The sequence below is a fragment of the Streptomyces sp. P9-A2 genome, from assembly GCF_036634175.1.
Taxonomy (GTDB): domain Bacteria; phylum Actinomycetota; class Actinomycetes; order Streptomycetales; family Streptomycetaceae; genus Streptomyces; species Streptomyces pratens.
Map to the genome: position 1 here is coordinate 2,630,718 of NZ_JAZIFX010000001.1, position 57,671 is coordinate 2,688,388.

Annotated in this window: 47 protein-coding genes, 2 tRNA genes and 1 pseudogene (2 of these 50 cut by a window edge); 16 read left to right on the plus strand and 34 right to left on the minus strand. The window is 70.1% G+C overall.

Annotation, left to right across the window (positions count from 1 at the left end):
* From V4Y04_RS11960 to V4Y04_RS12010, 11 genes are all read right to left on the minus strand, one after another.
* Nucleotides 1-1,248, minus strand: the 5' portion of a protein-coding gene (locus V4Y04_RS11960; RefSeq protein WP_332427607.1) for a TIGR03960 family B12-binding radical SAM protein. 717 nt of this gene lie to the left of the window's left edge; 1,248 of the gene's 1,965 nt are visible here — the first part of the coding sequence; it begins with the start codon at nt 1,246-1,248; its stop codon lies beyond the left edge, outside the window.
* Between the two features lie 125 nt (nt 1,249-1,373).
* A complete protein-coding gene (locus tag V4Y04_RS11965; RefSeq protein ID WP_332427608.1) occupies nt 1,374-3,029 on the minus strand; it encodes a CYTH and CHAD domain-containing protein in 1,656 nt (551 codons plus the stop codon).
* Nucleotides 3,030-3,097: 68 nt separating this feature from the next.
* On the minus strand, nt 3,098-4,339 hold the full coding sequence (gene rodA / locus V4Y04_RS11970) for a rod shape-determining protein RodA (RefSeq protein ID WP_332427609.1): 1,242 nt from the start codon (nt 4,337-4,339) through the stop codon (nt 3,098-3,100).
* Nucleotides 4,336-6,729 (minus strand): penicillin-binding protein 2, encoded by a 2,394-nt coding sequence (mrdA, locus tag V4Y04_RS11975; RefSeq protein ID WP_332427610.1) that lies wholly within the window; start codon nt 6,727-6,729, stop codon nt 4,336-4,338. The genes rodA and mrdA overlap by 4 nt, the downstream gene beginning before the upstream one ends.
* Before the next feature lie 175 nt (nt 6,730-6,904).
* Nucleotides 6,905-7,570, minus strand: a complete 666-nt coding sequence (gene mreD / locus V4Y04_RS11980; RefSeq protein WP_332427611.1) for a rod shape-determining protein MreD — start codon at nt 7,568-7,570, stop codon at nt 6,905-6,907.
* 13 nt (nt 7,571-7,583) lie between these two features.
* A complete protein-coding gene (gene mreC / locus V4Y04_RS11985; protein WP_332427613.1) occupies nt 7,584-8,525 on the minus strand; it encodes a rod shape-determining protein MreC in 942 nt (313 codons plus the stop codon).
* Nucleotides 8,526-8,746: 221 nt separating this feature from the next.
* Complete coding sequence (locus V4Y04_RS11990; protein WP_332427614.1) at nt 8,747-9,766, minus strand: rod shape-determining protein; 1,020 nt, start codon at nt 9,764-9,766, stop codon at nt 8,747-8,749.
* A gap of 472 nt (nt 9,767-10,238) precedes the next feature.
* Entirely contained in the window at nt 10,239-10,652 is a 414-nt protein-coding gene (gene ndk, locus V4Y04_RS11995; protein ID WP_332427615.1) for a nucleoside-diphosphate kinase, read from the minus strand.
* 219 nt (nt 10,653-10,871) lie between these two features.
* On the minus strand, nt 10,872-11,210 hold the full coding sequence (locus V4Y04_RS12000; RefSeq protein WP_332427616.1) for a DUF4233 domain-containing protein: 339 nt from the start codon (nt 11,208-11,210) through the stop codon (nt 10,872-10,874).
* A gap of 6 nt (nt 11,211-11,216) precedes the next feature.
* Nucleotides 11,217-12,758: a bifunctional tetrahydrofolate synthase/dihydrofolate synthase gene (gene folC / locus V4Y04_RS12005; RefSeq protein WP_332427617.1), complete on the minus strand. Its 1,542-nt coding sequence runs from the start codon at nt 12,756-12,758 to the stop codon at nt 11,217-11,219.
* Between the two features lie 379 nt (nt 12,759-13,137).
* A complete protein-coding gene (locus tag V4Y04_RS12010; RefSeq protein ID WP_332427618.1) occupies nt 13,138-15,759 on the minus strand; it encodes a valine--tRNA ligase in 2,622 nt (873 codons plus the stop codon).
* A gap of 138 nt (nt 15,760-15,897) precedes the next feature.
* On the opposite strand from V4Y04_RS12010, the gene V4Y04_RS12015 reads away from it, so the two are divergent.
* Nucleotides 15,898-16,824: a hypothetical protein gene (locus V4Y04_RS12015; protein ID WP_332427619.1), complete on the plus strand. Its 927-nt coding sequence runs from the start codon at nt 15,898-15,900 to the stop codon at nt 16,822-16,824.
* A 119-nt stretch (nt 16,825-16,943) separates the two neighbouring features.
* Here the strand turns inward: V4Y04_RS12015 and clpX are convergent, their stop codons facing one another.
* The 5 genes and pseudogenes from clpX to V4Y04_RS12040 all read right to left on the minus strand — a co-directional run bounded on the left by clpX (nt 16,944) and on the right by V4Y04_RS12040 (nt 21,988).
* Nucleotides 16,944-18,230, minus strand: coding sequence for an ATP-dependent Clp protease ATP-binding subunit ClpX (clpX, locus tag V4Y04_RS12020; protein WP_332427620.1), 1,287 nt, complete (start codon nt 18,228-18,230; stop codon nt 16,944-16,946).
* A gap of 189 nt (nt 18,231-18,419) precedes the next feature.
* Nucleotides 18,420-19,100 (minus strand): ATP-dependent Clp protease proteolytic subunit, encoded by a 681-nt coding sequence (locus tag V4Y04_RS12025; RefSeq protein ID WP_332427622.1) that lies wholly within the window; start codon nt 19,098-19,100, stop codon nt 18,420-18,422.
* 121 nt (nt 19,101-19,221) lie between these two features.
* Complete coding sequence (locus V4Y04_RS12030; RefSeq protein ID WP_332432801.1) at nt 19,222-19,830, minus strand: ATP-dependent Clp protease proteolytic subunit; 609 nt, start codon at nt 19,828-19,830, stop codon at nt 19,222-19,224.
* Nucleotides 19,831-20,354: 524 nt separating this feature from the next.
* Nucleotides 20,355-21,743, minus strand: a pseudogene (tig, locus tag V4Y04_RS12035) (trigger factor); the annotation flags it as partial.
* Between the two features lie 168 nt (nt 21,744-21,911).
* Nucleotides 21,912-21,988, minus strand: a tRNA-Pro gene (locus tag V4Y04_RS12040).
* Nucleotides 21,989-22,156: 168 nt separating this feature from the next.
* On the opposite strand from V4Y04_RS12040, the gene V4Y04_RS12045 reads away from it, so the two are divergent.
* Nucleotides 22,157-22,227 (plus strand) — tRNA-Gly (locus V4Y04_RS12045).
* 69 nt (nt 22,228-22,296) lie between these two features.
* Here the strand turns inward: V4Y04_RS12045 and V4Y04_RS12050 are convergent.
* Nucleotides 22,297-23,055, minus strand: coding sequence for a tyrosine-type recombinase/integrase (locus tag V4Y04_RS12050; RefSeq protein ID WP_332427623.1), 759 nt, complete (start codon nt 23,053-23,055; stop codon nt 22,297-22,299).
* A 526-nt stretch (nt 23,056-23,581) separates the two neighbouring features.
* Here V4Y04_RS12050 and V4Y04_RS12055 point away from each other — a divergent pair.
* From V4Y04_RS12055 to V4Y04_RS12070, 4 genes are all read left to right on the plus strand, one after another.
* Nucleotides 23,582-23,962 (plus strand): VOC family protein, encoded by a 381-nt coding sequence (locus V4Y04_RS12055; protein ID WP_332427624.1) that lies wholly within the window; start codon nt 23,582-23,584, stop codon nt 23,960-23,962.
* Nucleotides 23,963-24,235: 273 nt separating this feature from the next.
* Nucleotides 24,236-24,619 (plus strand): transposase, encoded by a 384-nt coding sequence (locus V4Y04_RS12060; protein ID WP_109383656.1) that lies wholly within the window; start codon nt 24,236-24,238, stop codon nt 24,617-24,619.
* A gap of 17 nt (nt 24,620-24,636) precedes the next feature.
* Entirely contained in the window at nt 24,637-25,644 is a 1,008-nt protein-coding gene (locus V4Y04_RS12065) for an IS3 family transposase (protein WP_332425425.1), read from the plus strand.
* 280 nt (nt 25,645-25,924) lie between these two features.
* Nucleotides 25,925-26,380 (plus strand): DUF3592 domain-containing protein, encoded by a 456-nt coding sequence (locus tag V4Y04_RS12070; protein WP_326753847.1) that lies wholly within the window; start codon nt 25,925-25,927, stop codon nt 26,378-26,380.
* Between the two features lie 211 nt (nt 26,381-26,591).
* Here the strand turns inward: V4Y04_RS12070 and V4Y04_RS12075 are convergent, their stop codons facing one another.
* Both V4Y04_RS12075 and V4Y04_RS12080 read right to left on the minus strand, forming a co-directional pair.
* Nucleotides 26,592-27,059, minus strand: a complete 468-nt coding sequence (locus tag V4Y04_RS12075) for a DUF4240 domain-containing protein (protein WP_332432802.1) — start codon at nt 27,057-27,059, stop codon at nt 26,592-26,594.
* 349 nt (nt 27,060-27,408) lie between these two features.
* Nucleotides 27,409-27,603, minus strand: a complete 195-nt coding sequence (locus V4Y04_RS12080; protein WP_332427626.1) for a hypothetical protein — start codon at nt 27,601-27,603, stop codon at nt 27,409-27,411.
* Between the two features lie 682 nt (nt 27,604-28,285).
* Here V4Y04_RS12080 and V4Y04_RS12085 point away from each other — a divergent pair.
* Complete coding sequence (locus V4Y04_RS12085) at nt 28,286-29,500, plus strand: acyltransferase family protein (protein WP_332427627.1); 1,215 nt, start codon at nt 28,286-28,288, stop codon at nt 29,498-29,500.
* 112 nt (nt 29,501-29,612) lie between these two features.
* Here the strand turns inward: V4Y04_RS12085 and V4Y04_RS12090 are convergent, their stop codons facing one another.
* The 6 genes from V4Y04_RS12090 to V4Y04_RS12115 all read right to left on the minus strand — a co-directional run bounded on the left by V4Y04_RS12090 (nt 29,613) and on the right by V4Y04_RS12115 (nt 35,962).
* Nucleotides 29,613-30,143, minus strand: coding sequence for an HD domain-containing protein (locus V4Y04_RS12090; protein ID WP_332427629.1), 531 nt, complete (start codon nt 30,141-30,143; stop codon nt 29,613-29,615).
* Between the two features lie 138 nt (nt 30,144-30,281).
* Nucleotides 30,282-31,460: a PP2C family protein-serine/threonine phosphatase gene (locus V4Y04_RS12095; protein WP_332427630.1), complete on the minus strand. Its 1,179-nt coding sequence runs from the start codon at nt 31,458-31,460 to the stop codon at nt 30,282-30,284.
* Between the two features lie 127 nt (nt 31,461-31,587).
* Complete coding sequence (locus V4Y04_RS12100; protein WP_332427632.1) at nt 31,588-32,415, minus strand: Fpg/Nei family DNA glycosylase; 828 nt, start codon at nt 32,413-32,415, stop codon at nt 31,588-31,590.
* A gap of 161 nt (nt 32,416-32,576) precedes the next feature.
* Complete coding sequence (locus V4Y04_RS12105) at nt 32,577-33,062, minus strand: ribose-5-phosphate isomerase (protein ID WP_332427633.1); 486 nt, start codon at nt 33,060-33,062, stop codon at nt 32,577-32,579.
* A gap of 387 nt (nt 33,063-33,449) precedes the next feature.
* Entirely contained in the window at nt 33,450-34,055 is a 606-nt protein-coding gene (locus V4Y04_RS12110; RefSeq protein ID WP_332427634.1) for a biotin transporter BioY, read from the minus strand.
* A gap of 701 nt (nt 34,056-34,756) precedes the next feature.
* Nucleotides 34,757-35,962, minus strand: a complete 1,206-nt coding sequence (locus V4Y04_RS12115; protein WP_332427635.1) for an RNA-guided endonuclease InsQ/TnpB family protein — start codon at nt 35,960-35,962, stop codon at nt 34,757-34,759.
* A 270-nt stretch (nt 35,963-36,232) separates the two neighbouring features.
* Here V4Y04_RS12115 and V4Y04_RS12120 point away from each other — a divergent pair, with 270 nt between their 5' ends.
* From V4Y04_RS12120 to V4Y04_RS12135, 4 genes are all read left to right on the plus strand, one after another.
* Nucleotides 36,233-37,039, plus strand: coding sequence for a TauD/TfdA dioxygenase family protein (locus V4Y04_RS12120; protein ID WP_332427636.1), 807 nt, complete (start codon nt 36,233-36,235; stop codon nt 37,037-37,039).
* Nucleotides 37,040-37,355: 316 nt separating this feature from the next.
* Nucleotides 37,356-38,687: an amino acid permease gene (locus V4Y04_RS12125; protein ID WP_332432803.1), complete on the plus strand. Its 1,332-nt coding sequence runs from the start codon at nt 37,356-37,358 to the stop codon at nt 38,685-38,687.
* 178 nt (nt 38,688-38,865) lie between these two features.
* Nucleotides 38,866-39,507 (plus strand): superoxide dismutase, encoded by a 642-nt coding sequence (locus tag V4Y04_RS12130; protein WP_332427638.1) that lies wholly within the window; start codon nt 38,866-38,868, stop codon nt 39,505-39,507.
* A 132-nt stretch (nt 39,508-39,639) separates the two neighbouring features.
* Nucleotides 39,640-39,882, plus strand: a complete 243-nt coding sequence (locus V4Y04_RS12135) for a hypothetical protein (RefSeq protein WP_332427639.1) — start codon at nt 39,640-39,642, stop codon at nt 39,880-39,882.
* A 102-nt stretch (nt 39,883-39,984) separates the two neighbouring features.
* Here V4Y04_RS12135 and V4Y04_RS12140 read toward each other — a convergent pair whose 3' ends face one another.
* On the minus strand, nt 39,985-40,635 hold the full coding sequence (locus V4Y04_RS12140; RefSeq protein WP_332427641.1) for a mycothiol-dependent nitroreductase Rv2466c family protein: 651 nt from the start codon (nt 40,633-40,635) through the stop codon (nt 39,985-39,987).
* A 245-nt stretch (nt 40,636-40,880) separates the two neighbouring features.
* Between V4Y04_RS12140 and pepN (V4Y04_RS12145) the strand changes: the two genes are divergently transcribed.
* Together pepN (V4Y04_RS12145) and V4Y04_RS12150 are read left to right on the plus strand one after the other, a co-directional pair.
* Nucleotides 40,881-43,484, plus strand: a complete 2,604-nt coding sequence (pepN, locus tag V4Y04_RS12145) for an aminopeptidase N (RefSeq protein ID WP_332427643.1) — start codon at nt 40,881-40,883, stop codon at nt 43,482-43,484.
* Between the two features lie 324 nt (nt 43,485-43,808).
* Nucleotides 43,809-44,927 carry a hypothetical protein gene (locus V4Y04_RS12150; RefSeq protein WP_332427645.1) on the plus strand — a complete coding sequence of 373 codons (1,119 nt, stop codon included), beginning with the start codon at nt 43,809-43,811 and terminating at the stop codon, nt 44,925-44,927.
* An 18-nt stretch (nt 44,928-44,945) separates the two neighbouring features.
* On the opposite strand, the gene V4Y04_RS12155 is transcribed toward V4Y04_RS12150, so the two are convergent.
* From V4Y04_RS12155 to V4Y04_RS12170, 4 genes are all read right to left on the minus strand, one after another.
* Nucleotides 44,946-45,290: an SCO0607 family lipoprotein gene (locus V4Y04_RS12155; RefSeq protein WP_443079998.1), complete on the minus strand. Its 345-nt coding sequence runs from the start codon at nt 45,288-45,290 to the stop codon at nt 44,946-44,948.
* 271 nt (nt 45,291-45,561) lie between these two features.
* Nucleotides 45,562-47,328, minus strand: a complete 1,767-nt coding sequence (locus V4Y04_RS12160) for a TIGR03767 family metallophosphoesterase (RefSeq protein WP_332427646.1) — start codon at nt 47,326-47,328, stop codon at nt 45,562-45,564.
* A gap of 353 nt (nt 47,329-47,681) precedes the next feature.
* Nucleotides 47,682-47,867: a hypothetical protein gene (locus tag V4Y04_RS12165; protein ID WP_332427648.1), complete on the minus strand. Its 186-nt coding sequence runs from the start codon at nt 47,865-47,867 to the stop codon at nt 47,682-47,684.
* 50 nt (nt 47,868-47,917) lie between these two features.
* Nucleotides 47,918-48,403: an NUDIX hydrolase gene (locus V4Y04_RS12170; RefSeq protein WP_332427649.1), complete on the minus strand. Its 486-nt coding sequence runs from the start codon at nt 48,401-48,403 to the stop codon at nt 47,918-47,920.
* Nucleotides 48,404-48,654: 251 nt separating this feature from the next.
* On the opposite strand from V4Y04_RS12170, the gene V4Y04_RS12175 reads away from it, so the two are divergent.
* On the plus strand, nt 48,655-51,963 hold the full coding sequence (locus V4Y04_RS12175) for a S8 family serine peptidase (protein WP_332427650.1): 3,309 nt from the start codon (nt 48,655-48,657) through the stop codon (nt 51,961-51,963).
* 92 nt (nt 51,964-52,055) lie between these two features.
* Here the strand turns inward: V4Y04_RS12175 and V4Y04_RS12180 are convergent, their stop codons facing one another.
* Entirely contained in the window at nt 52,056-52,940 is an 885-nt protein-coding gene (locus tag V4Y04_RS12180; RefSeq protein WP_332427652.1) for a hypothetical protein, read from the minus strand.
* 2 nt (nt 52,941-52,942) lie between these two features.
* A complete protein-coding gene (locus V4Y04_RS12185; protein WP_332427653.1) occupies nt 52,943-53,479 on the minus strand; it encodes an RNA polymerase sigma factor in 537 nt (178 codons plus the stop codon).
* 365 nt (nt 53,480-53,844) lie between these two features.
* On the opposite strand from V4Y04_RS12185, the gene V4Y04_RS12190 reads away from it, so the two are divergent.
* Nucleotides 53,845-54,861, plus strand: a complete 1,017-nt coding sequence (locus V4Y04_RS12190; protein ID WP_332427654.1) for an aspartate-semialdehyde dehydrogenase — start codon at nt 53,845-53,847, stop codon at nt 54,859-54,861.
* A 68-nt stretch (nt 54,862-54,929) separates the two neighbouring features.
* Here V4Y04_RS12190 and V4Y04_RS12195 read toward each other — a convergent pair whose 3' ends face one another.
* Together V4Y04_RS12195 and V4Y04_RS12200 are read right to left on the minus strand one after the other, a co-directional pair.
* On the minus strand, nt 54,930-55,277 hold the full coding sequence (locus tag V4Y04_RS12195; protein ID WP_332427655.1) for a type II toxin-antitoxin system PemK/MazF family toxin: 348 nt from the start codon (nt 55,275-55,277) through the stop codon (nt 54,930-54,932).
* Nucleotides 55,264-55,494, minus strand: coding sequence for a ribbon-helix-helix domain-containing protein (locus tag V4Y04_RS12200; protein ID WP_332427657.1), 231 nt, complete (start codon nt 55,492-55,494; stop codon nt 55,264-55,266). The genes V4Y04_RS12195 and V4Y04_RS12200 overlap by 14 nt, the downstream gene beginning before the upstream one ends.
* Nucleotides 55,495-55,783: 289 nt before the next feature.
* Here V4Y04_RS12200 and pepN (V4Y04_RS12205) point away from each other — a divergent pair, with 289 nt between their 5' ends.
* On the plus strand, nt 55,784-57,671 hold the 5' portion of the coding sequence (gene pepN, locus V4Y04_RS12205) for an aminopeptidase N (protein WP_332427659.1). 725 nt of this gene lie beyond the right edge of the window; the window shows 1,888 of its 2,613 coding nt (coding positions 1-1,888); its start codon is at nt 55,784-55,786; its stop codon lies off the right edge, out of view.

Here is a 57,671-nt window from a genome sequence, read left to right on the forward strand (position 1 = left end):
GAGCTTCACCTGCCGCCAGCCGTTGCCGTAGGCCGTGGCGACGGTCCTGATCAGGTCGTCCTCGGAGACCATCTTGTTGATGATCTTGCGCATGCGCTCCGAGCCGCCCTCGGGGGCGAAGGTGAGGCCGGAGCGGCGGCCGTTGCGGGTCAGTTCGTTGGCCAGGTCGACGTTGAAGGCGTCGACGCGGGTGGAGGGGAGGGAGAGGCCGACCTTGTCTTCCTCGTAGCGGTCGGCGAGGCCCTTGGCGATGTCGCCGATCTCCGAGTGGTCGGCGGAGGAGAGGGAGAGGAGGCCGACCTCCTCGAAGCCGGTGGCCTTGAGGCCCTTCTCGACCATGTCGCCGATGCCGGTGATGGAGCGCTCGCGCACCGGGCGGGTGATCATGCCGGCCTGGCAGAAGCGGCAGCCGCGGGTGCAGCCGCGGAAGATCTCCACCGACATGCGTTCGTGGACCGTCTCGGCGAGCGGGACGAGGGGCTGCTTGGGGTAGGGCCACTCGTCGAGATCCATGACCGTGTGCTTGGAGACGCGCCACGGGACGCCCGACCTGTTCGGTACGACGCGGGCGATCCGGCCGTCGGGGAGGTACTCGACGTCGTAGAAACCGGGGACGTACACGCCGCCGGTCTTCGACAGGCGGAAGAGGAGTTCCTCGCGGCCGCCGGGGCGGCCCTCCTCCTTCCAGGCGCGGACGATCCGGGTGACCTCCAGGACGGCCTGTTCGCCGTCGCCGAGGACGGCGCAGTCGATGAAGTCGGCGATCGGCTCGGGGTTGAACGCGGCGTGGCCGCCGGCCATGACGATCGGGTCGTCCAGGCCGCGGTCCTTGGCCTCGAGCGGGATGCCGGACAGCTCCAGGGCGGTGAACATGTTGGTGTAGCCGAGCTCGGTGGAGAAGCTCAGGCCGAACACGTCGAAGGCCTTGACCGGGCGGTGGCTGTCGACCGTGAACTGGGGGACGCGGTGCTCGCGCATCAGCTCCTCCAGGTCCGGCCAGACGCTGTAGGTGCGCTCGGCGAGGACGCCGTCCTGCTCGTTGAGCACCTCATAGAGGATCATGACGCCCTGGTTGGGCAGTCCGACCTCGTACGCGTCGGGGTACATGAGTGCCCAGCGGACGTCACAGCTGTCCCAAGGCTTGACCGTGGAGTTGAGCTCTCCGCCGACGTACTGGATCGGCTTCTGCACATGCGGGAGCAGAGCTTCGAGCTGTGGGAACACAGACTCGGCGGCTTCGGCAGGCATCTCGGGAACCTTTGTGCGGGGGCTGGGGACTCCCCGGCCGGAGACGGCTGGGGGCGGGGGTGACCATCCAGCCTAACCCGGCCGGGAAGGTCCCCCCGAACGCCGGCCGGAGGCGGTGGAAGGTGTCAGAAGTCGGTGCTGTCCCCGATGGATGTCCAGGTTTCCGGGAGCGCCGCCTCGGCGATCTCCGCGCGGCGTTCCTCGCGTCCGTAGAGCAGGCCGTGGGTGAAGGCGCTCTCCCCCGCCGCGTGGGCAACGGCGGACAGTTCGCGCAGGGTCCGGCGGGCCATGACGCTGTCCTGGTGGTCGCCGAGCAGGCCCTGGAGCGCCTTCATGTCCGAGACCAGGTCCTTGGCGGGAGCCTTGAGGGCCGGGCCGGAGGCTTCGGCTGCGTAGCGGGTGCGCTTGGTCTTCTTGCGGGCCTCGTGCAGGGTGACGTCGCGCTCGCGGCCGGGCGGGAGGTCCAGGGCCCGGGTGACGAGGCCGGACACCTTGCCGAGGTCCTTGCGCAGGGCCTTGGTGAGCGTTTTGGACGGCTTGGACGCGGCCTTCTTCCGCAGGGGCGGATCGGCCAGCAGGGCGTCGAGGGCTTCGAGCAGGGTGAGGTAGCGGCGGGAGTCGAGGACGGCGGTGACCTTGCTGTGGGCTCCCCTGTGGCCGGTCTCGGCCCAGGTGGTCAGCCGGTCGCGGACGGGGCCGGAGACGAGGGCGTCGGGCAGTTCGTCCAGGGCCGACAGCAGGCGCTCGGCGAGTACTTCCTGGTCGCGGTCCAGACCGAGTTCGGCGGCCAGCCACTTCAGGTCGACGCCGATCGGGTCGGTGATCTCCCGGTCCAGGACGGACCGGAAGGAGCGGAAGGTGCTGCGCAGGCGGCGGGTGGCGACCCGCATGCGGTGTACGGAGTCGGGTACGTCCTGGCGTACGGCGGGGTCGAGTTCGACGAGCGCGTCCCGCTGGGCGCGGACGTAGGCGAGGACGTGGTCGCCGGCGGTGACGGGTTTCCCGAGCGGGCGACTGCGGTGTTTCTGCTTCGGTGCCGCGACCGGGGCGACCGCGTCGACGGGGGCGGCTCCCTCGTAACGGCCGGCCGTCACGGCGCCCGTGGCCTTGGCCTTGCCTTTTGCCTCGCCCTTGCCTTTTGCCTTGTTCTTGTCTTTGCCCTGGGCCTGGGCCTTGCCCGTGGCCGGTGCGGTCTCGGTGAGGGCTCGCGCCAGTTTGGAGGGCGCCTTCGACGGGCGGACGCCTGCCTTGCGGAGCCGTTTGTCGACCTTGTCGAGGAAGGCGGGGTCGCCGCCGTCGGCGAGTTCGACCTCGATCTCGGTCCACCGGGCGGTGCCGCCCTCGCCTGTGAGGCGTTCGGCGTGCACGGCGTCGACGCTGACCTCGGCGAGGAGTCGGCCGGCCGCGTCGAGGAGATGGCGCAGGTCCCGGTCGGAGCGCAGCCGGACCACGGGGGTCAGTTCGGCGCCGCGGACACGGGAGCGGACGAGCCGGGCGAGGCTCTCCGGGACGGTGTCGGAGAGCGGGGCGTGGATCTCGTCGCGTACTCCGGGGGCCACCGGGAACTTCAGGTGCCAGCCGGCGTCGGAGCCGCCGGTGCGCCTGCGGAGGGTGAGGGAGGCTGCGGCGAGGCGCTCGTCGACGGTGTCGTAGTAGACGGCGTCGAGGTGGGCCACGCCCCGGTCGATGACGGACCCGACACCGGGGAGGCCGGTCAGATCGGGGAGTCCACTGTCGCCGGACTCGTACTTTCGCTCGATTTCTCGTTTTGTGTCCGTCATGACCCGAATCTACCCGTCGCCGGTGGTCTCACCGACCGGTTTCCCCGGTCGGTGCCGGGGAAACCGGGTCAGACGAGGAGGCCTGTGGACCGGGTCGGGGGTCGGGTCGTGGCGGACAGGGGGCGTTGCAGTCTGATCGACTGCAGGAGGCCCACGGCCAGCCACACCGCGAACATCGACGACCCGCCGTAGGACACGAACGGCAGGGGCAGACCGGTGACCGGCATGATGCCGAGGGTCATGCCGATGTTCTCGAAGGACTGGAAGGCGAACCAGGCGACGATGCCGGCGGCGACGATGGTGCCGTACAGGTCGGTGGTGTCGCGGGCGATGCGGCAGGCGCGCCACAGGATGATGCCGAGCAGGACGATGATGAGCCCGCCGCCCACGAAGCCGAGTTCCTCTCCGGCGACGGTGAAGACGAAGTCGGTCTGCTGCTCGGGCACGAACTGGCCGGTGGTCTGCGAGCCCTCGAAGAGTCCGGAGCCGGTGAGCCCGCCGGAACCGATGGCGATGCGGGCCTGGTTGGTGTTGTAGCCGACGCCGGCGGGGTCGAGTTCGGGGTTGGCGAAGGCGGCGAAGCGGTTGATCTGGTACTCGTCGAGCACCCCGAGTTGCCAGACGGTGATCGCGCCGATCGCGCCGGTGCCGATCAGGCCGAAGACCCACCGGTTGGAGGCCCCGGAGGCGAGCAGGATGCCGAGCACGATGACGACCATGACCATGACCGACCCGAGGTCGGGCATCAGCATCACGATCAGCATGGGGACGGCGGCCAGTCCGAGTGCCTGCAGGACCGTGCGGTGGTCGGGGTAGGGCTTGTCGCCCGCGTCGACCCGGGCTGCGAGCAGCATCGCCATGCCCAGGATGATCGTGAGCTTCACGAACTCGGAGGGCTGGATCGAGAAGCCGCCGCCGAGCTTGATCCAGGAGTGGGCGCCGTTGATGGTGGAGCCCAGCGGGGTGAGCACCAGGAGGATCAGCAGGACCGAGAAGCCGTAGAGGACCGGCACGGCGGTGCGCAGGGCGCGGTGGCCGAGCCAGAGCATGGCGATCATCAGGGCCAGGCCGATGCCGGTGTTCAGCCAGTGTCGGAGCAGGAAGTAGTACGGGTCGCCCTGGTTGATGTCGGTGCGGTTGCGGGTCGCCGAGTAGACCAGGAGGGAGCCGAGCAGCGACAGCGCGATCGCGGCCAGCAGTATCGGCCAGTCGAGGCGCCTGGCCAGGGAGTCGCGGGCGAGGAGCCGTGTCCAGCCGGCCCGCTCGGGTCCGTATCCGGAGACGTGGAAGCTGTTGACTCCGCCGGTCATGCCGCCGCCCTCCGGCCTGCCGCGCGGCGCGCCCGGAGGATGCCGAGCCGACGCCCGTCGGCCGGCCGTCCGTCACCCTGGCGTCCGTCGCCCGTCCGTCCGCCGCCCGACGGTCGGTCACCCTGTCTGCCGCCGCCCCGCCGTGCGCCTCTCCGCCGTGCGTCGCGGCGGCGGGTGTCGCGGTTGGCGGGCGGGGGCGTGGTCGTGGTCGCGCCCTGCTCCTGTGCCTGGCCGTCACCGTCGTCGGGTGCCTGCTCGCTCTCCGCGGCGTCCCTCTGGTCCTTGGCCGGGTCCTTGGAGATCTTCGGGGAGACGATGGTGCCGTCCGTCCTGACCTTGGGCAGCGTCTTCTGCGGGGTGGGCAGCAGTGCCTTCTTCTTGTCGATGTCGCCTTCCGGGGAGACGCCGTACAGCGCGTTGTAGATGTTGCGCACGGCGGGGCCCGAGGCGCCGGAGCCGGTACCGCCCTGAGCGATCGTCATGACGACCGAGTATTCCTTGGTGTAGGTGGCGAACCAGGAAGTGGTCTGCTTTCCGTAGACCTCCGCGGTGCCGGTCTTGGCGTGCATCGGGATCTCGTCCTGCGGCCAGCCGCCGAACCGCCAGGCGGCCGTACCGCGGGTGGCGACTCCCTCGAGGGCTCCGTCTATTTCCGCGAGGGTCTTCTTGGTCACCGGCAGCTTGCTCTGCGCCTCGGGCTCGATCTCCGTGACCTGCTTGCCGTCGGGGCTGATGACGGCCTTGCCGACGGTGGGCCGGTGGAGCGTGCCGCCGTTGGCGAGGGCCGCGTAGACGGAGGCCATCTGGATGGGGGTGACGAGGGTGTCGCCCTGGCCGATGGAGTAGTTGACGGAGTCACCGGCGCGCAGGCGGTTGCCTTCGAGACAGTTCTCGTAGGCGATCTGCTCGACGTAGCTGCCGCCCTTCTTGCCGGACTTGCACCAGGCGTCCTTGTTGGCCTTCCAGTAGTCGCGCTTCCACTGGCGGTCGGGGACCCGGCCGGTGACCTCGTTGGGCAGGTCGATGCCGGTCAGCTCGCCGAGGCCGAACTGGTGGGAGGTCTTGTAGAACCAGTCCTCGGCGTTCTTCTTCGGCTTGTTGCCGCCGTCGCGCTTCCACTCCTCGTGGGCGAGGCGGTAGAAGACGGTGTCGCAGGAGACCTCGAGCGCACGGCCGAGGCTGATGGCGCCGTGGCTCTGGGACTCGAAGTTCTTGAAGACCTGGCCGCCGATGGAGTACGAGCTGGAGCACTCGTAGGGCCCCTCGAAGGAGTGCCCGGCGTTGACCGCGGCGGCGGTCGGGATGACCTTGAAGATGGAGCCGGGTGCCGACAGACCCTGGATGGCGCGGTTCAGCAGCGGGTAGTTGGAGTCCTTGCCGGTGAGGTTCGCGTAGTCCTTGCCGGAGATGCCGCCGACCCAGGCGTTGGGGTCGTAGCTCGGGTTGGAGGCCATGGCGACGACCCGGCCGGTCTTGGCCTCCATGACGACGACGGCGCCCGAGTCGGCCTCGTAGAGGCGGTTGGTGTTGCGGTCCATCTCCTTGCGGGCGGCCTTCATCGCCTCGTTCAGCTCGTACTCGGCGATCCGCTGGACACGGGAGTCGATGCTGGTGACGAGGTTGGCGCCGGGTTCGGCGGGATCGGCCTGGGCCTCACCGATGACGCGGCCGAGGTTGTCGACCTCGTAGCGGGTGACGCCGGCCTTGCCGCGCAACTCCTTGTCGTACTCGCGCTCGAGGCCGGAGCGGCCGACCTGGTCGGAGCGCAGGTACGGCGATGCGGTGTCCTGCGCCTTCTGGAGTTCCTCGTCGGTGACGGGCGAGAGGTAGCCGAGGACCTGGGCGGTGTTGGCCTGCCCGGGGGCGGCGTAACGGCGTACGGCCTGGGGTTCGGCGGTGATGCCGGGGAAGTCCTCGGCGCGCTCGCGGATCTGCAGGGCCTGCTTGGCGGTGGCCTCGTCGGTGATGGGGATGGGCTGGTACGGCGAGCCGTTCCAGCAGGGCTGGGGGGTCTCGGCGTCGCACAGCCGGACCTTCTCGATGACGTCCTTGGCGGGCATGCCGAGGACACCGGCGAGCTTGGTGAGGACCGCCTTGCCGTCGTCCCGCATCTTCATGAGGTCGGTGCGGGAGGCGGAGACGACCAGCCGGGTCTCGTTGTCGGCGAGGGCCACTCCGCGGGCGTCCAGGATGGAGCCGCGGACCGCGGGCTGGACGACCTGCTGGACGTGGTTGCCGGAGGCCTTCTTGGCGTACTCGGCGCCCTCGCGGATCTGGAGGTACCACAGGCGCCCGCCGAGGGTGCCGAGGAGGGAGAGGACGAGGACCTGGATGACGACGAGCCGGATCTGGACCCGTGTGCTGCGCCCGGTCTCGGGAATGTTGGTCACGCGGCTTCTCCCCCCTCTCCATGCGCGTACGACGGCGCGTGTACGACTGATGCCTGTACGAGTGCTGCGTGTAGGACTGCTGCGTGTACGACTGATGCCTGTACGAGTGATGAACGGCGGGGCCGCCCGGCGGGGTTCCGCTGCCGTTCACCCTTTCCGGTGAAGTTCCGCGAGGTCACAGGCGCTTCACCCCTTTGATGCGGCCCGCGCGGGCCACCCGGGCCCGCGCCGCCTTCGCGCGAAGGCCCCGCTGGGCGCCGATGCGCAGCCCGGTACCGCCGGAGCTCCAGCCGGCGGCGAGGTCCGGGGACTTGGCGGAGCTGTTCTCGGCGAGCGGATCGTTCTCCGCGCGGCGGGCCAGGGCCATGACACCGGGGACGACGAACGGAGCGAGCAGCAGGTCGTACAGGGCGGCGCTGAAGAGCAGTCCGCCGAGGCCCACATGACGGGCGGCGGTGTCACCGACGAGGGCGCCGACGCCGGCGTAGAGCAGGGTGGCGCCGACCGCGGCGGCGACCACCACGGCCATGGGGCCGGTCGCCGATCTCACCTGGCCGGACTCGGGCTTGACCAGCCCGGCGAGGTAGCCGATGACGCACAGCACGAGGGCGTAGCGGCCGACGGCGTGGTCGGCGGGCGGTGCGAGGTCGGCGAGGAGCCCGGCGCCGAAGCCGATGAGGGAGCCGCCGACATGACCGTAGACCAGGGCGAGGCCGAGGACGGTGAGGAGGAGCAGGTCGGGAACGGCGCCCGGGAGGTGGAGACGGGCGAGGACGCTCACCTGGATCACCAGGGCGACGACGATCAGTGAGCTGGAGAGCAGGATCCGGTTGACGCGCATGGGGTGACAGCTCCTACTGCTCTTGCTGGTACTGGCCGTCGGCAGGGGCGGACGGGGTGACGGTCACCGTGACGGTCGGGGTGGGTGTCGGCTTCGGCTTCTCGGGCAGCACCGTGTCGCGCGGGTCCTTCTTCGGGGCCTGGACGACGACGCCGACGATGTCGAGCTTGGTGAAGCTGACGAACGGCGTGACGTAGAGGGTGCGGGTGAGGTCACCGCCGGAGGGGTCGACGCGGGAGACGGTGCCGACGGGGACGCCGGGCACGAACGGTTTGTCGGCCTGGGAGCCGAAGGTGACCAGCCGGTCGCCCTTCTTGATCTCGGCCTTGCCGTTGAGGAGTTCGACGCGCAGGGGCCGGTCGCCCTGGCCGGAGGCGAAGCCGAGTTCGTCGCCGGCCTCCATGCGGGTGCCCACGGTGAAGTCGGGGTCGTTGGCGAGCAGCACGGTGGCGGTGTGCGGGCCGACGGTGGTGACCCGGCCGACGAGTCCGTCGCTGTTGAGGACGGTCATGTCGCGTTCGATGCCGTCGTTGGCACCGAGGTCGATGGTGATGGTCCAGGAGAAGCCCTGGGCCGCTCCTATGGCGATGACCTGGGCGCCCTTGATGCCGTACTGGCCCTGGCCGGCGACCTTCAGCATCTTGTCGAGTTGCTTGGTTCTGCTGCGGTTGCGGTCGTCGCTGCCGAGTTCGGCCTTGAGCGCGGTGTTCTCCCGCTCGAGTGCGGCGAGCCGGTCGTGCCGGTCGCCGGAGTCACGGACCGCGGCGACCGCGTTGCCGATCGGGTCGACCGCGCCGGACACTCCGTTCTCGATCGGGCCGAAGACCGTGGCCGCGGCCTGCCGGGCACCGTCGACCGGTGAATCCTCTCCGCCGCGGATGTCCACCGTGATCAGTGCGAAAGCGGTGGTGATCAGCAGCACCAGGAGCAGCCGGCTCTCTCGTGTGTCCCTCACGTGCGGCGGCCGTGCCTTCCTCGTCGAAACGGGTAGCGAGAACAGAAGACTTCAGGAGTTGCAAGGAGTCGTAAGGAGTCGTCAGGAGTCGTCAGAGACGGTCGGGAATGTTCGGGGGTCTTCGAGAACGGTCGGAAAGTACGGACGGAGCTCATGTCTCTATATCAACGATCCGCCGTACGAGAGAAGATCGTCCCGTACGGCGGAATCGAAGAGTTGTGTCATCTGCGCGGCTGTGCGTCCAGTACCTTCTGGAGCGCCTCGAACTCCTCGACGCACTTTCCGGAACCGAGCGCCACGCTGTCCAGCGGGTCCTCGGCGATGTGGATGGGCATGCCCGTCTCCCGGCGCAGCCGCTCGTCCAGACCGCGCAGCAGAGCACCGCCGCCGGTCAGCACGATGCCCCGGTCCATGATGTCGCCGGACAGTTCCGGCGGGCACTTGTCGAGAGTGGTCTTGACGGCGTCCACGATCGAGTTGACGGGCTCCTCGATCGCCTTGCGGACTTCGCCGGCGGAGATGACCACGGTCTTGGGCAGCCCGGAGACGAGGTCCCGGCCGCGGATCTCGGTGTGTTCGTCGGTGTCGAGGTCGTACGCCGAACCGATGGTCAGCTTGATCTGCTCGGCCGAACGCTCACCCAGCAGGAGGGAGTACTCCTTCTTGACGTACTGGATGATCGCGTTGTCCAGTTCGTCGCCCGCGACCCGGATGGACTGGGCGGTGACGATGCCGCCGAGGGAGATGACCGCGACCTCCGTGGTGCCGCCGCCGATGTCCACCACCATGTTGCCCGTGGCCTCGTGGACCGGCAGGCCGGAACCGATGGCCGCGGCCATGGGCTCCTCGATGATGTGCACTTGGCGGGCGCCGGCCTGGGACGACGCCTCGATGACAGCGCGGCGCTCCACGCCCGTGATGCCGGAGGGGACACAGACGACGACCCGAGGGCGGGCCAGATGCCGCCGCTTGTGGATCTTCAGAATGAAGTAGCGGAGCATCCGCTCGGTGATCTCGAAGTCGGCGATGACGCCGTCCTTCAGCGGACGGACGGCGACGATGTTGCCGGGGGTGCGCCCGATCATCTTCTTCGCTTCGGCCCCGACCGCCAGGATGCCACCGGTATTGGTGTTGATCGCGACGACGGACGGCTCATTGAGTACGATTCCGCGACCCCTGACGTACACCAGCGTGTTGGCGGTCCCGAGGTCGACAGCCATGTCACGGCCGATGAACGACATAGAGTTCCCCATGAGGATTCGTCTGGCCTTCCCACTGGCTTTTGAGGGCTTTTCAGGTAGGCGAGGTGGGTGCGGTGACGCGAAGGCTTCCATCGTAGACGCGCCTTCGCGAACACGGCGCGAGGGTCTTCGCCATTGTCATCAGATGGCGGGTCCCGTTGCTTGTGGAGACGGGCCATCGGGGGCACGCGTTCCCCCGAACGCCGCCCGTATGTCGAAAAGGTCTGGGGGCAAAGCCCCCAGACCGTCGCCAGGCGGCCAAAACCGCAGTCCACGGCCGCTATGCGATTGTTATGCGGGCCTTGGCGGACGATCGTCGCGCGCGGCCCGCGCACCACTTGTCGTACGCGTGTTGTACACGACCGCTGTACACATTCGTTATGCACGGCGCTTACGCCGGGCAGACCTGTGCGGGTGATCAATACGCGCGGCTGATACGAACCGCTGATACGGACCGTGGTGCCCGCGTCCGTCAGGCGTGGCCCGGGAAGAAGATCTTGACCTCGCGCTCGGCGGACTCCTCGGAGTCGGAGGCGTGGATCAGGTTCTCCCGGACGATGACACCGAAGTCCCCGCGGATCGAACCCGGGGCCGCGGCGACCGGGTCGGTCGGGCCGGTCAGCTGGCGCACGCCCTCGATGACCCGCTCACCCTCGACGATCATCGCCGCGACCGGGCCGGAGGCCATGAACTCCACCAGCGGCTCGTAGAACGGGCGGCCGGCGTGCTCCGCGTAGTGCTGCTCCAGGGTGGCACGGTCCAGGGTCCGCAGCTCCAGCGCAGTGATCCGCCAGCCGGCCTTGCGCTCGATACGGCTGATGATCTCGCCGACCAGGGAGCGGCGGACGGCGTCCGGCTTCAGGAGGACGAGGGTGCGCTGTGTCATGATGTGCGGCTCCTTGCAGGCCAGGAAGTCGGATGGCCCGAGGCTACCCGGTGGGGCGGCGGAGTCGACACCCGGACCTCGTCGCCCGACGGCCCCGCTGCCGCGGGAAGCACGATCAGCGGTACGCCGGGCACAGGGGAGGAGCCGGGACCGTCTCCGCGTCGGCGGAGGGGCCCGGGTGCCGGGCACCGTGAAGCACCCGGCACCGACAACGCCCTGCTACGCCGGCTGTTGTGCGGCGAACCGGGCCTTCGCCTCGTCGATCTTGCGCCCGTAGTGCACCGAGGCCCACCAGAGCACCGCGAACAGCACGCCCAGGATGAACATCATCGGGACGACCACGCCGGAGGCGATCAGGATGATCTGCAGGGCCCAGCCGAGGGCGACGCCCCCGGGCCGGGTGATCATCCCGCACAGGGCCACGGACAGGAACATGGCGATGCCGCAGACCGTCCACACGGTGCCGACCGCCAGGTCCGGGTCCTTCATCGCGACCAGTCCGGCGAACCCGATGACGAGGAACTCGCTGATCAGGGTCGACGCGCAGAGTGTACGCACGGTGTCTCAGCTCTTTCCCAGAAGCAGTCGGGCCTCGCCGACCGTGATGACGGAACCGGTGACGAGCACACCGGCGCCGGTGAACTCGCCCTCCTCCTCGGCGAGCGTGATCGCCGCCTCCAGCGCGTCGGGCAGCCGGGGTTCGACCTGGACGCGGTCCTCGCCGAACACCTCGACGGCGATCCCCGCGAGTTCGTCGGCGTCCATCGCGCGGTGGGTGGAGTTCTGCGTGACGACGACCTCGGCGAAGACCGGCTCGAAGGCCTCCAGCAGCCCGCGTACGTTCTTGTCGCCGCTCGCGCCGACCACGCCGATGAGCCGGCTGAACTGGAACGCCTCCCCGATCGCTCCGGCCGCGGCCCGCGCGCCCGCCGGGTTGTGGGCGGCGTCCAGCACGACGGTGGGCGACCGGCGTACGACCTCCAGCCGGCCCGGTGAGGCGACGGCGGCGAAGGCCTTGCGGACGGTGTCGATGTCCAGCGGCTCGGCACGCTGGGCGCCGACGCCGAAGAACGCCTCCACGGCGGCGAGCGCCACGGCAGCGTTGTGCGCCTGGTGGGCGCCGTGCAGCGGCAGGTACACCTCGGGGTACTCGCCGCCCAGGCCGCGCAGGGTCAGCTGCTGGCCGCCGACGGCGACCTGCCGGGCGGCGACGCCGAACTCCAGCCCTTCCCGGGCCACGGTCGCGTCGACTTCGACGGCCTTCCTCAGCAGCACCTGGGCCGCTTCGACCGGCTGCTGGGCCATGATCACCGTCGCGTCCGGCTTGATGACGCCGGCCTTCTCGGTGGCGATCTCGGCGGGCGTGGTGCCGAGCCGGTCGGTGTGGTCGAGATCGATCGGCATCACCACGGCGACACCCGCGTCGATCACATTGGTGGCGTCCCAGCTGCCGCCCATGCCGACCTCGACGACGGCGGCTTCCACCGGCGCGTCGGCGAAGGCCGCGTACGCCATGCCGGTGAGCACCTCGAAGAAGGACAGCCGGTGCTCCTGCTGTGCGTCGACCATCTCGACGTACGGCGCGATGTCGCGGTACGTCTCCACGAACCGCTCGGCGGAGACCGGCGCGCCGTCGAGGCTGATCCGCTCGGTGACGGACTGGACGTGCGGCGAGGTGTAGCGCCCGGTGCGCAGTTCGAAGGCGCCGAGGAGGGCCTCGATCATGCGGGCGGTGGACGTCTTGCCGTTGGTGCCGGTGATGTGGATCGACGGGTACGCGCGCTGCGGCTCGCCCAGGACGTCCATCAGCGCGGCGATCCGGTCGAGGGACGGCTCCAGCTTGGTCTCGCCCCAGCGGGTCGCCAGTTCTCCCTCGACCTCCCGCAGCGCCTTGTCGACCTCGGGGTCCGCCGGCCGCGCGGGCGCGTCGGACTCGGGCGGGCCGCCCTGGGTGCGCAGGGTGCGGCTGCCGGCCTCGATCACCGCGAGGTCGGGGTCCCGCTGCGTCTCGGCCTCGATGATCTCCTCGAAGGAATCGAGGGGGTACAGAGGATCCGGCCGGTCGTCGTGGCCGTCGTGGTTGCCGTTCGGGGGGAGGTCGCTCACGGGGCCAGTCTACGTATCCGCCCGCATCCGCCCCACGGCAGCCGAAAGCCCCCGGAACCGTTCGGGCTCCGGGGGCTTTCGAGGAGGTGGGACGGCCGGGGGCCAGGGTCTTTCGTTTGGATCGGGCCGGATCAGGGAGCGGGGTCCTGGGGGTCCCTCCCTGTTCGAGCGGAGCCGAGAACTTGGGAGAGCGTGCCTCGCAAGGCGGAGGAGGGAGCCGAGTGGGGTCTCCCCTGCTCGAGCGGAGTCGAGAGCTTGGGGAAGGAGCCCTGGGGACCGACGACAACGCGGCGGTGGGGGTCCCTCCCACGTGAGCGAAGCCGAGCGTGGGGGAGCGGTGCCGGACCCCGCGAGCCCGGCCCGATCCAAACGAGAGACCCTAAGCCTTCGGGAGCCGCTCCAGCTGGGCCCCGATGCGGGCGATGTCCTCGTCCGCCTTGGCGAGGCGCGTACGGATCTTGTCGACCACGTGGTCGGGGGCCTTGGCCAGGAACGCCTCGTTGCCCAGTTTGGCCTCCGCCTGCAGGCGCTCCTTCCGCGCGGCCTCGAGGTCCTTGGTGAGGCGCTTGCGCTCCGCCTCGAAGTCGATCACCCCGGACAGGTCCAGGGCGACCTCGACGCCCGCCACCGGCAGGGTCGCCGTCGCGGTGAACGCGTCGCCCTCCGGCTGGAGGCGCAGCAGCTGCCGGATCGCCGGCTCGTGCGGGGCGAGCGCCGAGCCGTCGAGGGACAGCCGGGCGGGGACCCGCTGGCCGGGCTGCAGGCCCTGGTCGGCGCGGAAGCGGCGGACCTCGGTGATGACGGACTGGAGGGTCCCGATCTCCCGCTCGGCGCCGGCGTCCCGGAAGCCGCTGTCGGTGGGCCAGTCGGCGATGACGAGCGACTCGCCGCCGGTCAGCGTCGTCCACAGGGTCTCGGTGACGAACGGGACCACCGGGTGCAGCAGCCGCAGCGTGACGTCCAGGACCTCGCCGAGGACGCGCTTGCTGACCTCGGCCGGTTCGCCGCCCGCCTGGAACGTCGTCTTGGACAGCTCGACGTACCAGTCGAAGACCTCGTCCCACGCGAAGTGGAACAGGGCGTCGGACAGCTTGGCGAACTGGAAGTCGTCGTAGAACGCGTCGACCTCGGCGACGACCGAGTTCAGCCGGGACAGGATCCAGCGGTCGGTGGACGACATCGTCGACGCGTCCGGCAGCGGGCCGTCCACCGTCGCGCCGTTCATCAGGGCGAAGCGGGTCGCGTTCCAGATCTTGTTGGCGAAGTTGCGGGAGCCCTGGACCCAGTCCTCGCCGATCGGCACGTCGACGCCCGGGTTGGCGCCGCGCGCGAGGGTGAAGCGCAGGGCGTCGCTGCCGTACTTGTCCATCCAGTCCAGCGGGTTGACCGCGTTGCCGAAGGACTTCGACATCTTCTTGCCGAACTGGTCGCGGACCATGCCGTGCAGGGCGATGGTGTGGAACGGCGGGGTGCCGTCCATCGCGTACAGGCCGAACATCATCATCCGGGCGACCCAGAAGAAGAGGATGTCGTAGCCGGTGACCAGGACGGAGTTGGGGTAGAACTTCGCGAGCGACTCGGTCTGTTCGGGCCAGCCCAGCGTCGAGAAGGGCCACAGGCCCGACGAGAACCAGGTGTCGAGGACGTCGGTGTCCTGGTGCCAGCCCTCGCCGCCGGGCGCCTCGTCGTCGGGTCCGACGCAGACGACCTCGCCGTCGGGGCCGTACCAGACGGGAATCCGGTGGCCCCACCACAGCTGCCGGGAGATGCACCAGTCGTGGAGGTTGTCGACCCAGTCGAAGTACCGCTTCTCCATCTCCTGCGGGTGGATCTTGACGCGGCCGTCGCGGACGGCGTCACCTGCGGCCTTCGCCAGCGGACCGACCTTGACCCACCACTGCATGGACAGCCGCGGCTCGACGGTGGTCTTGCAGCGCGAGCAGTGGCCGACGCTGTGGACGTAGGGCCGCTTCTCGGCGACGATCCGGCCTTCGGCGCGCAGTGCGGCGACGATGGCGGAGCGTGCCTCGAGCCGGTCCTGGCCCTGGAAGGGGCCGTGGACGGTGATGACGGCGTGCTCGTCCATCACGGTGAGGGACGGCAGGTCGTGGCGGCGGCCGATCTCGAAGTCGTTCGGGTCGTGGGCCGGGGTCACCTTGACGGCGCCGGTGCCGAACTCGGGGTCGACGTGCTCGTCGGCGACGACCGGGATGGAGCGGTCGGTCAGCGGCAGCTTGATGAGCTTGCCGATCAGGTGTTTGTACCGCTCGTCCTCGGGGTGGACGGCGACGGCCGTGTCGCCGAGCATTGTCTCGGCGCGGGTGGTGGCGACGACGATGGTGTCGTCCCCGTCGCCGTACTTCATGGAGACGAGCTCGCCGTCGTCGTCCTGGTACTCGACCTCGATGTCCGAGATGGCGGTCAGACAGCGCGGGCACCAGTTGATGATGCGCTCGGCGCGGTAGATCAGCTCGTCGTCGTAGAGCCGCTTGAAGATGGTCTGGACGGCCTGGGACAGCCCCTCGTCCATGGTGAAGCGCTCGCGCGACCAGGCGACGCCGTCGCCGAGGCGGCGCATCTGCCCGGAGATCTGGCCGCCGGACTCGCCCTTCCACTGCCAGACCCGCTCGACGAAGGCCTCCCGGCCGAGGTCGTGCCGGGACTTGCCCTCCTTGCCGAGTTCCCGCTCGACGACGTTCTGCGTGGCGATGCCGGCGTGGTCCATGCCGGGCTGCCACAGCGTCTCGAAGCCCTGCATGCGCTTGCGGCGGGTCAGGGCGTCGATGAGGGTGTGCTCGAAGGCGTGCCCGAGGTGCAGGCTGCCCGTGACGTTCGGCGGGGGGATGACGACGGTGTACGGGGGCTTGTCGCTCTTCGCGTCCGCCTCGAAGTAGCCCCGCTCCACCCAGCGCTCGTACAGCGGCCCCTCTACGTCGGCCGGCGCGTACTGGGTCGGCAGTTCGGAGGTGGGCGGCTGCGGCTGCTGAGAGTTCTCGGTCACGCGCCTCAGTTTAGAGGTGTCACGGCCCAGTCCCGAAACGCGATTCCTTTGTAACGGTGCACCCCCCGGCGGTCTGATCACGCCGGAGCTGAGACAGGATGTCAGCGACACATAGGCATCTGGAGGGGAACCCAGACAATGAGCCACAATCAGCCGGGCCCGTACGGCGGGCAGCCCCAGCAGCCCGGACCGTACGGTCAGCCGGGTCCCTACGGCCAGCAGCCGCAGGCTCCGCAGCCCGGCTACGGATACCCCCAGCAGGCTCCGCAGCCCGGCCAGCCCGGGTACGGCTACCCGCCCCAGCCCGGCCAGGGTGTCCCGCCGCAGCAGCCCCCGTACGGCCAGGCCCCGTACGGGGCGCCCCAGCCCCCGCCGTCGGGTGACAGCGCCAAGAAGGCCGGCTGGATCATCGGCGCGGTGGCGGTCGTGGCGGCGATCGGTGTCGGCGTGTACTTCGTGATCGGCGGGGGCGGTGTGGAGGACGACGGTCCGCACAAGCTCTCGGCGCCGGAGAAGGTGATGGGCGAGTACACGCGCGTCGGGGTGGGCGGCGAGGACTCGAGCTCCGGCACCACCGAGGACCTGGCCAAGGGCGGCGTGAAGAACGGCAAGTCGGTGGGCGCCCAGTACTCGACGGCCGACTTCAGCAGGTACGACCCGAAGAACCCCGACCCGGCCGACATGCCCGGCCAGGACGAACTGCTCAAGGCGAAGGGCGTGACGTTCTTCGGCGCCTACGGCGAGGTCGAGGACCCCGAGGCCGCCGTGGACAAGCTCTTCGCCAACATCAAGAAGGAGACCGAGAAGAGCTCGGCCAACGAGCTCATGACCGAGCTGGTGGGCGAGCCCGAGGCGGTCGACCTCGACGGCGCGGTCATGAAGTGCCAGGCGGGCAAGGGCAACAACAACCTCACCCAGCAGGAGACCACCAACTGGTTCTGCGTCTGGGCCGACAACAGCACGGTCGCCGTCGTCTCCCCCGGTGACAACACCAAGGACATCACCAAGGACGCCGCCGCGGACATCACCACGAAGCTCCGCGACGACGTGCGCGTCCCGGCGTAGTACGTCGCGCGCCCCCGCGCAGTAGGTGGAAGTGTGAAGGGCCCCGGTCACTCGACCGGGGCCCTTCACGTGTCGTCACCTGCGCGGGGAACGGCAGTTGCCGCCACACCGCCGTGCCGCTATGCCGTCTTCTGCTCGCCCGGTCCGCGGCCGCGGGCGTCGCGCGGGATCAGCGTCGGGTTGACGTTGGAGAGGACCACGTCCGCGGTGATGACCACGCGGGCGACGTCCTTGCGGGACGGGACCTCGTACATGACGCCCTGGAGGACTTCCTCCATGATGGCGCGCAGGCCGCGGGCGCCGGTCTGGCGGAGGATGGCCTGGTCGGCGATGGCTTCGAGGGCCTCGCGCTCGAAGTCCAGCTCCACACCGTCGAGTTCGAAGAGACGCTGGTACTGCTTGACGAGCGCGTTGCGCGGCTCGACCAGGATCTGGAGCAGGGCCTCGCGGTCGAGGTTGTGGACCGAGGTGATGACCGGGAGCCGGCCGATGAACTCGGGGATCATGCCGAACTTGACCAGGTCCTCCGGCATGACCTGCTCGAACTGGTCCTTGGACTCGATGTCCCGCTTGGAGCGGATCGTCGCGCCGAAACCGATGCCCTTGGCGCCGGCCCGGCCTTCGATGATCTTCTCCAGGCCAGAGAAGGCACCGCCCACGATGAACAGGACGTTCGTCGTGTCGATCTGGATGAACTCCTGGTGCGGGTGCTTGCGGCCGCCCTGCGGCGGGACGGACGCCGTGGTGCCCTCGAGGATCTTCAGCAGGGCCTGCTGGACGCCCTCGCCGCTCACGTCACGCGTGATCGACGGGTTCTCGCTCTTGCGCGCGACCTTGTCGATCTCGTCGATGTAGATGATGCCGGTCTCGGCCTTCTTGACGTCGTAGTCGGCGGCCTGGATCAGCTTCAGCAGGATGTTCTCGACGTCCTCGCCGACGTACCCGGCCTCGGTGAGGGCGGTGGCGTCCGCGATCGCGAACGGGACGTTCAGCATGCGGGCGAGGGTCTGGGCGAGGAGGGTCTTGCCGGAGCCGGTGGGGCCCAGCAGCAGGATGTTGGACTTCGCCAGCTCGATGGCGTCCTCGCGGCTCTGGGCGCCGCCGTTCTCCCCCGCCTGGACCCGCTTGTAGTGGTTGTACACGGCGACGGAGAGGGCCTTCTTGGCCGATTCCTGGCCGACCACGTATCCCTCGAGGAACTCGTAGATCTCACGGGGCTTGGGAAGTTCCTCCCAGCGGACCTCGCTGGTCTCGGCGAGCTCTTCCTCGATGATCTCGTTGCAGAGGTCGATGCACTCGTCGCAGATGTACACACCGGGCCCTGCGATGAGCTTCTTGACCTGCTTCTGGCTCTTGCCGCAGAACGAGCACTTGAGCAGATCGCCGCCGTCACCGATGCGTGCCACGGTGTGCTTCCCCTTCGCCTGGGAGCCGCCTGGACGTCAACGTCCAGCGACTCCTGGTGCTGCCTTATGTCCGACGGTACCTTGCCGGGCCCCCCGTTCGGGCCCCCCTCGGCGCGGTTCGCTTCGGCGTGAACCGTCATGAACCATGCCAAGGGGCGGCAGACGATACAGCCTCTCGGGCCCCACGCGTCAGCGCAGGCTGGAGTTGTCCAACTTCCGGGTGCTGATGACCTGGTCGATCAGGCCGTAGCTCAGCGCGTCCTCGGCCGTGAGGATCTTGTCGCGCTCGATGTCCTCGCGGATCTTCTCGACCGGCGTGGTGGAGTGCTTGGCCAGCATGTCCTCGAGCTGCGCACGCATGCGGAGGATCTCGTTGGCGGCGATCTCCAGGTCGGAGACCTGGCCGCGGCCGGTCTCGCTGTACGGCTGGTGGATCAGCACGCGCGCGTTCGGCAGCGCCATGCGCTTGCCGGGGGTACCGGCGGCGAGCAGGACGGCGGCGGCGGAGGCGGCCTGGCCCATGCAGACCGTCTGCACGTCGGGCTTCACGTACTGCATGGTGTCGTAGATCGCCGTCAGCGCGGTGAAGGAGCCACCGGGGCTGTTGATGTAGACCGAGATGTCCCGGTCGGGGTCCATCGACTCCAGGCACAGCAGCTGCGCCATGACGTCGTTGGCGGAGGCGTCGTCGATCTGCACGCCGAGGAAGATCACGCGCTCCTCGAAGAGCTTCGCGTACGGGTCGTACTCGCGGATGCCCTGGGAGGTGCGCTCGACGAAGCGCGGGATGATGTAGCGGGACTCGGCCGCGGGGCCGGTGTACTCGGCACGGGCGCGGTCGTACAGGCCGCTGCCGGGGAAGTCGTTCACGGTATCTCCTGGAAAGGGGCTGAGGCGGTCGGCCGGGGCTGCTGGGGCTGCCACCGGACCCTGGAGGGGCCCGGTGGGGGGTCTCCTACGGAGCCGTGGCTCCTGGGCTCCCGTGGGCCGCTCAGGCCGCCCCGGTGCCGCCGCCGCCCGGCATGCCCGCGGCCGTGGTCATGACGTCGTCGATGAGGCCGTACGCCTTGGCCTCGAAGGCGTCGAACCAGCGGTCGCGGTCCGAGTCACGGGTGATCTGCTCGATCGTCTGGCCGGTGTGCTGGGAGGTGAGCTCGGCCATGCGCTTCTTGGTGTGCAGCAGCCGCTCGGCGTGGATCTTGATGTCCGAGGCCGAGCCGGCCAGGCCGGCGGAGGGCTGGTGGATCAGGATCTCCGCGTTCGGCAGCGCGAAGCGCTTGCCGGGCGTACCCGCGCTGAGCAGGAACTGACCCATCGAGGCCGCGAGGCCCATGGCGATGGTCACCACGTCGTTCTTGATGTACTGCATGGTGTCGTAGATCGCCATGCCGGCGGTGATCGAGCCGCCGGGGCTGTTGATGTAGAGGTAGATGTCCTTGTCCGGATCGGCGGCAAGGAGCAGCAACTGTGCGGTGATCTTGTTGGCGATGTCGTCGTCGACCGCCTGGCCGAGGAAGATGATCCGCTCGCCGAGCAGCCGGTTGTAGACCTGGTCGCCGAGGCCACCACCGATGGAAGGCTCGCCGGCGGCTGAAGGCATCAGATTCGTCACGTATCCACCTGCTCGTTTTACGACGGCGCCGGGCCGTCTCACGTGTTCTGCCGGGGCGTGGGGCCGTCCGGCCGTGCTCGCGGACTCCCCTGCCCTCGTACTCATGGACCCTAACGCGCGGGCCCCTTCGGGGAATCCCGCAGCAGGGGGTGTTCGCTGTGAGCGCAGGGTGCTCCGCCGGGTGCGCCGGGTCCTCACGCCGTGAGCGGATCCGCCGGTGGGGGTCTGCGGGGCGTGGCCGGCCGGCCACGCCCACGGCGGCGGAGCCGCGCACCGGCAGGGCCCCGCGCCCCCAGGGCGTGCCGCCCTGCCGTACGACGGACGGGCCCCGGCACGAATGTCCGGGGCCCGTCCGTCGTACGGCAGAGGCGACGCGAGGCTCAGCCCTCGGTCTTCTCCTCGGCCTTGTCGGCCTTGGCGTCGTCGGCCTTGGCCTCGTCGGCCTTGGCGTCATCGGCGTCGTCGGCCTTGGCCTCGGCGGGGGCCTCGTCGGCCTTGGCGTCATCGGCGTCGTCGGCCTTGGCCTCGGCGGGGGCCTCGTCGGCGGTGTCCGCGGCGGGGGCCTCGGCGGCCTCCGTCTCGTCCTCTTCCTCGTCGTCGAGGTCGATGATCTCGCCGTTGGTGTCCTTGACCGTGGCCTTCTCGACCACGGCGGCCAGGGCCTTGCCACGGGCGACCTCGCCGACCAGGAGCGGAACCTGACCGCCCTCGACGACCGCCTGCGCGAACTGGTCGGGGGACATGCCGGAGGAGGCCGCGCGCCGCATGAGGTGCTCGGTGAGCTCCTCCTGGTTGACGTTGTGCTTCTCCCGGTTGACCAGCTCGTCGAGGACGAACTGGGTCTTGATGCCCTTGACCGCGGCCTCGCGGGTCTCGGTGTCGAACTCCTCGGCGGTCTTGCCCTGGATCTCGAGGTACTTCTCGAGGTCGAGGCCCATCTGGCCGAGCTGGTGGTGCTCGAGGTTGTGCTTACGGGTGTTGATCTCGTCCTCGAGCAGCTTCTCGGGGACGGGGACCTCGACCAGCTCGAGCAGCTTGTCCAGGACGCGCTCCTGGGCCTGCGTGGCCTGGTCGTACTGCTTCATGTTCTCCAGGCGCTTGCGGCTGTCCGCGCGCAGCTCCCCGAGGGTGTCGAACTCGGAGGCCAGCTGTGCGAACTCGTCGTCCAGCTCAGGCAGTTCGCGCTTGGCGACCTGGGTGACCCTGACAGTGACCTCGGCCTCCTTGCCCGCCGCGGAGCCACCCTTCAGCTCGGAGGCGAAGGTGGCCTCCTGGTCGGCCGACAGGCCCGTCACCGCGGCGTCGACGCCGTCCAGCAGCTCGCCGGAGCCGATGGTGTAGGAGACGCCGTTGGCGATGCCGTCCTCGAGGACCTCGCCCTCGACCTTGGCCTCGAGGTCGATCGTGACGACGTCGCCGTCCTCGGCGGCACGCTCGACCGGGGCGGTGGAGGCGAAGCGCTCGCGCAGCTCCTCGACGGCCTTGTCGACGTCCTCCTCGGTGACCTCGACGGCGTCGACCTCGACCTCGATGCCGGAGTAGTCCGGGATCTCGATGGTCGGGCGGATGTCGACCTCGGCGGTGAAGTTCAGCGTCTCGCCGTCCTTCAGCTCCGTGATGTCGATCTCGGGCTGGCCCAGCGGGTTCAGCTCGGCCTCGTTGACCGCCTCGGTGTAGAACTTCGGGAGCGCGTCGTTGACCGCCTCCTCCAGCACCGCACCGCGGCCGAAGCGCTGGTCGATGACCCGGGCCGGGACCTTGCCCTTACGGAAGCCCTTCACCGTGACCTGCTGGTTGATCTTCTTGTACGCCGCGTCGAGGCTGTCCTTGAGCTCCTCGAAGGGCACCTCGACAGTGAGCCGAACCCGAGTCGGGTTCAGGGTCTCCACGGCGCTCTTCACGGTTCGGTCTCCTTGTGGCTGACTTCTGGATTTCCACCGGGACCAGAACGGTCCGGCCGTTTCGCAGCCCGGAGACTTCAGATGATGAGACACACGGGCGTGCAGCTTGCATAGTAACGGCAGCGACTACAGCGCCCCAAAGCCGATCACTGGTGGTGATCAGGTGACTGGTCGGGGTGGCGGGATTTGAACCCACGGCCTTCCGCTCCCAAAGCGGACGCGCTACCAAGCTGCGCCACACCCCGTCTGGTGCGACACGTAGGCTACATGCCTGCGCCCGGTCGGGCCGCCGCATTCCACCGGGCGTGGTGCGGCGCCGGGGCCTCGAACGGCACGCGGTGTGCGGCGAGGGCGCGGCACCCGCTACGATGCCTGTCAGTACCGCGTCCTCCAGGGCGTGCGGTACACGATGTGCGGGCGTAGCTCAATGGTAGAGCCCTAGTCTTCCAAACTAGCTACGCGGGTTCGATTCCCGTCGCCCGCTCTGAACGAATCAGGGCCAGGTCAGAGGATTATTCCTCCGCCTGGCCCTGATCGCATTCCGGGGTTCCGATCAGTCCGCCGTGTCCCCCGCGTGCCCCTCGGGCTCTCGATCTTCCTTCTCCGGGCCCGTTCGGGTCTTCTTCCGACCCCGGTTGACGAGACCGGAAACGGCGTCGGCGATCAGCCGATCCCGTTCGGCACTGGCGTGCTGGTAGATCAGCGCGGCACGGGCAGTGCTGTGACCCATGCGCGCCATCAGCTCACGCGTGCTGGCTCCCGTCGACGCGGCGAGGGTGTTGCCGGTGTGCCGAAGATCATGGAAGTGCAGGCCCTTGACGCCGACGTCGCCGCACGCCTTACGCCACAGCCGGTTGAAGTGGTTCCGCCGCGGGGTCGCACCCTTCGGTCCGATGAACACTCGCCCGTCCGCACCCGGCTCTGCGTACCGCGCCAGATGCTCGCGGATGTCCGGGACGATCGCGGTCGGGATGGACACCGTTCTCTTGCCGGCAGCGCTCTTGGGAGCCTTGATCTCCCGTTGCCCGTTGTTGAGTTCCGCGACCGAGCGGCGAACCCGCACGGCGCCGTGGTCGAGGTCGATGTCACGACGGTGCGGGCCGATCAGCTCTCCCCAGCACAGCCCGAGGAAGCCGGCCATGAGCACGAGCGCCCGGTAACGCGGCTGGATCGCGTCGGCGACGTCGTAGACCTCCTGCACGGTCGCGGTCGGCCGCTCCGGAGTGTGCACGACGCTGGCGCCCTTGATGGTGCACGGATTGCGCCTGATCATCTGGTCGGCAACGGCCGTGCCCAGAATGGCCCGAAGCAAGGCGTACGCCTTGGCAACGGTCGTCGGACCGGTCCTGGAAGCGAGCTTGCCCGCACGCCAGCGGCGGCCCCGCCCGGCGGCGCGCTGCGTGCAAGCGGGCGAAGGTGGGGATGTCATCCGCGGGCACAAGATGATGCCTCCGGCGGGGATCAGCCGGCACCGGGATGGAGGGGGCGCCGTTGCCGAGTGCGGGCACGTTGTGGCGTGCGCGGGGAGCTCCCATCCCGTCCACCGTCGACCCAGGCAGAGCCGAGCAGACGCGGCCCAGGGCGTCAAGGTCGTTCGTACAGTGGCGCGCTCCACCTTGACGCCATGGACCACGCCCGCTCCACGGTGTGTGGGTCGACGGCGGACGGGATGGGAGCTGGGGAAGGTGGTGGGCTGAGGCTGTGAGGCGAGGTTCCCAAAAACCCTTCGCACCTGCTCGCCTCGCCCGATACGGTCTCGAGCGCGTGTCCACTGCGGGGAGCCCAGGAGCTCCGCGCGGCCGCACCGGCAGTTCCCACGCTGAGAGTAGGTTTCGCCAATGGCATGTCGTATCAGTGAGCTCGTGCTCGGTTGCCGCGACCCCGAGGTGCTGGCGCGGTTCTGGTGCGAGGTCCTGGACTTCGTAGTGCTTGATCGCGAAGGGGACGACTGCATCGAGATCGGGCCGCGCGAAGGGTTCGGCGGTCCGCAGCCGACGATCATCCTCAGCCGTAGGGACGAGCCAGAGCCGGGGAAGTCCCGGCTGCACATCGACGTCAACGCCACCGACCGCGATCAGGATGCCGAGCTCGAACGCCTCCTGAAGCTCGGGGCGCGCCCGGCCGACATCGGCCAGACCGGCGAGGAATCGTGGCACGTTCTTGCCGACCCAGAGGGCAATGAGTTCTGCCTGCTCAAGGCCCGCCTCGACCCGCTCTGACGGCTCAGTGTCCCAGGTGCGGCTCTAGTGTGTCGGGTTGGATCTGTCAAGGAGGCCCTTCCGTGCTGACATCAGCGGCTGACACCAACAAGCGCGAACAGCAGTGATCCGGGCCGAACCTCAGTGGACGATCAGGCGAGGCACAGAGCGCGTTGACCGATGATGCCGACACCGCATGATCGACCTGATAAGGACCCTCTCTGTCAGCCTTGGGTGAGACGTCCCGCTTCGGCGGGTTAGCCTGAGAGGGCACGACAGGAGAACCACCCCCTCATGACCAGCAGCAAGTCCGCCGGATCCGACCCGGCTCCCCGGCCGAAGCGCCGCACTTTCAGCCCGGAGTACAAGCTGCGGATCGTGGCCGAGTACGACGCCGCCCCGCAGAACGAGAAGGGCGCGGTCCTGCGCCGCGAGCGGCTGTACCACTCGCATGTGAAGGAGTGGCGGGCCGCGCGGGATGCCGGGGCTCTGGAGAAGCTGGTCGACCAGCGTACCGGCCCGGCGAGGCCGAAGAAGTCTGCCGCCGAGGCGGAGAACGAGAAACTGCGCCGCCAGGTGGAGCGTCTGGAGAAGGAACTGGCGCGGAACAAGGCCGCGCTGGAGGTTATGGGAAAAGCTTCCGCGCTCTTGGAAATGATCTCCGAGGGCGCGGACTGAACGCTGCCGTCACCCCGGTGGCCGATGACGCGTTCACCGGCGTCGAGGGCGTGCTGGGTGTGACTGCGGCGTGCCGGCTGACCGGCCGCTCGCGGGCCACCCACTACCGCCGGCTGCGTCCGGCGCCACCACGCCGGCCCCGCAAGCCGCAGGTCCAGCCCTCGGCCCTGACGGCCGAAGAACGGTCTGCGGTACTGGAGTTGATGAACAGCGACGAGTACGCCGAACTGGCGCCCGCGCAGATCTGGGCCCGCGAGCTGGATGCCGGGCGCTACCACTGCTCGGTCTCCACGATGTACCGGATCCTGCGCGAGAAGGGCCAGTCCGGCGAGCGCCGAAGACAGGCCACCCACCCCGCCCAGGCGGTGCCCGAGCTGGTGGCCACCGCCCCGTCGCAGGTGTTCACCTGGGACATCACCAAGGCGGCCGGACCGGCAAAGGGCATCTGGTATCACGCCTACGTCATCATCGACATCTTCAGCCGCTACATCGTCGGCCACACCGTCGAGGCCGCTGAATCGGCCGAACGGGCCGAGGAGTTGATCCGCGAGACCATCGTCCGCAACGGGATCGTGCCCGAGACCGTGCACGCCGACCGCGGCACCTCGATGACGAGCAAGAAGGTCTCCCAGCTGCTGATCGACCTCGGGGTGACAAGGTCGCACTCGCGGCCGAAGGTCTCCAACGACAACCCCTACAGCGAGGCCCAGTTCAAGACCACGAAGTACATGTCGGACTATCCCGAACGGTTCGACTCGCTGGCCCACGCCCGCGAATGGTTCGACGCCTTCATCGCGTACTACAACCACGAGCACCGGCACTCGGGCATCGGCTGGCACACACCCGCCTCCGTCCACTTCGGGACCGCCGAGGAGGTCCGCGACCAGCGCGCGGTCACCCTCGCCGAGGCATACGCCCGCCACCCCGAACGCTTCGGCCGCCGCCCCCGACCACCCGAGATACCCCAGACGGCCTGGATCAACGACCCGTCCAAGCGCCGCGAACCCGCACCACAAACCTCATAGCATCACGACCGTCTCACTGGACTTGAAATCTTCCGGGATGAGGCCAGACTTCAAAGGATCATCCGTAGCACTAGGGCGCCGTCCATAGCATGTGGACGGCGCCTTGCTGATGGCCGAGCCGTTAAGGCTCAACCAGCTGTGCTGCCACAAGGCCTCAGGTCAAAGACCCGCCCCTTCACTTCTGAGCGGCACTTGAGCTCCACGGCCCCCTCGCGCGGGTAGGTTCTGCACACGCCGCCCGAGACCTGGGCGGCGTGTGTGGGGCGAATCGGGGGCAGTCATGGAGTTCATGTTCTATGCCGTACCAGCGTTCATCGCCGCGGTGGTGGTCGCGATGGCGGTCAAGGTGATCAGGCGCTTTCTGGAGCTGAGGCAGGCGTGGTCGAGCGGTCTGACAGCGGAGGCGCGCTGTCTGCGCACCTACACCACAACGAGACGCCACAGTGACAGCAGCCAGGCCACGACCACGCTGCACCATGTCTACGAGTTCACGCCTTCCGCGGGCCGTCCCGTCCGGTTCGAGGAGGAGAACGGCCCCGCGACGACCATCGAGGGGGACTTCGTCACCGTGCACTACTCGGCCGACCGGCCTCATAAGGCGACGGCCCACGTGCCGAGCCCCGTCAAGAGCGCAGCGAGCATGATCGCCCTGCTCTTCTTCTTCGGCATCGTGCTCGCTTTCTGTGTCTTCTTCGTGCTGACGGCGAATGACCTGTTCGGGTCGAACCTCCCCTAGCGGGGAGTCCCGGGCCGTCTCGGAGCCGTTTGAGGGTGCTCAACGACGACCAACGCTGACAACCACTGACAGATAAATCGCAGGTCACAGCGTTGATCAACCATGCAGCCGCTGGTCGGAGACTCGGCCCGTAACTTCTTCGGCTACTGATCGCGCTCGAGGGAGCTTGACTCGACCATTGAGACTCCAGCCCAAAGCCGCTACGCCTACCTCAGCGCTGGAGGTGCGGCCAGCCGTCCTTGTTGGAGAAGGTCTCGAAGCAGTACCGCGTCGAGCGATCCCACTCCTGCCCAGTAGCCAGCTCGTACGCCTGATCCGGCACATAGAGCAACCACTCGCCGTCGTACCGGGTGGAGGTGAACGGCGCGAACTTGTCGACGTCGAAGAACACGTCTTCCCAGACGGCTCGGCCGGCAGCGACCACAGCGCAGCGGGTGTACAGGAACTGATCGGCCGACTGAGGGAAGGGACTCCCGTCTCGATCTGTCAGGTCGACGACGGGCAGAAAGCCGAACTTCTCCTGATCCAGCCGATAGAGAGCCTCGGCATGGCGCTCGGCGAAGCCGATGATGTCCGCGACGGGACGACGGCCCAACTCCTCGGCAAGGCGTCGACAGCTCGCCTCGCTGGCTTCGCCGCCCAAGGTGTCTATCAGTGTCCAGAAGTCAGCCCAGGTCATCCTCACGGAGGCAGGTTGCCAGATCGCGGACCGCCTGTCTCGGGCCGCCCAGGGCAGAGCAACGCGGGCTTCGCGTGCCCCTGGCGTGCCCGATCAGCGGGCGACGAGCGGGGAACCACGGGGAACCACGGAGAGTTCGGCACTCCCACGCAGGTCAGCGGCATCGCAGGTCAACACCGATCCGCATACGGCGTCTTCCAAACTAGCTACGCGGGTTCGATTCCCGTCGCCCGCTCCATACCGCTCAGGGTCGGCCGGAGGTTTCATTCCTCCACCGGCCCTGAGCGCGTTCCCGGGGAGCGGCTACCCGGGGAGCGGCTACCCGGGCACGAATTCCGGAAGCCGGCTCTCAGAAGCTGACCGAGTTGATCATGTCCGCTATCGAGTCCATGAAGCGGTTGATCGACGGGGCCATGCCGGTGGAGGCGAGGAAGAAGCCGAAGAGGATCGCGACGACCGCGGGCCCGGCCTTGATGGACCCCCCTCTGATCAGTACTACAAGGATGATCGCCAACAGCAGCACCACAGACAGTGAAATGGCCACAACTGATCACACCCTTGGTCGGTCCGCTCGTCCGGTCCGGGCGACGCATCCCCGCGCACCCCGCCAGAACCATCGTGCCACCAACAGGGCCGGCCTATGCGGCTCGTGACGCATCATCCGTCTCACATCGGCCAGGTTCCGCGTGCGCGCGTCCGCCCGCGCGAGGGAACGGGCGGGCGCCGGACGGGTCCCGCGCGGAGCCAGGAGTGCGACCTCGCACGGCAATTCGACTCACCACTCGCTGATGGAATCCGACCGGACCGGTGCCGTATCCACACAACACCTCCGCGACTGTTCCCCATTGCCGCTCCACGTATCCCGACGAGCCTCCGGACCGGCCCCGAAGAGGAATGAAGCGGGCATCCCTTCGGGGTTCAACGGGCGAGGCATATACCCTTTTAGCCCGATACGAATCTGGACGGAAGCGGCGTACCGAACGCTTTGGAGTCGTGCCCGATCGGTGCGTCGGGCGTGTGCCGGCCATCACACCGGCATAGCCGTCTGCATTCACGGATCGCGGGCATCCGGAATGAACAGCCAGAATGAACAGCCGGAATGACGTGGGGGTTTTACGCCTCCCCACAGCGAGCGCTAGGGTGCCTCAAATGTTCTACGCCGCCTCGTCCCCCAGATGCGCGGCAAGTGCGTCGGCCCCCTCCCCGAGTTCCCGGCGGGTGGCCCTGTGACGGACTCGCCGCGGCCGAACAGCCATCACGGAACACCGCTTCCCCCGGCCTCGTCGCCGGGAACCGGCACACCGACGACCGGTACGCCGGGGAGCGGGGCGCCGGGCTCCGGCAAGCGGCGGGACGCGTTCTTCGACAACGCCAAGTACCTGGCGATCGTGCTGGTGGCCGTAGGCCACTTCTGGGAGCCCATCAAGGACGACAGCCAGTCCCTCCAGGCCGCGTACACCGTCGTGTACGCCTTCCACATGCCGGCCTTCATCATCATCTCCGGCTTCTTCTCGCGCAGCTTCGACATGCGCCCCGACCGGCTGCGGCGGCTGATCACCGGCATCGTCGTGCCGTACATCGTCTTCGAGACGGCCTACTCGCTCTTCAAGCGGGTCGTCGACAACGACCCGCAGCATGAGATCAGCCTTCTCGACCCCTGGTATCTGACCTGGTTCCTGGGCGCGCTGTTCATCTGGCGGCTGACCACGCCGATCTGGAAGGCGGTGCGCCACCCGCTGCCGCTGGCGCTCGGCATCGCCATGCTGGCGAGCGCCTCCCCGCAGATCGGCAACGACCTCGATCTGCAGCGCGTCCTGCAGTTCCTGCCGTACTTCGTGCTCGGTCTGTGCATGAGGCCCGAGCACTTCAACCTGGTACGCCGCCGGTCGGTGCGGATCCTGTCGGTGCCCGTGTTCGTCTCCGCGCTCGCACTCGCCTGGCCTCCGGGGGTGCTCGGCGGAACCGGGTGGTTCTACCACCGTGACTCCGCTCAGGAGCTGGGCGCGCCGTGGTGGGCCGGCCCGGTGATGACGCTGGTGCTGTTCGGCTGCTGCCTGTTGCTGACGGCCTGCTTCTTCTCCTGGGTGCCGGGCCGCCACATGTGGTTCACGGCACTCGGCGCGGGCACCCTGTACGGCTATCTGCTGCACGGCTTCGTGATGAGGGCCGGTGAGTACCGGGGCTGGTTCGAGCCCTCGGTGCTGCATGGGCCGGCCGGCGCGGTCGCCGTGACCTTGTTCGCGGCGGTCCTGGTGACGTTCCTGTGCTCCAGGCCGGTGCGGCGGGTCTTCCGGTTCGTGATGGAGCCGAGGATGGAGTGGGCCTTCAAGCGCGACGCGGCCGAACCGGCCCGCGGGCACGGGCACGGGCACGGAGAGAAACCGGCGAAGCAGGAGGCCGGGGAGACGCGGGAGACGCCTCAGGAACAGGTCTCTGCCTAGAAGGGCGCTGAAGATCTTGCTCAGGCCGCCCGGTTGATACCGATTACCGGCAAATGTCAATCGGCATGAACCGGCGCGGGACGGGCGTGATTTCAAGATCTTCAGGACGCTTCTAGTCGGCCGCATCGCGGTGCAGTGGGCTGGGCCGGTGCGTCCGGTCGGCCGGCCGGGCCGGCCGCTCGCCCGCCACGAGGCCGAGGAGTGTGCGCATCCGCGTGTACTTCTCGGTCAGTCGTGTGCGGGTCGCCCCGTCGAGTACCGCCAGCCGCGCCGGATCGGCGTTGTGGGCCAGGTCCGCCTCTTTCACCAGCAGTGCGCCCGGGGTCGCGAGGATGCGGGCCGCGTACACCTCGGGCGGCTCCCCGGACCGTTTGGTGACCGCGAGGACGATGTCCCTGGTCCGGCGGGTCAGTGCCGCTTCCCGGAGCCACTCCTGTGACAGCTTGCCGTCCTCGACGGCGTCGTGCAGCCAGGCCGCCGCGATCTGCTCCTCGTCGCCACCGCGCGCCCGGACGCCCTCGGCGACGGCCCGGAGGTGCTCGGCGTACGGCACGCCCGCCTTGTCGGTCTGTCCTTCGTGCACGGCACGGGCGGTGGCCTCGATCTGGGCCGTTGTCAGCAGGTTGCGCGGTGTCCCGGTCACCCCTCCAGTGTCCCCCTCGTGCGGTGCCGCGCGGGCTGGAGGGGGTCAGGCGAGTGGCGCCGGGCACAGGTGCGGCGCGGGCACAGGTGCGGGTGTGGGCATGGGTGCGGCCGTGGCCCTCGTCCCCGCCCCGTCCGGTCAGCGGGTCGCGGCGGCCGTGGGGCCCTCGCGGCAGATCAGCAGGAGCGCCCGGTCGTCGTTGACGTCCTTGGCGACCGCTTCGATGAGGTGCCAGGCCGCTCCGTGGAAGCCGCCGGCGACATAACGGTCGGCCTCGCCGGTGAGGCGGTCGATGCCTTCGACGATGTCCCGGTCCGACGTCTCCACCAGGCCGTCGGTGAACAGCATCAGCACGTCGCCGGCGCGCAGCGAGCCCTTCACCGGGTCGAACTGGGCACCGTCGTACACGCCGAGGAGCGGGCCGTCGCCCGTCTTCTCCTCCCATTTCCCGCTGCCCGCGCTGAGTTGCAGGCCCGGCGGGTGCCCGGCGGAGTACAGCTCGTAGTCGCCGGAGTCCAGGTCGAGGACGAGGTGGATGGAGGTGGCGAAGCCCTCCTCCCATTCCTGGCGGAGCAGGTAGCCGTTGGCGGCCGGCAGGAAGGCGTGCGGCGGGAGGCTGCCGAGCAGGCCGCCGAAGGCGCCGGACAGCAGCAGGGCGCGCGATCCGGCGTCCATGCCTTTGCCGGACACGTCGGTCAGGACGACTTCCAGCGTGCGCCCGCCGTTGGTGCGGGCGGCGACCACGAAGTCGCCCGAGAAGGACTGGCCTCCCGCGGGGCGCAGGGACATCTCCCGGTGCCATCCGCTCGGCAGGGCCGGCAACTGGCTCTGGACGCGAATGCGTTCACGCAGGTCGAACAGCATGGTGCCGCCGCGCCGCCAGGGCACGCCCACCCGGCTGCGGAACTGGGCGACGACCAGGCCGAAGAAGCCTCCGGCGGCCACGACGAGGACGACGCCGGGGGTGACCCGGGAGGCGCCCTCGGTGTACGGGCCGAGTCGGACGGCCTCGACTATCAGCGCGGTCGCCGCCGCCGCGTACAGGCCGAGCAGACTCGCCGGGCGCAGCAGCAGCCCGCCGGCGACGATCGGCAGGACCAGTGCGGACGGCGCGAACCACACGGAGTTGGCGAGGGTCGCCACCGAGATGAGCGGGATCGTCAGCAGCAGTCCGGCAAGCGCTATCCAGTCGGAGCCGTCCCCGCGGAAGTAGTCGACGGCAGCCCGGCGCACGCCGACGCGGGCCCGGTGCCATTGCTTCTTCACCCGGGCCGTCAGCGTGTCGGCTTCTGCGCGCCTCTCTCGTCCTGCTGCCATTAGTTCGGGACCCTATCGATCGGACCGGCCACTTGGCACGGGAGGTCCTGGTTGTCCCTCGTCGGGGGACCTGCTGCACAGTCAACTTCACCGGGCGCCGTCGCGGGGAGCGTCCGGCGGAAATTGTCTACCGGTGTTGGCAGGCGGGGCACCAGAAGAGGTTGCGGGCGGCGAGATCGGCGGTGCGGATCTCGCCGCCGCAGATGTGGCAGGGCCGGTGGGCCCTGCGGTAGACGTACACCTCGCCGCCGTGGTCGTCGACGCGCGGCGGGCGGCCCATCGCCTCCGGGGTGTGCTGCGGACGGACGGTGTCGATGCGGTTGTTGCGCACGCCCTCGCGCATCAGCGCGACCAGGTCGGTCCAGATCGCGTCCCACTCGGCGGGGGTGAGGTCCCGGCCCGCCCGGTAGGGGTCGATGCCGTGCCGGAAGAGAACCTCGGCGCGGTAGACGTTTCCGACGCCGGCGATGACCTTCTGGTCCATGAGGAGCGCGGCGACCGTCGTACGGCTGCGGCTGATCCTGCGGTACGCGGCGGCCGATTCCGCGTCCGGGCGCAGGGGGTCGGGGCCGAGACGGTCGTGTATCGCCTGCTTCTCGACGCCGGTGATCAGGGCGCAGGTGGTGGGCCCGCGCAGATCGGCGTACGCGGTGAGGTGCGCGAGGCGCAGGCGGACGGTGTCCGTGGGCGGGGGCGCGGGGGCCGGGCCCAGGGCGACCTTGCCGAAGAGGCCGAGGTGGATGTGGACCCAGTCGGTGTGCTCGGGGTCGGGGTCGCGGAAGCCGAGGAAGAGGTGCTTGCCGTGGGCGTCGGCGGTGTGCAGGGGGGCGCGGTCCAGGAGGGCGGCGGCGTCACTGAACTTGCCCTGGGGGCTGGTGACTCGCAGGGGGCTGCCGTCGGCGAAGGCGGCGGCGTAGTCCTCGGCCAGCCGGTGGATGGTGTGTCCCTCCGGCACGGTTCCGGTCCCCCTCACTGCTCTCGCTGCTCTCGCTGCTCTCGCTGCTCTCTGAACGCCCTAGGGCTGCTGTTCCACGGCCGCCGGTGCCGGCCACGTCCTTGGGCCCCGCCGTGGGAGCCATCGCTCCCACGGCGGGTCGTGGACGGGCCGGTCGCCGGTTACTGCTGGGGGTGGTGGGGCGGGATCGGGGGGAGATCGCCGGTGGTCTCGTAGACCGCGAGCATGTCGATGCGGCGGCTGTGGCGATCGTCGCCCGAGAACGGGGTGCCCAGGAAGATCTCGACGAACTTCGTCGCCTCGTCCGTGGTGTGCATGCGCGCACCCACCGCGACCACGTTGGCGTCGTTGTGCGTGCGGCCCAGCGCCGCGGTCTCCTCGCTCCAGGCCAGGGCCGCCCGTACGCCCTTCACCTTGTTCGCGGCGATCTGCTCGCCGTTGCCGGAGCCGCCGATCACGATGCCGAGGCTGCCGGGGTCGGCGGCGGTCCGCTCGGCCGCGCGGAGACAGAAGGGCGGGTAGTCGTCCTGGGCGTCGTAGATGTGGGGCCCGCAGTCGACGGGCTCGTGACCCGCCTCCTTGAGCCACGTGGCGAGGTGGTTCTTGAGTTCGTATCCGGCATGGTCGGAACCGAGGTACACGCGCATGCTTCCGAGTGTGACACGGCGGATCGCACGCGGGCGCGCCGGGGCAGCCGGGGCAGGGGGCAACGGCGCCGACGGCACCCGCGGCGAGCGCCGTGCCGTCGGCGGCCACGAGCACGGTAGGCGGCGGACGCCGTTCTGCCCGCGCCCGCCCTCCCTCCCGAGCCGGCGCGGAGCGGCCGGCACGACGAGGTCCCGCACGGCGGGGTCCGAGGGCTCCTCCGGCGGCAGGGGCTGACCGGGTCCCCGGCGGGGCCGCACGGTGAGACCGCCGGGCGTCCCGGGAACGCGGAAGGAGGCCGGCCGGGCGCTGTACGCACGCCCTGCCGGCCTCCTCCTTCTTCTGCTCTTTAGCTCTTTCGCTGCGGATCGGTTCGCAGGGGCCGGCCGTCAGCGCTTGTTGACGAACCGCCAGGCGGTGGGCAGCACGCCCATGGCCAGCGCCGCCTTCAGGGCGTCACCGATGAGGAACGGGGTGAGGCCGGCCGCGATCGCGGCGGAAGCGGACATGCCGGTGGCCAGCGCCAGGTAGGGCACGCCGACGGCGTAGATGACCGCCGAGCCGAGCAGCATGGTGCCCGCGGTCCGCCAGACGGAGCGGTCGGCACCGCGGCGGGCGAGGGAGCCCACGACGACCGCGGCCAGCAGCATGCCCAGGACATAACCGAACGACGGCATCCCGATGCCGGACCCGCCCTCGGCGAACCACGGCACACCGGCGGCGCCCGCCATCGCGTACAGCGCGAGGGCGAACAGACCGCGCCGGGCGCCGAGGGTGGTGCCGACGAGCAGCGCGGCGAAGGTCTGACCGGTCACCGGGACCGGGGATCCCGGGACGGGGACGACGAACTGGGCGGCGATACCGGTGAGCGCGGCACCTCCGACCACGAGTGCCACGTCCCGTACGCGGGACGCCGGGACGAGGTCGGCGAGGACCAGACCGGCTCGGGTTCCGCCCTGCTGGTGCAGAGCGGATGTGGCGGCTGCGGTGCTCATGGGGACTCCGCGGAGGCGAGGACGGTTGGGGACACGGCGACGCTATCCCAGCGCCCTCGTGCCGATCACCGTCAGCGCTCGACAAAGGCTCCGGCACGCCCGTGGTGGGCTCCGGACAAAGAACGCCCGCCAACCGGGGCGCGGCGTGATGCCGGTCACTGAGGTCACGTGGTCTCTCCTACAGGACCCGGCCCGGCGGCGCCTGTAGGGTCCCGCCAAAGCGGGCGGGCGAGGCCTTCACCGCCGGCTCGTGTGCGGGCCGTCGTCGTCTCGCCCGTCGGTCGCCGTCTGGGCAGCGCGGAACCGTTTTGCTAGCTTCACTCACATGGTCGCCCAGTCCCGGAACTTCACCACGCGTCGCCATGTCGACCTGGGCCGCGTGGGCACGGCCGCCCGTCGCCTCCCCTAGCGAGGCGGGCAGGCGGAGCGGATCCGTCGCGCCTCGGTCTCCCACGACGGCGCAGTGTCGGACCCCGTTCCCGAGGACGTTCCCCATGCTTCGAACCGCGGCACCTCCCTCCCCTCGCCGTCGATCCTGACGGCTTGCCGCCCAAGAACGCCACAAAGGCGCTAAGAGCCGCCACGCACTGATCGTCGAACGACGCCGAGACGGTCACCGCCCCACCAGCGCCCTCAACGAACACAAAGCTGGTCTTCGACGTCTTGAATGCTCTCCCTCATGAGCGGGGGAGATTCCTGGCTCACGCCGCTTGTTCGCTCGGCGAGCGATCGAGTCTTACGCGATCAACACCAGCCGGGTTCAGACCTGCCCGGACGAGCATCACGCGGGCGGAGTTCTTGTCCCGGGGGGAGACGGCTCCGCACGCGGTGCAGGTATAGGTGCGTTCCGACAGCGGCAGTGCGTGCTTGGCTCTCGCTCCGCACCGGGCGCAGTCCATGGTGGTGTGTGCGGGATGCACCAGGCGCACGTCCCGCCCGTGCTTGCGGCTCATCTCGAGCAGGGCCCGCTTGGTGGCGCCGATCGCCGCGTCGGCTGCCTTGCGGGCCATGCTGGTCCGGGCGAGGAACTTCGGGCGGAAGTCCTCTACCGCGATCACGTCATGGTCGCGCACGATCTTCTTGGCCCACTTGCGGGCGGTGTCCTGCCGCTGCCGGGCGATCTTCGTGTACGCCTTCGCCCGCAGTCTCTTCGCCTCCCGGTATCCCTTCGAGGCGGCCTGCCCCCTGGCAGGTCTGCGGCGGGCCGTCATCCGGTCGTAACGGGTCAGCTTCTCCTTGGCCTTGTGGCCGTGCCGGGCGTGCGGGAGATCGTGGGCGTCGCTGGTGGTGGTCGCCGTCTCCCGCACGCCCCAGTCGATGCCGATCACCGCACCGGCCGAAGGGAGCAACTGCACCACGGCGGGGACGACGAAGGAGGCGTACCAGTGGCCGAGGCTGTCGCGATAGACCCGCACGCTCGACGGCTCGTCCGGCAGCGCACGCGACCACACCACCCCCATCGCGATGCCGCCCGCGAGGTGCAGACGCCCGCCCCTGAGCCGGAACCCACGCCGCGTGTAGTTCAGCGTCGGCCGCGACACACGCTTCCTTTTATGCTTCGGCAGACCCGCCCGCCGCCCAAGCGGCAGACGGTCCTTGATGTCCTTAAGGGCCTTCGCGCGAGCCTTGGCGAAGTCGCGGATGACCTGTTGCTGCACCACCGACGAGCCCACCGCCAGCCAGGGCGTGACCGCACGGGCCCCGGTCAGCATCCGATCCAGCCGGGCGGGACCACACAACTCCCCCTCCCTGTAAGCCTTCTTCGAACGCGCCACGCACTCGTTCCACACCCACCGACAACGGGCCCACTCCGCCTCCAGCACCGCCCGAGCGGCCGCCGACACACGCAGCCGATAGGTGTAACGAGCACACCCAACCGCCTCCCCGGCCGCCGCTGCTGACGCCATGCCCTCCCCTTCCAAGACCCCTCGGCTGCCCCGACCGGAATGCTGTGGCATCCCGAGCCCTCCGACCAGACCATATGAGCGACTGCCGCACACCCGTGCCTCGATCACACGGACACCACCCGAACCGGCGAACGAAAGCACACGCGTTCTCATCCGAGCTCCGTCAGACAGTTGCCCAGGCGCTCCACGCCCAAGACCGGGCACGGCAGCGCACCGCGACACGGCACCCGGATGCGATACCTCCCCGGCATCAACCCTCGCAAGAGACGGGTGAACCTCGACGACGTGGGCCAGCAGGCGTTCGCCCGCAACTTCGGCGACCTCACCACCGCGCACCCGACGGTGGGCGCCGTCGCCGACGCCCCCAACGTGCTGCCCGTGGACAGCGAAGGGGGCCGCGCCGCCAACAACTGGCACACGGACGTCACCTTCGTCCTCAACCCGCCGCAGGCCAGCACCCTGCGCAGCATCACCGTCCCGCCCTACGGCGGCGAGACGCTGATCTCGAACTCGGCCGCCGCCTACCGCAATCTGCCCGAGCCGCTGCGCCGGCTCGCCGACACCCTGTGGGCCGAGCACACCAACGACTACGACTACGCCGTCGCGGACGAGGCGATCGACGAGAGGGAGGCGGCCCGGCGCGCCCAGTTCACCTCGATCAAGTACCGCACCGTCCACCCGGTCGTCCGCGTCCACCCGCTGACCGGTGAACGCGGCCTGTTCATCGGTGGGTTCGCGCAGCGGATCGTGGGCCTGTCGCCGGGCGAGTCCCGCAAGGTCCTCGACCTGCTGCAGGCGTACATCACCCGGCCGGAGAACGTGCTGCGGTGGCGCTGGTCGCCGAACCAGCTCGTGCTGTTCGACAACCGCATCACCCAGCACTACGCCATCGACAACTACGACGGCCGGCCGCGCCGTCCGCACCGGGTGACGGTCGCAGGTGACGTTCCGGTCGGTATCGACGGCAGGGTGAGCCACTCGATCGAGGGGGACGCCTCGCACTACACGTCGGTCGCGGAGCAGGCCGCCGACGTACTGAGGACGGAGGCGGCGGGCGACCCCGTGGCCGCCGCGTGAGCGACCGGGCATTGGCCGGTCACCCGGCCGGGTGACCGGCCGGGTGACCGGCCGAGCATCGGCGGGGTGACCGGATCGCCACCCTCCGCATGACACGTGTCCACATGCTGGGCGGCCTCCCCCTCACCCGGGAGAGGCCGCCCAGACTGATGTGGTTTTTACCCTCTCCCGTATTGGACGAGCCGTGTCCGTGCCCAGCCCCTCCACCGAGACGCCCGGAGCACCCGGGACACCCGAAGCACCCGGTACGCCCGGGGCTTCCGGAGCACCAGGGACGCCATCGCAGGAGCAGGACGGCGCCACCCTCTCCCACGGTCTGAAGCAGCGCCATCTGTCGATGATCGCCCTGGGCGGGGTGATCGGCGCCGGGCTGTTCGTCGGCTCCGGCGCCGGCATCGCCGCCGCGGGGCCGTCGATCGTCATCGCCTACGCCCTCTCCGGCCTGCTGGTCATGCTGGTCATGCGGATGCTCGGCGAGATGTCGGCCGCGTATCCGTCCTCCGGTTCGTTCTCGGCGCACGCGGAACGGGCGATCGGGCCCTGGGCGGGCTTCGCCTCGGGCTGGGCGTTCTGGGTGCTGCTGTGCACGGCGGTCGGCCTGGAGGGCATCGGCGCCGCGAAGATCGTCACCGGCTGGCTCCCGGGCACGCCCGAGTGGGCGTGGGTGGCGCTGTTCATGGTGATGTTCTGCGCCGCGAACCTCGCGGCCGTGAAGAAGTTCGGCGAGTTCGAGTTCTGGTTCGCGGCACTCAAGGTCGGCGCGATCTCCCTGTTCCTGGTGCTCGGCGTGCTGGCCCTCGCGGGCGTGCTGCCGGGCACCGACTCCCCCGGCGCCTCGCACCTCACCCCGCTGCTGCCCAACGGCGGCGAGGGTCTGGTGATCGGCCTGCTCGCCTCCGTCTTCGCGTACGGCGGCCTGGAGACGGTCACCATCGCCGCGGCGGAGTCGGAGAACCCGGTCAAGGGCGTCGCGAGCGCCGTCCGTACGGCGATGTGGCGGATCGCGCTGTTCTACGTCGGCTCGATGGCGGTCATCGTGGCCCTGGTCCCGTGGGACTCGCCGGCGGTCGTCGAGCAGGGTCCGTACGTCGCCGCCCTGGACCGGCTGGGCATCCCGGGCGCCGGGCAGCTGATGAACGTCGTGGTGCTGGTGGCGCTGCTGTCCGCGATGAACGCCAACATCTACGGCGCCTCGCGCATCGGCTACTCCCTGGTGCGACGCGGGCAGGGTCCGAAGGTGCTGGGCCTGGTGTCGGCCGGGGTACCGCGGATCGCCGTGCTGGCCTCGTCGGTCTTCGGGTTCCTGTGCGTGCTGCTGAGCTACTGGCGGCCCGACGACGTCTTCTCCTGGCTGCTCAACATGATCGGCGCGGTGATCCTGGTCGTCTGGATCTTCATCGCCGTCTCGCAGCTGCGGCTGCGCCGCATCCTGGAGCGCGAGGCCCCGGAGAAGCTGGTCGTCCGGATGTGGGCGTTCCCGGTGCTGACGTGGGTCGCGCTGGCCGGGATGGCCGCCGTCTTCGTCCTGATGGCCCGGGAACCGGACACGCGCGTGCAGCTGTACTCGACGGGCGGCATGACCGTAGCCCTGGGGGCCGCCGGCTACGCCTGGCAGCGGTCCAGGGCGCGCACGCGAACCGAGGGCTGATCCCTTCGCCTCCTCCCGCCGCTCCCACGGCGAGGGCCCCCGCACGGACGACTCTGGAAACCACCGTCCGCGCGGGGGCCCTTTTCCGTGCCGTCGTGCGCACCGGACGCACGGAGAGCCCTTCTGCTGCTAGCGTGCAGTTGCAACCTAGTCGCAATAAGCGGTTCGAAGGGGATCCATGCCCGTCTACACGCTGCCCGACCTGCCGTACGACTACGCGGCGCTCGCGCCGGTGATCAGCCCCGAGATCATCGAGCTGCACCACGACAAGCACCACGCGGCTTACGTGAAGGGCGCCAACGACACGCTGGAGCAGCTCGCGGAGGCCCGGGACAAGGAGTCGTGGGGCTCGGTCAACGGCCTGGAGAAGAGCCTGGCGTTCCACCTCTCCGGGCACATCCTGCACTCGATCTACTGGCACAACATGACCGGCGACGGCGGCGGCGAGCCGCTGGAGAAGGACGGCGTGGGCGAGCTGGCCGACGCGATCGCGGAGTCCTTCGGCTCCTTCGCGGGCTTCAAGGCACAGCTGACCAAGGCCGCGGCGACCACGCAGGGGTCGGGCTGGGGCGTCCTGGCGTACGAGCCGCTGAGCGGCCGGCTGATCGTCGAGCAGGTCTACGACCACCAGGGCAACGTCGGCCAGGGCGCGACACCGATCCTGGTCTTCGACGCCTGGGAGCACGCCTTCTATCTCCAGTACAGGAACCAGAAGGTCGATTTCATCGAGGCCATGTGGGCCGTCGTGAACTGGCAGGACGTGGCCAGGCGCCACGAGGCCGCGAAGTCCCGCGCGGACGTGCTCCTGCTCGCCCCCTGAGGGCCGCCCGTGAACGTCCTGCCCCGTGATCGTCTTCTCACCGTTCACCCGGCAGGCGGAAAGACGGAAGCCCCCGCGAGGACTCGACTCGCGGGGGCTTCCGGTATGCGGCGTTCCGGGTCAAAGTGCCCCATGACGACACCGAGGACCAAGAAGTACCCCTGCTCGACCTGCGACGCGGAGCAACCGCATCGTCAGCTGACCAGGGCGGAACAGGAACAGCTCAAGGAACGGCTGGGCCGCGCGGGGGTGGGCGAGTTCTGGATCTGCGAGAACGTGCTGGACCCGGAGACCGGCAGGCAGTGCCGCAACCTGCGCACGGGGTGGGTCATGAAGCCGTTCCCCAAGCCCATCCGCCTGCCCGCCCCGGAGTGACGAGCAGGCGGTGACGGGCCTGCGGTGACGGGCCGCAGTGACACCCCGCAGTGACAAGCCGCAGTGACGGCCCGCAGTCACTCCACGTCCCGGGTCGTCCCGTCACAGGTTGCTGAAGTCCGGGCCCTTCGTCCGCGTGCGCTTGATCTCGTAGAAGCCGGGGACGGAGGCCACGGCGAGGGTGCCGTCCCAGAGGCGGGCGGCCTCCTCGCCCTTGGGGGCGGGGGTGACGACCGGGCCGAAGAAGGCGATCTGCTCGCCGTCGGCGCCGGGCACGGCGATGACCGGGGTGCCGACGTCCTGGCCGACCTTGTCGATGCCCTCCTTGTGGGAGGCGCGCAGCTGGGGCTCGTAGGGGGTGGAGTCCCAGTGCTCCATGAGGGAGTCGGGCAGGCCGACCTCCTTCAGTGCGGCGGCGACGGCCTCCTTCTCCGGACCCTCGTCCTGGTTGTGGATGCGGGTGCCGAGCGCGGTGTAGAGGTCGCCGAGCACCTCGGAGCCGTGCTCCTCCTGGGCCGCGATGACGACGCGGACGGGGCCCCACGCCTTGGTCGCGAGCATCTCGCGGTACTCCTCGGGCAGCTCGTCGAGCCGGTCCTCGTTGAGCACCGCGAGGCTCATCAGGTGCCAGTGGACCTTGATGTCCCGCACCTTCTCCACCTCCAGCACCCAGCGGGAGGCCATCCAGGCCCAGGGGCACAGCGGGTCGAACCAGAAGTCGACGGGAGTGGCGGCGGTGGACGTGTCCGGCATGACGCTCCTCAGGAGGAAGAAAGTGCGGGGAATCGCTTCCCCGGGAACACCGGAACTCCCCCCTCGCATTCCCGTCCCCTTCCCACCCGCCCCGTTTCCGCCTGCCCCGTTTCCGCCTGCCCCGTTTCCGCCCCTCCCGTTCCCGCCTGCCCCGCGTCAGCGGTGCGTGGCAGGATCGGTGCTGTACAGCCCTGTCGATGCCGACGACGTATGACGACGTATGACGACGTATGAGGAGCCCGCCTGTGCCCGGTGAGAACCTGACCCGCGACGAGGCCCGGGAGCGGGCCGCACTGTTGTCGGTGGACGGGTACGAGGTGTCCCTCGACCTGCGCACCGCGACCGGCGCGAACGGTACGACCGCCGGGGAGGGCGGGGCCGGCGCGGAGGGGCCGCACACCTTCCGCTCGGTGACCACCATCCGGTTCCGCTGCACGGAGCCCGGCGCGAGCAGCTTCGCGGACCTGATCGCGCCGGCCGTGACGGCCGTCTCGCTCAACGGGCGGGACCTCGACCCCGGAGAGGTGTTCGACGGCTCCCGGCTGCTGCTGGAGGACCTGGCCGCCGACAACGAGCTGATCGTCGACGCGCGGTGCGCGTACTCCCGTACCGGCGAGGGCATGCACCGCTTCGTCGACCCCGAGGACGGCGAGGTCTACCTCTACACCCAGTACGAGCCGGCCGACGCCCGCCGGGTCTTCGCCAACTTCGAGCAGCCCGACCTCAAGGCGCCCTACCGCTTCGAGGTGCGGGCCCCCGAGGGCTGGACGGTGTGGAGCAACGGCGCCGGCGAACTCACCGACGGTGTGTGGCGGTTCGCGGAGACCAAGCCGATCTCGACCTATATCACCTGTGTGGTCGCCGGGCCGTACCACTACGTCACGGACACCTACGAGCGCGAACTGCCCGACGGCACCCGGCTGGAGATCCCGCTCGGCGCGATGTGCCGCAAGGCTCTGGCGCCGCACTTCGACGCCGACGACGTGTTCCTGGTGACCAAGCAGGGCCTGGACTTCTTCCACGACCACGTCGACTACCCGTACCCCTTCGGGAAGTACGACCAGGCGTTCGTGCCCGAGTACAACCTGGGCGCGATGGAGAACCCCGGACTGGTCACCTTCCGGGAGGAGTTCATCTTCCGCGGCAAGGTCACCCAGGCGTCCTACGAGGGCCGGGCCAACGTCATCCTGCACGAGATGGCGCACATGTGGTTCGGCGACCTGGTCACCATGGAGTGGTGGGACGACCTGTGGCTGAAGGAGTCCTTCGCCGACTTCATGGGCGCCTTCTCGCTCGTGGGCGCCACCCGGTTCACCGACGGCTGGATCACCTTCGCCAACCGCCGCAAGGCCTGGGCGTACCGCGCGGACCAGTTGCCGTCCACGCACCCGGTCACCGCGGACATCCGCGACCTGCAGGACGCCAAGCTGAACTTCGACGGCATCACCTACGCCAAGGGCGCCTCGGTGCTCAAGCAGCTGGTGGCGTACGTCGGCCAGGACGCCTTCCTGGAGGGCTCCCGGCGCTACTTCAAGCGGCACGCGTACGGCAACACGCGCCTCGGTGACCTGCTGTCGGTCCTCGAGGAGACCAGCGGACGCGACATGACGGCGTGGTCGCGGTCCTGGCTCCAGACGGCCGGGGTCAACTCCCTCACCCCTCAGGTGCTGCTGGGCACGGACGGCAGGGTCGGGGAACTCGCGGTGCTGCAGGAGGCTCCCGAGTCGCATCCCGAACTGCGCCCGCACCGGGTCGCGGTGGGCCTGTACCGGCGCACGGCCGAGGGCGCGCTGGAGCGGTACGCGCGCGCCGAGGCGGACGTCGACGGACCGCGTACGGTCGTCGCCGAGCTGGCGGGGGCCGAGGCGCCCGAGCTGGTGCTGGTCAACGACGACGACCTCACGTACTGCAAGATCCGTTTCGACGAGACCTCGCTGGCCACGCTCCGCGAGCACCTGGGCGCGCTGACCGACCCGCTGGCCCGCGCCCTGTGCTGGTCGGCGCTGTGGAACCTCACCCGGGACGCGCTGCTGCCCGCGCGGGAGTTCGTGGACCTGGTGCTGCGGTTCGGCGGGCGCGAGTCCGACATCGGTGTGCTGCAGATGCTGCACGCCTGGGCCGAGTCGGCGCTCGTCCACTACGCGGCGCCCGCCTGGCGGGAGACCGGCGGCCGGCTGCTCGCCGAGGGTGCCCGGCGCGAGCTGGAGGCGGCCGGGCCGGGCAGCGAGCAGCAGCTGGCCTGGGCCCGCTTCTTCGCCCGGTCGGCCGTGGCGCCGGGCGACTTCCGACTGCTCCAGGAACTGCTGTCGGGCACGGTGACGGTCGACGGGCTCGAGATCGACCAGGAGCTGCGCTGGGTGTTCCTGGAGCCGCTGGCCGCGCACGGGCTCGCCGACGAGAAGGCGCTGGCCGGAGAGCTGGCCCGGGACGACACCGCCTCCGGCAGGCGCCACCAGGTCCGCTGTCTGGCCGCCCGCCCGTCGGCGGAGGTCAAGGCGCGGGACTGGGCACGGCTCGTGGAGTCGGAGGAACTGTCCAACGCGCTGGTGGAGGCGACGATCGCGGGCTTCGTCCAGCCCTCGCAGCGGGAGCTGCTCGCGCCGTACGCGGAGAAGTACTTCGCGGTGATCGAGCGGGTGTGGGAGGAGCGGTCCATCCAGATCGCCATGCACGTGGTGCGGGGCCTGTTCCCCGAGCTGCTGGACTCACCGGGGACGCTGGACGCGGCGGACGCGTGGCTCGCGGCCCACGAGGACGCGCCCCCGGCGCTGCGCCGTCTGGTGCTGGAGGCCCGGGACGACCTGGCACGTGCGCTGCGCGGCCAGGCGTGCGACGCGACGACGGGGTGACCACGGGCGCGCGTCCCGCGGGCGCGGGATGACCACAGGCGTCTCCCGCGGGCGCACTACGGGCGCGGCGGACGACGGGGACGGGGCACGGGTGCCACCCCCGGCCCCGCCGCCGAGCCGCACCACTGAGCCCCACCGCCGGGCCGCACGCTCCGTGACCGTTACGAAATTCGGTCAATAACAGCCGTAACCTCTGGTCCCACCCGAATGGACCAGGGGTTTTCGGTATCCGAACGCGTGTCCTTTAGGGCAGGCTTGTCCCTAATTGACGACGGGTCTGTAACAGAGGTTCGGGAACGGATCCGGCGCGGGAGATTGCCGGACATGAACCACGACTCCCCGCTCTCCCCGCTCTCCCCCCGCCCCCTGCACCACCCCGCCACCGCCGCCGGCCCGCGGCGCGTGCTCACCACCGCCCAGCTCCGCTCGCACGGTGTTTCGGCCGCGGAGGCCGACGACCAGTGCCGCCCCGGCGGTCCCTGGCAGCAGCTCCTGCCCGGTGTCGTCCTGCTCCACCCGGGTCCGCCGACCGGCGAGGAGCGGCTGCACGCGGCGCTGCTGTACACGACGCGGGAGCGGTCCGTGCGCGTCCTCGCCCAGCCCGGCCCGGCCGACTCGACGGCGCCCCACTACGAGGACGCGATGATCACCGGTGCGGCCGCGCTGACCCTGCACGGCTTCTCCTCCGCTCCCCCGCTGTCCTGCCTGGAGACCCTCGACGTACTCGTCCCGCGGCTGCGCCGGCTGCGCTCCACGGGCGGTGTGCGCATCGTCCGCGCCCCGGTGCTGCCGGCCCCCGAGCGGGTGGCGGACGTACCGGTGGCGCCGGTCCCGCGGGCGCTGGCCGACGCGGTGGCCACTCTGGACGACGCGGCCGCGGTGCTCCGGCTGCTGACGGAGGCGGTGGTCGGCGGTCACTGCGACGCGGCCACGGTGGTGCGGGAGCTGACCGGTGCGAAGCTCCTGAACCGGCCGCACGTGGTGAACGCGGTGGACTCGCTGGTGGCCGAGGGCCGTGCGGTCACGGAGGAACGGCTGTACCGGATGGTGCGGGAGTACGGTCTGCCCGACCCGGTGTGGAACGTCGACCTGCACCTGCCCGGCGGCCCCCACCTCGGCGGTCTGGACGCCTACTGGCCCGACCAGGCCGTGGCGGTCGAGCTGGACACCCGGACCTCCCGGCAGGGCCCCCGCCGGGAGGAGCGCCGCCGGGAGGAGCGCCGCCGGGAGGGCCGTCTCCCGGGGGGCTCCCTCCCGGAGGACGTGTGGTCCGAGTACGCCCGCAAGCGTGAGCACCTGGAGCGGCTCGGCATCACCGTCGTGCACCTCACCCCGCACAAGCTGCGGGACGCGGCGGAGCAGCAGGCAGCGGTGATCCGTACGGCGCTGATGGCAGCGGACGACCGCGATCCCGCCGCCTACGTCGTGGTGCTGCCCCGCTAGGGCCCGTCTCGACCGACGTCAGTCCGCGTCGGGGGCGTCGATTATGTTGCCGTCCTTGTCGAGCGTGTGGGTGTCCCAGTACACGTCCCACTTGTCGTCGACCTGCTGCGGCACCTTGCCCTCCGGATAGCGCGCGAATCCTGCCGGTGGCTCCTTTTCGTCCGACACGCAAGCGCTGCCGGCCTTGCCTACGGCCAGAACGGGGTACTCGCCGCTGCTGCAGCTGTCCGATGCGGACTCGAAGCCGGAACATCCGGTGAGTACCGCGACTGCGGCCGCGCTCGCGAGAGCAGCAGCGGCGATACGGACCCTCCCGGGCCGAAAGGCAGTGGCCGCTCGGCTCGTTCTGCGGGGCAGGTACATGATCGTCTCCAGTCGTTCTTGGTCTGTCTGCCGCTACTCTCGCCGCCAGGGAGCTGCCGTTCCATGAGTACGCGTACTCAGCACTGTGCTCCCGGATACTCAACCCCTGTATTTTCAGCGGGATTTGGAAGGGGCCGGGTGGGCGACCCAGGTGATCTCGGTCATTTGCCACGCAGGTTCGACCAGTCGCCTCTATGCCGAAGCTGTCAGTTGATTCCGAGGTCTCGACCCACCCATGCGTCCGCCCCACCGGTCCCGCCCTTCCTGCTTCCTACGCCTTGAGCAGGAGTTCCGTGTTGCGGTCCCGGGGGGTGCCGCCGAGGTCGGTGCGGGCGCCGGGGGCGTTGCAGGACAGTTCGCGGTAGAGGGCGGCGAGACCGGTCTGGGTGAGGTCGCCGTAGTCGGTGCGGGACGGGGCCGCGGACTCGACCAGGGTGGTGAACAGGGACAGGGTGCCGTCCTTGTTGTCCACCAGCTCGATGACGCGGGCGAGTTGGGGGAAGTCGACGTGGGAGGCGGTGGAGATCTCCCAGAAGGAGCCGGCCGAACCGGTGTGCGCGGTGATCGCGTTGCGGTGGATGTGGCCGTTGACCCAGGCCACCACGTTGCGGTGGGCGCCGAGGAGTTCGAGGAGTTCCTTGCCGTCGTGGCGCCGCTCGTCGGGGCGGGCCGGGTCGCGGTGCGTGTTCGTCATCGACTCGCTGGTGTGGTGGCTGAAGACGATCGTGCGGGAGCCCTTGTGGGTGCGCAGTGTCCGTTCCAGCCAGCGCAGTTGGGCCGTGCCGACGGAGCCCGCGTAGTGGCCGCCCGGGTCGGTGGTGTCGAGGCTGACGCCGATGACGTCGTCGGAGACGCGGAACGCGTAGTACTGGGTGCCCGCGTCGAGGTTGGCGGCGGAGTAGCCGTGCCCCACCGGGCCGAACCCGCGGTAGGCGGGGTCCAGGTGGGCTTCGACGTACTCGGCGGGGGTGAAGGGGGCGCGTGCCTCGTCGGGGGTGACCGGGCGCATGGCGCGGGCGTGGGCCTTCAGGAACTCGCCGTACTGGACGCCCCGCGGGTCGCCGGCCTTCCTGATGACCTGCTGGAGCTTCTTCGCCTCGGCCGCCCCGAGCTCCATCAGCTTGCGGCCGCCGACGGCGAGTTCGGTGAGGTACGGGTCGCCGTGGGAGGCGTAGCAGCCGAGCGGCATCGCGTCGTGGTTGCCGACGGTGGAGTACCAGGGGAGGTTGAGGCCGGGGCTGTTCACCTCGCGGACGGCCGCGGCGAGGAAGCCGTCGAGGTGCGGGAAGCCGAGTTGCTTGTCGGCGTCGCGGGTGGTGGCGTCCGGCTGCCAGTACTGTCGCAGACCGCTGTTCTGGACGCCTTCGTAGTGGCGCGGGTCCCCGCTGTTGGGGGTGATGCGGCCGCCGCCGAGCGCCGTCAGGAACCAGTCCAGTTCGGAGCGGGTGTTGTTGTCGGTGTTGTCGCCGGTGGTCATCGCGAAGTGCAGCGGGGAGCCGGTGACGGGGGCGCCGCGCAGGTTGTTGATCCGCTCGACGAGGGAGACCACTCCGTGCACGGTGAGCGCCTCGTGCGGCCGCCAGGCGTGCACGTCGGTGGAGCGCAGGTACTCCAGGCGCAGCGGGTGCTGCGTGTCGAGCACGTGCAGGTCGGTGAGCTGCACGAACGCGGCCAGGGTGGTGCGGCGGTCGTCCCGGCCGGAGTGGGCGCCGGCCAGTTCGCCGCGTACCACCCTCTCCCAGCCGGGGCCTTCGTCGAGGCGCCGGTAGCCGGCGGCATGGCCGCCGCGCGGCGTGGACACCCCGGCGACGGTGGTGCCGCGTGTGTACGGGGCGAGCGGGGCGGCCGGTGCCTGCCGGGAGGAGGCGAGGACGGCCTCGTCCGCGGCGGCGTCGGCGCTGCCGGCGGCGACGGCCTGGTCGCCGCCGGGACGCAGGGCGTAACCGACGCCGGCGGAGAGGGCGACCGCGCCGGTGGCGGCGAGGAGGGAACGGCGGTGGAGTCCACCGGAGTCGGCGACTGAGCGTATGCGCGACATGGCGCTTGTCTCCCCGGGTGCGAACGCATCGGCAGTGACCGCGGGGCGTTCGCCGGGCGAACGTCCCGCTCGTACTGGATGCTTGGCAGCGGGAATGGCCTGCGTGTGAACGCGACGGCAACGCGCGACACCGATCGCCGTACGTGGATCTTGGGCCCCCGGGCCGTCGGCACCCGCTCCCGCACCGGCCCGGAACCGGTCACACCGCGTTCACTTGACGAGAAGCCGGGCGGCCGGACATCCGCACCATTCCGGCAATGAGGACGTTCACCACTATTGCCCGACAAGTCTCGGCCTTCTGCGTGTTCCACCCGCCGGCTCTCCGCGTGCCCCCCTGCCCCACCGCGGTGTCGTCAGCCCGCGTGCCGCGCGGCCGGCGCCACCATGCCGTGACGCAGGCGGCGGAAGTACACGGCGCGGCTGATGTGCGGGCTGCGGGCCACCTGCCGGCGGGTGCCCGACCGCCCGACGCAGTACGCGCGCAGGATGCGCCCGGCCTCGGCGTCGGCCGCCCCGGGGCTTGCCGCCAGGGTGTCCACGGCTTCCGCGCCCGGGCCCGGCCGACAGGCAGGCCCCCGGACGGGGGCCGTCACTCCGCATGCTCCACCCGGCCCGCTGCCGGGCGCTCCCGCCACAGCCGCAGGCCGATGTCGACCATGCGGATCCTGACCAGGTCCGGGACGGCGTCCAGGGGGTGCCAGGCGGCCAGTTCGGTGGAGCCGCCGATCTCGTTCCTCAGCTCGCCGCCGGCGATCCGCCCCTCGTAGACCAGCCGTACGGCATGGTGGTCGGCGCTGCGTCCCAGGCGGCGGGCGAAGGTGTGCCGGGCGAAAGCGTGCCGGACGAAGGCGTGCCGGGCGGAGTCCACGCCGAGCAGTCCGGTGACCTCGATGCGGTACCCGGTCTCCTCCTCGACCTCCCGCCGCACGGTGTCGTACGGATCCTCGCCGTGCTCCATGCCACCGCCCGGCAGAACCCACTCCGGTGCGCCTCCGGGCGCCGGGGACCGGGCCAGCAGGAGCCGTCCGTCGCGCACCACCACGGCGTAGGCCGCCACCCTCAAGGTCTGCCGCATCCTGGGACGCTAACCCGCGGGCGCCCACGAGGCGGCCCGTACGGCTGACTTGCCCGCTTCGGCCCCCAACACCCCATAAGCGCATAGCGGGTTTTCCCCATACCTTCATTTCGATTCCGCCAACTCTCGCCCAACACACACCCCTTGGGTAAGGCTCAACGATCGTCCGGGACCGTATTCCGGACGATCGCGGCCAGGGTCGATCGGCTCCGGCCGCTCCACGATGGTTCCTTTACTTACAAGGGATGCCGATGACCCATTCCTCCCCGCGCGAGTCGATATCGGGCACCAGACGCGCGGCCCGTATCGCCCTGGCCGCCGGTCTCGTCGCCGCGCTCTGCGCGGTCGGCCCGATACCCCTGGCGGCCGCCGCCGACGCGCCGGCCGCCGTACCCGTCGACGGTGACGTCAAGTCCGCCCCCGACAAGCTCGGTTCGAGTGACGCGGACCTCCTCGCCGAGGCCAAGGCCGACGGCGTCAAGAACGTCACGATGATGATCGCCACCGCCCCCGGGAAGACCGAGCAGGTCGCCGGGGAGCTGAACGCGGTGAAGGGCGGTTCGGTCGGCCGGACCCACGACGAGCTCGGTTACGTCCGGGCCACCGTTCCCACCGGGAAGGCGGACGCGGCCATCGCCGCCGCCGCCAAGCTCTCCACCGTGCACGGCATCGACCTGCGCGACGAGATCCCGCTCGACGACCCGACCCCGGCCGCGGACACCACCGCCAAGGCCGCCGGCAAGGGCAAGGACAAGGGCACCGCCGCCTACCCGGGCCCCGACCGGCGGACCCCCGCGAAGAACCCGTACAACCCGTCCTTCGAGACGGGCGCCGTCGACTTCGTGAAGGACAACCCGAAGGCGGACGGCCGCGGCGTCACCATCGGCATCCTCGACTCGGGCGTGGACCTGGCCCACCCGGCGCTGCAGAAGACCACCACCGGCGAACGCAAGATCGTCGACTGGGTGACGGCGACCGACCCGCTCGTCGACGGCGACGAGACCTGGCGCCCGATGACCGCATCGGTCTCCGGCCCCACCTTCACCCACGAGGGCGCGACCTGGACGGCGCCCGAGGGCTCGTACCGGATCAGCACCTTCAAGGAGTCGTACACCATCGGCGGCGACGCGGGCGGTGACGCCAACTTCGACGGCGACACCACCGACGCCTGGGGCGTGCTGTACGACGCGGCGGCCGGCACCGTCCGCGTCGACCTGAACGACAATCAGGACTTCTCCGACGACACCCCGATGAAGCCCTACAAGGACGGCTTCCAGATCGGGTACTTCGGTACCGACGACCCGGCCACCGAGGTCGCCGAGCGCCAGCCGTTCGTCGTGGAGATCCGCAAGGACGTCGTCCGCAACGCGGCCGGAGACAAGGCCGACTTCGTCAACATCGGTCTCATCGAGGGCTCCCACGGCTCGCACGTCGCCGGCATCACCGCCGCCCACGGCCTGTTCGGCGGGAAGATGAACGGTGCCGCGCCCGGCGCGAAGATCGTCTCCTCCCGTGCCTGCACCTGGTCCGGCGGCTGCACCAGCGTGGCGCTCACCGAGGGCATGATCGACCTCGTCACCGAGCGCGGTGTCGACATCGTCAACATGTCCATCGGCGGCCTGCCCGCGCTCAACGACGGCAATAACGCCCGCGCCGAGCTGTACACCCGCCTCATCGACACCTACGGCGTCCAGCTGGTGATCTCCGCGGGCAACTCCGGCCCCGGCACCAACACCATCGGCGACCCGTCGCTGGCCGACAAGGTCATCTCGGTCGGCGCGTCCGTCTCCAAGGAGACCTGGGCCGCCAACTACGGCTCCGTCGTGCGGACGCAGTACGCCATGATGCCGTTCTCCTCCCGCGGCCCGCGTGAGGACGGCGGCTTCACGCCGACGCTGATCGCGCCCGGCGCGGCGATCAACACCATCCAGACCTGGGCGCCGGGTGCCCCGGTCGCCGAGGCGGGCTACGGCCTCCCGGCCGGTTACGGCATGCTCCAGGGCACCTCGATGGCGTCCCCGCAGGCCGCCGGCTCCGCCGCGCTGCTGCTGTCGGCCGCGAAGCAGAAGCGGATCGGCCTGACGCCCGCGAAGCTGCGCACCGCCCTCACCTCCACCGCCCAGCACATCAAGGGCCTGCAGGCCTACGAGGAGGGCGCCGGCCTCATCGACCTCGAGGAGGCCTGGGACTCGATCCGGGACGGGGCCACCGCGCACGAGTACAGCGTGAAGGCGCCGGTCGACACCGCGATCGAGCAGTTCCTGAAGACCCCCGGCTTCGGCACCGGCGTCTACGACCGCGAGGGCGGCCTGAAGGCCGGCCAGAAGAAGACGTACGACGTCACCATCACCCGTACGTCCGGTCCCGACCGTGCGATCCGGCACGAGCTCGACCTCGCGAACAACACCGACCGCGCCTTCCGCATCGTCGGCGACGACGACGTGCGGCTGGCGCTGAACGAGCCGGTGACCGTCAAGATCCAGGCCGCGCCCCGCTCGGCCGGTCTGAAGAGCGCCATCCTCGAGGTCGACGACCCGCGCACCGAGGGCGTCGACCGGCAGATCCTGAGCACGGTGGTCGTCTCGGCTCCGCTGGCGCACACCTTCTCCGCCTCCGGCACCGCCCAGCGCAACGCCACCACCTCCTACTTCGTCACCGTGCCCGAGGGCGCGAAGACACTGGAGATCGCGCTGAGCGGTCTGAAGGCCACGAGCCAGACCCGGTTCATCGCCATCCACCCCTACGGCGTCCCGGCCGACCCGACGTCGACGGTCAACTGCTACCCGAACTACAGCAACCCGGCCAACACCTGCCGCCCCGACCTGCGGTCGTACGTGAACCCGCAGCCCGGCGTCTGGGAGATCGAGGTCGAGTCGCGCCGCACCTCGCCGCTGCTCGACAACCCGTACAAGCTGGACGTCGCCGTGCTCGGCGCGGTCTTCGACCCGCAGACCGTGACCGTGCCGGAGGCGAAGGTCGGTACTCCGGCCGACGTCTCCTGGAAGGTGACCAACCAGGCAGCCACCCTGGACGGCAAGCTGGTCGGCGGCCCGCTGGGCTCCGCCAAGTCGGCCCGGCCCGCCATCTCCAAGGGTGTCACGCACACCACCACCGTCACGGTGCCCGAGGGTGCCACGTCGCTCGACGTCGCCATCGGTAACGTCTCCGACACCGCCGCCGACCTGGACCTGACGGTCTACAACGCGGCGGGCACCCCCGTCGCCCAGTCCGCGGACGGCGACTCGGAGGAGTCGGTGTCCATCGCCTCCCCGGCGGCCGGCACCTACACCGTCAAGGTCGTGGGCTACTCCGTCCCGGCCGGTTCCGCTGACTACGACTACCGGGACGTGTTCTTCTCCACCACGCTCGGCGAGGTCACGGTCGACGGGGCCGCGCCGGTGAGGATCGGCACCGGCGAGTCGGCCACCGTCTCCGGCGCCGTCACCGCCGTGGCGGCGGCTCCCGAGGGACGTGAGTTCTTCGGCCGGGTGCAGCTGGTCAACGCGCGCGGCACGGTCGCGGGCACGGGCAGCGTGACGATCGAGAAGGTCGTGCCGTAACCGACGGCCACCAGCGGCAGGGGCGGGCGTCCATCAGGGCGCCCGCCCCTTCGTACGCACCCTGTACGTACCCGGTACGCGCCCTCCTCCGATCACTCGCAGGTCAGGGTGCGTGAGGCGGGCAGGGCCGCGGTGAGGCGCGCCCGCTCGGGGGCGATGTCCTCCTCGCCGACGATCACGGCGTCCGGGGCGGAGCCCTCACGGGGCAGACCGACCAGGACCTCGTCACCGGGGTGCAGCCGGGGCCGGTCGGCTTGCCCGGTCAGGAAGGTGACCTCTTCTTGTTCTCCTGTGGGGGTACCCGCGTCCGGCTCCGGCTTGTAGCGGCGGATCACCTCCAGCGTGACGCGCTCCTGTCCGGCGCCCGGCACCGGCTCCACCGCCGACACCGTGCCCTCGGCGACGAGCCGGGCGCAGGCGAGGTAGTGAGGGGTGCCGAAGCCGGTACCGGCCGACTGCTCGGTGCCCCGGGCCCCGTCGCCGCCCACTGCCTTGTCGGCGGCCTCCGCTGCCGACGACGCGCTGTCGCCGTCGCCCTGTCCGGTCTGCGTCACGAGCCAGCCCGTACCGAGGACCACCGAGGCGGCCGCCGCGGCGGCGAGCGCGCCGAGGGCGACCCTCAGCGGCCGACGGGCACTGCGGGGCGGCCGAGTCCGGCGGGGCGGCCCGGCGATGGCGGGCAGAGGCCGTACCGGCGCGGGGCCGGGCTCCGCTTCCCGGATCAGCGTGTCCCCGATGAGCCCCAGCTGCTCCCGCAGCACGGCGACATCGGCGGCCGCCGCGTCCCGCGCGGCCAGGAACGCCGGGTCCTGCCGGGCCGCCGAGGGCAGCGGTTCGTCGAGGATCGCGGCCATGAGGGCGTCGATGCCCTCGTACTCGACGCCGTCGTACTGGATGCCGTCGTACTGGATGCCGTGATCGTCTCCGGTGTTGTTCCGGTCGTCCCCGGTGTCGTTCCGGCTGTCGTGGACGCTCACGTCTACACCACCTCGTCCTCGTGCAGGCGGGCGCGCAGGGCCCGGACCGCCGTGTGCAGCCTGCTCTTGACCGTGCCCTCCGGCACGCCGAGCTGCTCGGCGATCGAGCGCACCGGAAGATCGGCGTAGAACCGCAGCACGACGACCTGGCGCTGGGCGTCGGGCAGCCCGTCCAGACCGCGGGCGACGGCGAGGGAGAGCAGGCGGGTCTCCTCGTCGGCGGAGGGCTCTGCGGGGCGCAGCGCGGCGAGGCGTTCACCGAGCCGCTCCTGGCGGCGTTTGGCCCGGTGCCAGTCCATGGCGAGGTTGGAGGCGACGACCGCCGCCCACGCCGAGACGTCCCGGGGCGCGTCCCGTCCGCTCGCGGCACGCTCCAGCAGCCGCAGCCGGACCTGCTGCACCCCGTCCGGCAGGTCGGTCTGCGGCACCCCGCCGAGCGCGAGCACCGCCCGGACCCGGCGCTCCTGTGCCGCGTCCAGCGGGTCGTCCTCCGCGGCGCCGTACGCCTGCCGGCCACGCCGGACCCTTCCGCGCAGCACTGCCCACCCCCCTCACGCCGTTTCTTCTACGACGCCGATCCGGGCCGGAACGTTCGGCCGTCGCGCGAACCGGACAGAGGCGTACGTCACACCTCCGTGTGAGTGGAGTGGGGCGGGGCAGGGAACCTTGCGGCCGCCGACCCCCGAAGAACGAATTCCTGCAGCTCAGCGGGGTGTCGACCGCAGGTCCGCGACCGGCGGCCCGTGCCCGCGTGTCCCACTGGGCGGGCAGGGGGCGCAAAGAATTGGACAGGCGGGCCGTGGTGGGCCGCATGATGGAAACGCCCGGCCGTCGGGTAAAGAGCACATGTACGGCGTATGCGCCGTATACGCCGTATGACGCAGCGTTCAGTGAGGGAGCAGCCGTGAGGGTCGGAATCGTCGGAGCCACCGGTCAGGTGGGCACGGTCATGCGCGGCATCCTCAAGGAGCGGAACTTCCCGGTCACGGAGCTGCGCCTGTTCGCCTCGGCCCGCTCGGCGGGCACGGAGCTGGACGGCGTGACGGTCGAAGACGCGTCGACCGCCGACTACACCGGCCTGGACATCGTGCTGTTCTCGGCGGGCGGCGCGACGTCGAAGGCACTGGCCGAGAAGGTCGCCTCGCAGGGCGCGGTCGTGATCGACAACTCCTCCGCGTGGCGCAAGGACCCCGAGGTTCCGCTGGTCGTCTCCGAGGTGAACCCGGACGCGATCGCGAACCGCCCCAAGGGCATCATCGCCAACCCGAACTGCACCACGATGGCCGCGATGCCGGTGCTGCGTCCGCTGCACGACGAGGCGGGCCTGGACGCGCTGGTGGTCGCCACCTACCAGGCGGTGTCCGGCTCCGGCGTGGCGGGCGTGGCGGAGCTGCACGGCCAGACCCAGAAGGTCGTCGCCGACGCCGACAAGCTGACCCACGACGGCGGCGCGGTCGACTTCCCCGAGCCGGCCGTCTACAAGCGCCCCATCGCCTTCAACGTGCTGCCGTTCGCCGGCAACCTCGTGGACGACGGCCTGAACGAGACCGACGAGGAGCAGAAGCTGCGCAACGAGTCCCGCAAGATCCTGGACATCCCCGGCCTCAAGGTCTCCGGCACCTGTGTGCGCGTCCCGGTCTTCTCCGGCCACTCCCTGCAGATCAACGCCCGCTTCGCCCGCCCGATCAGCCCCGAGCGCGCGGCCGAGCTGCTGTCCGACGCCCCCGGTGTCGTCCTCACCGACATCCCCACCCCGCTCCAGGCGGCGGGCCGGGACGCGTCCTACGTCGGCCGCATCCGCCGCGACGAGACGGTCGACAACGGCCTGGCGCTCTTCGTCTCCAACGACAACCTCCGCAAGGGCGCGGCCCTGAACACCGTCCAGATCGCGGAACTGGTGGCGGCCGAGCTGAAGGGCTGACCGCCGCCCGGCCAGGAAGGGGGCGTCCGCCGGTCAGCCGGCGGACGCCCCCCCTTTTTTCGGCATGCTCACAACGCCAGATGTCGCCGCAGCGCCACGTCGATCTCGGCCATGCGCTGCCGTGGCACGGCACCGACCCTGTGCAGCAGGCGGTCCGGCGCAACGGAACGGACCTGTTCGCACTGCACCTTGGAATCCTTCGGCAGACGGCTCTCGTCGGAGCGAAGGAAGACCTGGAACGTCAGGACGCGAGAGGCGTTGGATGTCAGCGGCGCCACCGTGACGACCCCCCGGTTGTGTCGCACGACGGACTCGTTGGCAGCGTTGTTGGAGACGATCACCGCGGGTCTGACCTTGTTGGCCTCACTGCCCCGCACCGGCTCCAGGTCCACCATGTAGATGTCACCACGTCTCATGGACGATCCCGTCTCCGCTCGCCCGGTCCCACAGCCCGGCGTCCTCGCTCCCGTCCCATTCGGCGAAAGCCTCCGTGTACTCCCGCTCGAGCTGCGCCTGCCTGAGCAGCCCGATCGCGGCGTGTATCACGGCCGATCTGGACTCGGCCTCCGTACGGGCGGCGTACTCGTCGACGAAGGCCAGATCCTCCTGGGGCAGACTCACACTGATCTTCATACCCTCAATGCTACCTGCAGTAGGAAGAGTATGGCTACCGCTCTCCGCGCGAGGTTACAGGCGGGTACGACCGCCTCGCACCGTGGGCGTCCGCCCTTTTCTCGCCGCCCCTCACCCGGGACCGGCACCGGGACGGGTGTGGGGAAGGCGGGACGGGGGTGCATGGGCCGCCGCCGTGGTTCCGGGCTCGCGCCGGGCCGGGCGCGCCACCGGCGGGTCATGGTCATCGCGTTCCGCGCCGGTGGCGTGGAAGGATGGCGCGACCGACACATGACGAGGAGATGACCGCGTGCCTGGCACAAACCTGACCCGCGAAGAGGCGCAGCAGCGGGCGAAGCTGCTGACCGTTGACTCGTACGAGATCGACCTCGATCTCTCCGGCGCGCAGGAGGGCGGCACCTACCGGTCCGTGACCACGGTGCGCTTCGACGTCTCCGCGGACGCCTCCAACGGCGACGCGAACGGCGCGAACGGCGCGGAGTCGTTCATCGACCTGGTGGCTCCCACCGTGCACGAGGTGACCCTCAACGGGGACGCCCTCGACCCCGCCGAGGTCTTCGCGGACTCCCGGATCGCCCTGCCCGGCCTGCTCCCGGGCCGCAACGTCCTTCGGGTGAGCGCCGACTGCGCGTACACCAACACCGGTGAGGGCCTGCACCGGTTCGTCGACCCGGTCGACGACCAGGCCTACCTCTACACCCAGTTCGAGGTGCCGGACGCCCGCCGCGTCTTCGCGAGCTTCGAACAGCCCGACCTCAAGGCGACCTTCCGGTTCACCGTGAAGGCACCGGCCGGCTGGACCGTCGTCTCCAACTCCCCCACGCCCGAACCCCGGGACAATGCCTGGGAGTTCGAGCCGACCCCGCGGATCTCGACGTACATCACCGCGCTGATCGTCGGCCCGTACCACTCCGTGCACAGCGTGTACGAGAAGGACGGCCAGTCGGTGCCGCTCGGCATCTACTGCCGGCCCTCGCTCGCCGAGTACCTCGACGCGGACGCGATCTTCGACGTCACGCGGCAGGGCTTCGAGTGGTTCCAGGAGAAGTTCGACTACCCGTACCCCTTCGGGAAGTACGACCAGCTGTTCGTGCCGGAGTTCAACGCGGGCGCGATGGAGAACGCCGGCGCGGTCACCATCCGCGACCAGTACGTCTTCCGGTCGAAGGTGACGGACGCCGCCTACGAGGTGCGGGCCTCCACGATCCTGCACGAGCTGGCCCACATGTGGTTCGGCGACCTGGTCACCATGGAGTGGTGGAACGACCTGTGGCTGAACGAGTCGTTCGCCACCTACGCCGAGGCCGCCTGCCAGGCGGACGCGCCGGGCTCGAAGTGGCCGCACTCGTGGACGACGTTCGCGAACTCCATGAAGACCTGGGCGTACCGACAGGACCAACTGCCGTCCACGCACCCGATCATGGCCGACATCCGTGACCTGGACGACGTCCTGGTCAACTTCGACGGCATCACCTACGCCAAGGGCGCCTCGGTCCTCAAGCAGCTGGTGGCCTACGTCGGCAAGGACGCCTTCTTCAGCGGCGTACAGGCCTACTTCAAGCGCCACGCGTACGGCAACACCCGCCTGTCCGACCTGCTGGGCGCCCTGGAGGAGACCTCCGGCCGCGACCTGAGCACCTGGTCGCAGAAGTGGCTCCAGACCGCCGGCATCAACGTCCTGCGCCCGGAGATCGAGACCGACGGCGCGGACGGCACGGGGACCATCACCTCCTTCGCCATCCGCCAGGAGGCGCCCGCGCTGCCCGCCGGCGCCAAGGGCGAGTCGACCCTGCGCCCGCACCGGATCGCGGTCGGCCTGTACGACCTGGACGAGGCGAGCGGCAAGCTGGTGCGCGTCGACCGCGTCGAGCTGGACGTCGACGGCGAACTGACCGCCGTACCGCAGCTCGTCGGCAAGGCCCGCCCGGCCGTCGTCCTGCTCAACGACGACGACCTGTCGTACGCCAAGGTGCGTCTGGACGAACGGTCGCTGGCCTTCGTCACCGAGCACCTGGGCGACTTCGAGGCCTCCCTGCCGCGCGCCCTGTGCTGGGCGTCGGCCTGGGACATGACCCGGGACGGCGAACTGGCCACCCGCGACTACCTGTCGCTGGTGCTGTCCGGCATCGGCAAGGAGTCGGACATCGGTGTGGTGCAGTCGCTGCACCGCCAGGTGA

Excerpts from the sequence above, each read along its gene's own strand:
- V4Y04_RS11965 (WP_332427608.1), bottom strand. The coding sequence starts at position 3,029 with ATGACGGACACAAAACGAGAAATCGAGCGAAAGTACGAGTCCGGCGAC.
- rodA (WP_332427609.1), bottom strand. The coding sequence starts at position 4,339 with ATGACCGGCGGAGTCAACAGCTTCCACGTCTCCGGATACGGACCCGAG.
- mreD (WP_332427611.1), bottom strand. The coding sequence starts at position 7,570 with ATGCGCGTCAACCGGATCCTGCTCTCCAGCTCACTGATCGTCGTCGCC.
- V4Y04_RS11990 (WP_332427614.1), bottom strand. The coding sequence starts at position 9,766 with ATGTCGTTCATCGGCCGTGACATGGCTGTCGACCTCGGGACCGCCAAC.
- ndk (WP_332427615.1), bottom strand. The coding sequence starts at position 10,652 with ATGACACAGCGCACCCTCGTCCTCCTGAAGCCGGACGCCGTCCGCCGC.
- V4Y04_RS12015 (WP_332427619.1), top strand. The coding sequence starts at position 15,898 with ATGAGCCACAATCAGCCGGGCCCGTACGGCGGGCAGCCCCAGCAGCCC.
- V4Y04_RS12030 (WP_332432801.1), bottom strand. The coding sequence starts at position 19,830 with ATGCCTTCAGCCGCCGGCGAGCCTTCCATCGGTGGTGGCCTCGGCGAC.
- V4Y04_RS12055 (WP_332427624.1), top strand. The coding sequence starts at position 23,582 with ATGGCATGTCGTATCAGTGAGCTCGTGCTCGGTTGCCGCGACCCCGAG.
- V4Y04_RS12060 (WP_109383656.1), top strand. The coding sequence starts at position 24,236 with ATGACCAGCAGCAAGTCCGCCGGATCCGACCCGGCTCCCCGGCCGAAG.
- V4Y04_RS12070 (WP_326753847.1), top strand. The coding sequence starts at position 25,925 with ATGGAGTTCATGTTCTATGCCGTACCAGCGTTCATCGCCGCGGTGGTG.
- V4Y04_RS12075 (WP_332432802.1), bottom strand. The coding sequence starts at position 27,059 with ATGACCTGGGCTGACTTCTGGACACTGATAGACACCTTGGGCGGCGAA.
- V4Y04_RS12095 (WP_332427630.1), bottom strand. The coding sequence starts at position 31,460 with ATGGCAGCAGGACGAGAGAGGCGCGCAGAAGCCGACACGCTGACGGCC.
- V4Y04_RS12105 (WP_332427633.1), bottom strand. The coding sequence starts at position 33,062 with ATGCGCGTGTACCTCGGTTCCGACCATGCCGGATACGAACTCAAGAAC.
- V4Y04_RS12110 (WP_332427634.1), bottom strand. The coding sequence starts at position 34,055 with ATGAGCACCGCAGCCGCCACATCCGCTCTGCACCAGCAGGGCGGAACC.
- V4Y04_RS12115 (WP_332427635.1), bottom strand. The coding sequence starts at position 35,962 with ATGGCGTCAGCAGCGGCGGCCGGGGAGGCGGTTGGGTGTGCTCGTTAC.
- V4Y04_RS12130 (WP_332427638.1), top strand. The coding sequence starts at position 38,866 with ATGCCCGTCTACACGCTGCCCGACCTGCCGTACGACTACGCGGCGCTC.
- V4Y04_RS12135 (WP_332427639.1), top strand. The coding sequence starts at position 39,640 with ATGACGACACCGAGGACCAAGAAGTACCCCTGCTCGACCTGCGACGCG.
- V4Y04_RS12140 (WP_332427641.1), bottom strand. The coding sequence starts at position 40,635 with ATGCCGGACACGTCCACCGCCGCCACTCCCGTCGACTTCTGGTTCGAC.
- V4Y04_RS12150 (WP_332427645.1), top strand. The coding sequence starts at position 43,809 with ATGAACCACGACTCCCCGCTCTCCCCGCTCTCCCCCCGCCCCCTGCAC.
- V4Y04_RS12155 (WP_443079998.1), bottom strand. The coding sequence starts at position 45,290 with ATGTACCTGCCCCGCAGAACGAGCCGAGCGGCCACTGCCTTTCGGCCC.
- V4Y04_RS12160 (WP_332427646.1), bottom strand. The coding sequence starts at position 47,328 with ATGTCGCGCATACGCTCAGTCGCCGACTCCGGTGGACTCCACCGCCGT.
- V4Y04_RS12170 (WP_332427649.1), bottom strand. The coding sequence starts at position 48,403 with ATGCGGCAGACCTTGAGGGTGGCGGCCTACGCCGTGGTGGTGCGCGAC.
- V4Y04_RS12175 (WP_332427650.1), top strand. The coding sequence starts at position 48,655 with ATGACCCATTCCTCCCCGCGCGAGTCGATATCGGGCACCAGACGCGCG.
- V4Y04_RS12195 (WP_332427655.1), bottom strand. The coding sequence starts at position 55,277 with ATGAGACGTGGTGACATCTACATGGTGGACCTGGAGCCGGTGCGGGGC.
- V4Y04_RS12200 (WP_332427657.1), bottom strand. The coding sequence starts at position 55,494 with ATGAAGATCAGTGTGAGTCTGCCCCAGGAGGATCTGGCCTTCGTCGAC.